The organism is Rubellimicrobium thermophilum DSM 16684 (assembly GCF_000442315.1).
In the GTDB taxonomy this organism is placed as follows: Bacteria; Pseudomonadota; Alphaproteobacteria; order Rhodobacterales; family Rhodobacteraceae; genus Rubellimicrobium; species Rubellimicrobium thermophilum.
In genome coordinates, this window is record NZ_KE557321.1 from 196,224 (window position 1) to 252,170 (window position 55,947).

Annotated in this window: 45 protein-coding genes, 13 pseudogenes and 1 riboswitch (1 of these 59 cut by a window edge); of the genes and pseudogenes, 27 read left to right on the top strand and 31 right to left on the bottom strand. The window is 70.5% G+C overall.

Annotated features, from left to right (window positions below; genetic code table 11):
• Together RUTHE_RS17535 and hpnE are read left to right on the top strand one after the other, a co-directional pair.
• Positions 1-252 (top strand): annotated as a pseudogene (locus tag RUTHE_RS17535) (squalene/phytoene synthase family protein); the annotation flags it as partial.
• 13 nt (positions 253-265) lie between these two features.
• A complete protein-coding gene (gene hpnE, locus RUTHE_RS08765; RefSeq protein ID WP_021098020.1) occupies positions 266-1,525 on the top strand; it encodes a hydroxysqualene dehydroxylase HpnE in 1,260 nt (419 codons plus the stop codon).
• Here hpnE and RUTHE_RS08770 read toward each other — a convergent pair.
• Positions 1,516-2,529 carry an alpha-hydroxy-acid oxidizing protein gene (locus RUTHE_RS08770; RefSeq protein ID WP_021098021.1) on the bottom strand — a complete coding sequence of 338 codons (1,014 nt, stop codon included), beginning with the start codon at positions 2,527-2,529 and terminating at the stop codon, positions 1,516-1,518. The two genes, hpnE and RUTHE_RS08770, sit on opposite strands and share 10 nt — an antisense overlap.
• 166 nt (positions 2,530-2,695) lie before the next feature.
• On the opposite strand from RUTHE_RS08770, the gene RUTHE_RS08775 reads away from it, so the two are divergent.
• The 13 genes and pseudogenes from RUTHE_RS08775 to RUTHE_RS08845 all read left to right on the top strand — a co-directional run bounded on the left by RUTHE_RS08775 (position 2,696) and on the right by RUTHE_RS08845 (position 16,199).
• Positions 2,696-3,727, top strand: a complete 1,032-nt coding sequence (locus tag RUTHE_RS08775; protein WP_021098022.1) for a rhamnose ABC transporter substrate-binding protein — start codon at positions 2,696-2,698, stop codon at positions 3,725-3,727.
• Positions 3,728-3,799: 72 nt separating this feature from the next.
• A pseudogene (locus RUTHE_RS17540) lies at positions 3,800-4,291 on the top strand (ATP-binding cassette domain-containing protein); the annotation flags it as partial.
• A 359-nt stretch (positions 4,292-4,650) separates the two neighbouring features.
• Positions 4,651-5,313, top strand: a complete 663-nt coding sequence (locus RUTHE_RS18010; RefSeq protein ID WP_281167467.1) for an ATP-binding cassette domain-containing protein — start codon at positions 4,651-4,653, stop codon at positions 5,311-5,313.
• Positions 5,310-6,368: an ABC transporter permease gene (locus tag RUTHE_RS08795; protein WP_021098024.1), complete on the top strand. Its 1,059-nt coding sequence runs from the start codon at positions 5,310-5,312 to the stop codon at positions 6,366-6,368. The genes RUTHE_RS18010 and RUTHE_RS08795 overlap by 4 nt, the downstream gene beginning before the upstream one ends.
• Positions 6,365-8,074 carry an ABC transporter permease subunit gene (locus tag RUTHE_RS17035; RefSeq protein WP_021098025.1) on the top strand — a complete coding sequence of 570 codons (1,710 nt, stop codon included), beginning with the start codon at positions 6,365-6,367 and terminating at the stop codon, positions 8,072-8,074. Before RUTHE_RS08795 ends, RUTHE_RS17035 begins: the two co-directional genes overlap by 4 nt.
• A 30-nt stretch (positions 8,075-8,104) precedes the next feature.
• Positions 8,105-8,872 carry an acetoacetate decarboxylase family protein gene (locus RUTHE_RS08810; RefSeq protein WP_021098026.1) on the top strand — a complete coding sequence of 256 codons (768 nt, stop codon included), beginning with the start codon at positions 8,105-8,107 and terminating at the stop codon, positions 8,870-8,872.
• Entirely contained in the window at positions 8,872-9,186 is a 315-nt protein-coding gene (locus tag RUTHE_RS08815; protein ID WP_021098027.1) for an L-rhamnose mutarotase, read from the top strand. Before RUTHE_RS08810 ends, RUTHE_RS08815 begins: the two co-directional genes overlap by 1 nt.
• Positions 9,183-10,880: an SDR family NAD(P)-dependent oxidoreductase gene (locus RUTHE_RS16065; protein WP_021098028.1), complete on the top strand. Its 1,698-nt coding sequence runs from the start codon at positions 9,183-9,185 to the stop codon at positions 10,878-10,880. The genes RUTHE_RS08815 and RUTHE_RS16065 overlap by 4 nt, the downstream gene beginning before the upstream one ends.
• A complete protein-coding gene (locus RUTHE_RS08825; RefSeq protein ID WP_021098029.1) occupies positions 10,877-12,001 on the top strand; it encodes a mandelate racemase/muconate lactonizing enzyme family protein in 1,125 nt (374 codons plus the stop codon). Before RUTHE_RS16065 ends, RUTHE_RS08825 begins: the two co-directional genes overlap by 4 nt.
• On the top strand, positions 11,998-12,771 hold the full coding sequence (locus RUTHE_RS08830; protein WP_021098030.1) for an SDR family NAD(P)-dependent oxidoreductase: 774 nt from the start codon (positions 11,998-12,000) through the stop codon (positions 12,769-12,771). Before RUTHE_RS08825 ends, RUTHE_RS08830 begins: the two co-directional genes overlap by 4 nt.
• A 105-nt stretch (positions 12,772-12,876) precedes the next feature.
• A riboswitch (TPP riboswitch) is annotated at positions 12,877-12,965 on the top strand.
• Positions 12,966-13,026: 61 nt separating this feature from the next.
• Positions 13,027-13,999: pseudogene (thiB, locus tag RUTHE_RS08835) on the top strand (thiamine ABC transporter substrate binding subunit).
• 42 nt (positions 14,000-14,041) lie between these two features.
• Positions 14,042-15,520, top strand: coding sequence for an ABC transporter permease family protein (locus tag RUTHE_RS08840; RefSeq protein ID WP_342662224.1), 1,479 nt, complete (start codon positions 14,042-14,044; stop codon positions 15,518-15,520).
• Complete coding sequence (locus tag RUTHE_RS08845; protein WP_021098033.1) at positions 15,507-16,199, top strand: thiamine ABC transporter ATP-binding protein; 693 nt, start codon at positions 15,507-15,509, stop codon at positions 16,197-16,199. The genes RUTHE_RS08840 and RUTHE_RS08845 overlap by 14 nt, the downstream gene beginning before the upstream one ends.
• Here the strand turns inward: RUTHE_RS08845 and RUTHE_RS08850 are convergent.
• The 6 genes and pseudogenes from RUTHE_RS08850 to RUTHE_RS08870 form a co-directional block, all read right to left on the bottom strand.
• Entirely contained in the window at positions 16,187-16,804 is a 618-nt protein-coding gene (locus RUTHE_RS08850) for an aldose epimerase family protein (RefSeq protein WP_021098034.1), read from the bottom strand. The two genes, RUTHE_RS08845 and RUTHE_RS08850, sit on opposite strands and share 13 nt — an antisense overlap.
• A gap of 7 nt (positions 16,805-16,811) precedes the next feature.
• Positions 16,812-17,126, bottom strand: a pseudogene (locus tag RUTHE_RS18015) (aldose epimerase family protein); the annotation flags it as partial.
• Between the two features lie 36 nt (positions 17,127-17,162).
• Positions 17,163-18,011 (bottom strand): SMP-30/gluconolactonase/LRE family protein, encoded by an 849-nt coding sequence (locus tag RUTHE_RS08855; RefSeq protein ID WP_021098035.1) that lies wholly within the window; start codon positions 18,009-18,011, stop codon positions 17,163-17,165.
• The gene (locus RUTHE_RS08860) at positions 18,008-18,622 is read right to left on the bottom strand and encodes a 2-dehydro-3-deoxy-6-phosphogalactonate aldolase (RefSeq protein ID WP_021098036.1); all 615 of its coding nucleotides are present in this window, start codon (positions 18,620-18,622) and stop codon (positions 18,008-18,010) included. Before RUTHE_RS08860 ends, RUTHE_RS08855 begins: the two co-directional genes overlap by 4 nt.
• Entirely contained in the window at positions 18,619-19,521 is a 903-nt protein-coding gene (locus RUTHE_RS08865) for a 2-dehydro-3-deoxygalactonokinase (RefSeq protein WP_040645538.1), read from the bottom strand. The genes RUTHE_RS08860 and RUTHE_RS08865 overlap by 4 nt, the downstream gene beginning before the upstream one ends.
• 82 nt (positions 19,522-19,603) lie before the next feature.
• Positions 19,604-20,372, bottom strand: a pseudogene (locus RUTHE_RS08870) (SDR family NAD(P)-dependent oxidoreductase).
• A gap of 177 nt (positions 20,373-20,549) precedes the next feature.
• Here RUTHE_RS08870 and RUTHE_RS08875 point away from each other — a divergent pair.
• Positions 20,550-21,801 (top strand): annotated as a pseudogene (locus RUTHE_RS08875) (MFS transporter).
• Between the two features lie 69 nt (positions 21,802-21,870).
• Here the strand turns inward: RUTHE_RS08875 and RUTHE_RS08880 are convergent.
• The 6 genes and pseudogenes from RUTHE_RS08880 to RUTHE_RS08905 all read right to left on the bottom strand — a co-directional run bounded on the left by RUTHE_RS08880 (position 21,871) and on the right by RUTHE_RS08905 (position 27,479).
• Positions 21,871-22,809 carry an ornithine cyclodeaminase family protein gene (locus RUTHE_RS08880; RefSeq protein ID WP_040645539.1) on the bottom strand — a complete coding sequence of 313 codons (939 nt, stop codon included), beginning with the start codon at positions 22,807-22,809 and terminating at the stop codon, positions 21,871-21,873.
• Between the two features lie 11 nt (positions 22,810-22,820).
• The gene (locus RUTHE_RS08885; protein WP_021098041.1) at positions 22,821-23,870 is read right to left on the bottom strand and encodes a DMT family transporter; all 1,050 of its coding nucleotides are present in this window, start codon (positions 23,868-23,870) and stop codon (positions 22,821-22,823) included.
• Between the two features lie 160 nt (positions 23,871-24,030).
• A pseudogene (locus tag RUTHE_RS08890) lies at positions 24,031-24,475 on the bottom strand (DUF188 domain-containing protein).
• Positions 24,476-24,479: 4 nt separating this feature from the next.
• Positions 24,480-25,457 carry an iron exporter MbfA gene (gene mbfA / locus RUTHE_RS08895; RefSeq protein ID WP_021098043.1) on the bottom strand — a complete coding sequence of 326 codons (978 nt, stop codon included), beginning with the start codon at positions 25,455-25,457 and terminating at the stop codon, positions 24,480-24,482.
• Positions 25,458-25,496: 39 nt separating this feature from the next.
• Positions 25,497-26,246: an NYN domain-containing protein gene (locus tag RUTHE_RS08900; protein WP_021098044.1), complete on the bottom strand. Its 750-nt coding sequence runs from the start codon at positions 26,244-26,246 to the stop codon at positions 25,497-25,499.
• A gap of 100 nt (positions 26,247-26,346) precedes the next feature.
• A pseudogene (locus RUTHE_RS08905) lies at positions 26,347-27,479 on the bottom strand (S-(hydroxymethyl)glutathione dehydrogenase/class III alcohol dehydrogenase).
• Positions 27,480-27,580: 101 nt separating this feature from the next.
• Between RUTHE_RS08905 and RUTHE_RS16450 the strand changes: the two are divergent.
• Positions 27,581-27,859 carry an I78 family peptidase inhibitor gene (locus tag RUTHE_RS16450; protein WP_245542212.1) on the top strand — a complete coding sequence of 93 codons (279 nt, stop codon included), beginning with the start codon at positions 27,581-27,583 and terminating at the stop codon, positions 27,857-27,859.
• Between the two features lie 101 nt (positions 27,860-27,960).
• Positions 27,961-28,303: pseudogene (locus RUTHE_RS08915) on the top strand (DUF2794 domain-containing protein).
• A gap of 9 nt (positions 28,304-28,312) precedes the next feature.
• Here the strand turns inward: RUTHE_RS08915 and RUTHE_RS08920 are convergent.
• On the bottom strand, positions 28,313-29,173 hold the full coding sequence (locus tag RUTHE_RS08920) for a C40 family peptidase (RefSeq protein WP_051150428.1): 861 nt from the start codon (positions 29,171-29,173) through the stop codon (positions 28,313-28,315).
• Positions 29,173-30,544: pseudogene (locus RUTHE_RS08925) on the bottom strand (leucyl aminopeptidase family protein). Before RUTHE_RS08925 ends, RUTHE_RS08920 begins: the two are co-directional and overlap by 1 nt.
• A gap of 377 nt (positions 30,545-30,921) precedes the next feature.
• On the opposite strand from RUTHE_RS08925, the pseudogene petA reads away from it, so the two are divergent.
• The 3 genes and pseudogenes from petA (at position 30,922) to RUTHE_RS08940 (ending at position 33,753) form a co-directional block, all read left to right on the top strand.
• Positions 30,922-31,504 (top strand): annotated as a pseudogene (gene petA, locus RUTHE_RS08930) (ubiquinol-cytochrome c reductase iron-sulfur subunit).
• Between the two features lie 12 nt (positions 31,505-31,516).
• Positions 31,517-32,863 (top strand): cytochrome b, encoded by a 1,347-nt coding sequence (locus tag RUTHE_RS08935; RefSeq protein ID WP_021098053.1) that lies wholly within the window; start codon positions 31,517-31,519, stop codon positions 32,861-32,863.
• An 8-nt stretch (positions 32,864-32,871) separates the two neighbouring features.
• Positions 32,872-33,753 (top strand): cytochrome c1, encoded by an 882-nt coding sequence (locus RUTHE_RS08940; protein WP_040645540.1) that lies wholly within the window; start codon positions 32,872-32,874, stop codon positions 33,751-33,753.
• A 120-nt stretch (positions 33,754-33,873) separates the two neighbouring features.
• Here the strand turns inward: RUTHE_RS08940 and RUTHE_RS08945 are convergent, their stop codons facing one another.
• The 3 genes and pseudogenes from RUTHE_RS08945 to RUTHE_RS08950 form a co-directional block, all read right to left on the bottom strand.
• Positions 33,874-34,560 carry a VOC family protein gene (locus RUTHE_RS08945; protein ID WP_021098055.1) on the bottom strand — a complete coding sequence of 229 codons (687 nt, stop codon included), beginning with the start codon at positions 34,558-34,560 and terminating at the stop codon, positions 33,874-33,876.
• Positions 34,493-34,810 carry a VOC family protein gene (locus tag RUTHE_RS18290; protein ID WP_342662226.1) on the bottom strand — a complete coding sequence of 106 codons (318 nt, stop codon included), beginning with the start codon at positions 34,808-34,810 and terminating at the stop codon, positions 34,493-34,495. Before RUTHE_RS18290 ends, RUTHE_RS08945 begins: the two co-directional genes overlap by 68 nt.
• A gap of 363 nt (positions 34,811-35,173) precedes the next feature.
• Positions 35,174-36,603 (bottom strand): annotated as a pseudogene (locus RUTHE_RS08950) (aldehyde dehydrogenase family protein).
• 109 nt (positions 36,604-36,712) lie between these two features.
• On the opposite strand from RUTHE_RS08950, the gene RUTHE_RS08955 reads away from it, so the two are divergent.
• Entirely contained in the window at positions 36,713-37,369 is a 657-nt protein-coding gene (locus RUTHE_RS08955; RefSeq protein WP_021098058.1) for a peroxiredoxin, read from the top strand.
• A 26-nt stretch (positions 37,370-37,395) separates the two neighbouring features.
• Here the strand turns inward: RUTHE_RS08955 and RUTHE_RS08960 are convergent, their stop codons facing one another.
• The 7 genes from RUTHE_RS08960 to RUTHE_RS08990 all read right to left on the bottom strand — a co-directional run bounded on the left by RUTHE_RS08960 (position 37,396) and on the right by RUTHE_RS08990 (position 44,914).
• Positions 37,396-38,034: a L,D-transpeptidase gene (locus RUTHE_RS08960; RefSeq protein WP_021098059.1), complete on the bottom strand. Its 639-nt coding sequence runs from the start codon at positions 38,032-38,034 to the stop codon at positions 37,396-37,398.
• Between the two features lie 83 nt (positions 38,035-38,117).
• The gene (locus RUTHE_RS08965) at positions 38,118-38,762 is read right to left on the bottom strand and encodes a L,D-transpeptidase (RefSeq protein ID WP_021098060.1); all 645 of its coding nucleotides are present in this window, start codon (positions 38,760-38,762) and stop codon (positions 38,118-38,120) included.
• An 87-nt stretch (positions 38,763-38,849) separates the two neighbouring features.
• Positions 38,850-39,641 carry a hypothetical protein gene (locus RUTHE_RS08970; RefSeq protein WP_021098061.1) on the bottom strand — a complete coding sequence of 264 codons (792 nt, stop codon included), beginning with the start codon at positions 39,639-39,641 and terminating at the stop codon, positions 38,850-38,852.
• Positions 39,629-40,543 (bottom strand): hypothetical protein, encoded by a 915-nt coding sequence (locus RUTHE_RS08975; protein ID WP_021098062.1) that lies wholly within the window; start codon positions 40,541-40,543, stop codon positions 39,629-39,631. Before RUTHE_RS08975 ends, RUTHE_RS08970 begins: the two co-directional genes overlap by 13 nt.
• A 145-nt stretch (positions 40,544-40,688) precedes the next feature.
• Positions 40,689-42,827, bottom strand: a complete 2,139-nt coding sequence (gene pnp / locus RUTHE_RS08980; protein WP_021098063.1) for a polyribonucleotide nucleotidyltransferase — start codon at positions 42,825-42,827, stop codon at positions 40,689-40,691.
• 188 nt (positions 42,828-43,015) lie between these two features.
• Positions 43,016-43,285, bottom strand: coding sequence for a 30S ribosomal protein S15 (gene rpsO, locus RUTHE_RS08985; RefSeq protein ID WP_021098064.1), 270 nt, complete (start codon positions 43,283-43,285; stop codon positions 43,016-43,018).
• A gap of 150 nt (positions 43,286-43,435) precedes the next feature.
• Positions 43,436-44,914 (bottom strand): NAD-dependent succinate-semialdehyde dehydrogenase, encoded by a 1,479-nt coding sequence (locus tag RUTHE_RS08990; RefSeq protein ID WP_021098065.1) that lies wholly within the window; start codon positions 44,912-44,914, stop codon positions 43,436-43,438.
• 82 nt (positions 44,915-44,996) lie between these two features.
• On the opposite strand from RUTHE_RS08990, the gene RUTHE_RS08995 reads away from it, so the two are divergent.
• From RUTHE_RS08995 to RUTHE_RS09005, 4 genes are all read left to right on the top strand, one after another.
• A complete protein-coding gene (locus tag RUTHE_RS08995; protein ID WP_021098066.1) occupies positions 44,997-45,545 on the top strand; it encodes an alpha/beta hydrolase in 549 nt (182 codons plus the stop codon).
• On the top strand, positions 45,530-45,790 hold the full coding sequence (locus tag RUTHE_RS18295; RefSeq protein WP_342662227.1) for a hypothetical protein: 261 nt from the start codon (positions 45,530-45,532) through the stop codon (positions 45,788-45,790). Before RUTHE_RS08995 ends, RUTHE_RS18295 begins: the two co-directional genes overlap by 16 nt.
• A 207-nt stretch (positions 45,791-45,997) precedes the next feature.
• Entirely contained in the window at positions 45,998-47,227 is a 1,230-nt protein-coding gene (locus RUTHE_RS09000; protein WP_021098068.1) for an aminopeptidase P family protein, read from the top strand.
• A 214-nt stretch (positions 47,228-47,441) separates the two neighbouring features.
• A complete protein-coding gene (locus tag RUTHE_RS09005; protein ID WP_021098069.1) occupies positions 47,442-48,308 on the top strand; it encodes a L,D-transpeptidase in 867 nt (288 codons plus the stop codon).
• Here the strand turns inward: RUTHE_RS09005 and RUTHE_RS09010 are convergent.
• A complete protein-coding gene (locus RUTHE_RS09010) occupies positions 48,302-48,673 on the bottom strand; it encodes a cupin domain-containing protein (protein ID WP_021098070.1) in 372 nt (123 codons plus the stop codon). The two genes, RUTHE_RS09005 and RUTHE_RS09010, sit on opposite strands and share 7 nt — an antisense overlap.
• 306 nt (positions 48,674-48,979) lie before the next feature.
• On the opposite strand from RUTHE_RS09010, the gene RUTHE_RS09015 reads away from it, so the two are divergent.
• Complete coding sequence (locus tag RUTHE_RS09015; protein WP_021098071.1) at positions 48,980-49,600, top strand: DUF1523 family protein; 621 nt, start codon at positions 48,980-48,982, stop codon at positions 49,598-49,600.
• A 51-nt stretch (positions 49,601-49,651) separates the two neighbouring features.
• On the opposite strand, the pseudogene RUTHE_RS09020 reads toward RUTHE_RS09015, so the two are convergent.
• The 5 genes and pseudogenes from RUTHE_RS09020 to RUTHE_RS09040 all read right to left on the bottom strand — a co-directional run.
• Positions 49,652-51,989 (bottom strand): annotated as a pseudogene (locus tag RUTHE_RS09020) (aldehyde dehydrogenase family protein).
• 126 nt (positions 51,990-52,115) lie between these two features.
• Complete coding sequence (deoC, locus tag RUTHE_RS09025) at positions 52,116-53,117, bottom strand: deoxyribose-phosphate aldolase (protein ID WP_021098073.1); 1,002 nt, start codon at positions 53,115-53,117, stop codon at positions 52,116-52,118.
• An 89-nt stretch (positions 53,118-53,206) separates the two neighbouring features.
• A complete protein-coding gene (locus tag RUTHE_RS09030) occupies positions 53,207-54,076 on the bottom strand; it encodes an NAD-dependent epimerase/dehydratase family protein (RefSeq protein WP_021098074.1) in 870 nt (289 codons plus the stop codon).
• A gap of 11 nt (positions 54,077-54,087) precedes the next feature.
• Complete coding sequence (locus RUTHE_RS09035) at positions 54,088-55,272, bottom strand: NAD(P)/FAD-dependent oxidoreductase (RefSeq protein WP_021098075.1); 1,185 nt, start codon at positions 55,270-55,272, stop codon at positions 54,088-54,090.
• 5 nt (positions 55,273-55,277) lie between these two features.
• A protein-coding gene (locus tag RUTHE_RS09040; RefSeq protein WP_021098076.1) for a hydantoinase B/oxoprolinase family protein crosses the window boundary here: on the bottom strand, positions 55,278-55,947 show its end. The gene runs 959 nt beyond the window's last position; the window shows 670 of its 1,629 coding nt (coding positions 960-1,629); its start codon lies off the right edge, out of view; the stop codon is at positions 55,278-55,280.

The following is a 55,947-nucleotide window of genomic DNA, read 5'->3' on the forward strand; positions in this document are numbered from 1 at the left end:
CTGCCCGAGGCGCGCCGGCTGCTCGGCCGGCGGGCGCGCACCCATTTCGCCCGCGCCGGCCGCCTGGCCCGCGCCCATGCCTGGCCGCGCCTGCTGCCCGCCCTGGTCATGATGGGGCCCTATGAACGGCTGCTGCGTGCGATGGAGCGGGACTGGGCCGCCCCGCCACCCCGCCGCCCCGGCTGGCGCAAGGCGGCCGACGGTCTGGCCTGTGCCGCAAGGGGGCTGCTGTGCCCCGGCGCTCCGGTCTGAGGGAGCGCTGCCCTTGAGCCTGCGGCAGGTTCATGTCGTCGGGGCAGGACTGGCGGGCCTCGCCTGCGCGCTCGATCTTGCGGCGGCCGGCGTTGCGGTGCAGCTTCACGAGGGCTCGCCCAAGGCGGGCGGGCGCTGCCGCAGCTACTTCGACGCACGGCTGGGGCGGGTCGTGGACAACGGCAGCCACCTGATCCTGTCGGCCAACCGGGCCGTGCTGGACCATGCCGCACGCATCGGGGCCGCGCATCGCCTGTCGGCGCTGCCCGAGGCCGCCTTTCCCTTCGCCGACCTCGCCACGGGCGAGCGCTGGACCATCCGTGTGCCCGCCACGCCCCTTGGCACCTGGCGGCATGATGCGCTGCCCCCCGGCGCGTCGCGGGCGACGGCCCTGGCCGATCTCGCCGGACTGCTGATGGCGGGGAAGAGGGCCACGGTGGCGGAGGCGGTGCGCGGCCGCGGGCGGCTCTGGCAGGCCTTCTGGGAGCCGCTCGCCATCGCCGTCCTCAATGCCCCCCCCGCGGCCGGTTCGGCCCGGCTCCTGCGGGCCATGCTGTTGCGCAGCCTCCTGAAGGGGGCCGCCGCCGCCCGGCCGGTGATCGCCCCCGAAGGGCTGGGCGCGGCGCTGGTCGATCCGGCGGTGGAACGGCTGCGCGCGCTGGGCGCGGGGATCCGTTTCCGTGCCGCGCTGACCGGCATCAAGACGGAGGGGCGGCGTGTCGCCGCTCTGCTCTTCGGGGAGGAGCGGATCGCGATCCCCCGCGGCGCCGGGGTGGTGCTGGCCCTGCCGCCGCAGGCTCTGGCGCCGCTCCTGCCCGGTCTGACGCTGCCGGCCCCCGGTCAGGCGATCCTCAATGCCCATTTCCTCCTCCCCCCCGGCGAGGGCGAGGCGGCGCCGCCGCTGCTCGGCCTGGTCGGCGGGCAGGCGCAATGGCTGTTCCGGCGCGGCGATGTGCTGTCCGTCACCGTCTCGGCCGCCGGGGCATCGCCCCTGCACCGGATGCCGCGCGAGGCGGCCCTGTCCGTGCTGTGGGCCGACTGCGCCCATGCCCTGGGCCTGCGAGGGGGGCCGCGGGCGGCGCGGCTGCTGCGCGAAAGGGCGGCGACCTTCGACCAGTCTCCCGCCGGTGCCGCGCGCCGCGCACCGACCCGCACCCCTTGGGACAATCTCGTCCTGGCGGGCGACCATGTGGAAACCGGCCTGCCGGCCACGCTCGAAGGGGCGATCCTGTCGGGCCGGGCGGCGGCGACGGCGCTGCTGGATCAGTCCTGAAGCGGGGCGCGGCGCAGCGCGGCCAGATCGCGCGAGCCGGTGCAGAAACAGGCCACCCGCAACTGCCGGATCATCACCGACAGATGTTCGGCCACCGCCTCGGGCCCCTCGGTCGCCGCCGCGAGCAGCCCGGCCGCCTGTCCCACCAGATCCGCCCCGAGCCGGATCGCCCGTGCCGCATCCAGCCCGTCGCGGATCCCGCCCGAGCCGATCACGACCGCATCGGGGCAGGCCGCACGCACCTCGGCGATGGCCCGGGCCGTGGGGATCCCCCAGCCGGCAAAGGCGCGCGCCACGGCGGCCTCTGCGGGGGTGCGCGCGCGTTCGGCCTCGACCGCGGCCCAGCTCGTGCCGCCCGACCCGGCCACATCGAGCACCTGCACCCCCGCATTCCAGAGCTGTCGGGCGACGGCCCCCGACAGGCCGCCCCCACCTCCTTGACCACGATCGGCACGGAAAGGCGGCGGGCCAGCGCCTCGATCCGTCCGAGGATCCCGCGCCAGTTCCGGTCGCCCTCGGGCTGCACGGCCTCCTGCAGCGGGTTGAGATGCAGGATCAGCGCATCCGCCCCGATCATCTCGACCGCGGCCTGCGCCTCGCGTTCGCCGAAGCCGGTGTTGAGCTGCGCCGCCCCAGATTGGCCAGCAGCGGCACCGACGGCGCCAGGCGCCGCAGATCCGCCCCCAGCCCGCCCTGGCCGCCCCCTCCAGCGCCACGCGCTGGGACCCCACGGCCAGAGGCAGGCGCAACGCCTCGCAGGCCTCGGCCAGATGGCGGTTAATGGCGGCGGCGCGCGCCGGCCCCCCGGTCATCGAGGAGACCAGAAGCGGCGCGGCGATCGGCCGGCCGAGGAAGACGGTGCCCAGATCCACCTCGTCCAGATCCATCTCGGGCAGGGCGCAATGAACGAAGCGCACGGCCTCGAGGCCTGTTCCGGCCCCGTCCCCCTGTCCGCGGCCCGACAGCACGATGTCGAGATGCTGGTCCTTCCGTTCGCCGAGCATCCATGCCCCCCCTGTCTGTCCGCACCGGATGCGCCTGTGGTGGCAGGGTGGATCACCGCCGGCAAGCGCGGCGGGCCTTGACAGATGCAAAGTGGTCAGACCACTATCCCGCATGGACCCGCAGGCCGGAAGAGCCGGGTCCGCCCCACAGGGAGGAGCACATCGCATGACACGCCTTTCCGCCTCGGCCTCCGCCGTCGCCCTTGCCCTCGCCGCGGCCCTTGCCGGCGCCCCTGCCTCCGCGCAGGAGGCCGTGGACATGGTCCTGCTGCCCAAGTTCCTCGGCATCGCCGTCTTCGATCAGGCCCATCGCGGCGCCCAGGAGGCCCATGCCGAGATCGGCAATCCCGGCGCTCTCGAATTCCTCGGCCCCACGCCCGAGAATTCCGTCGCCGGCCAGATCGAGATCCTGACCACGGCCGCCTCGAACGGTGTCGATGTGGTCATGCTCTCCAACAATGCGGGCGACCAGATCGCCCCGGCCGCTCAGGCGGCGCAGGAAGCCGGCACCCGCGTCGTCACCTGGGACAGCCCGATTCCCTCCGGTCAGGGCGAATCGCTCTTCGTGGCGCAGGTGGATTTCGCCGAGACGGGGCGCGTGATGGCCGACATGGCCCATTCCATCATGGGCGGCGAAGGGCAATTCGCCATCCTCTCCGCCTCGCCCGATGCCGCCAACCAGAACGCCTGGATCGCCTCCATGCAGGAGGTGCTGGCCAGCGACGAGAAATATGCCGGGCTCGAGCTGGTCGAGATCGTCTATGGCAACGACCAGTCCGAAGAGAGCTACAACCGCGCCCTGGCCCTGGTGGACAGCCATCCGGATCTTGAGCTGATCATGGCCCCCACCACCGTCGGCATCCAGGCCGCGGCCAAGGCCATGCAGGACGAAGGGCTGTGCGACCGGGTCAAGGTCTCGGGCCTCGGCCTGCCGGCCGAGATGGTCAGCTACACGCTGAACGGCTGTGCGCCCGAATTCGCGCTCTGGAGCTTCGTGGATCTGGGCTATCTCACCTATTACGTGAGCTATCTGCTCGCCACCGGGGCCATTCAGGGCGTGGAGGGCGAGACCTTCGAGGCCGGCCGCCTCGGCTCCTACACGATCGAGAAGGACCCCACGCGCGAGAACGGTCTGCGCGTGCTGATGGGCCCCTTCACGGTCTACACGGCCGAGAATGTCGAGGCCGCGGCCCAGTAGCCGCCGGCTGCATCCCGGCCCGGTTCCGCCGCGGAACCGGGCGCCCGGCACCCCTTGCGGAGAAGACGACGGATGGCCGTTCCGGTCCTCGAACTGCGCGACATCGGCAAGAGCTTCGGGCCGACGCGGGCGCTTGACGGCGTCTCGCTGGCCTTGCAGGCCGGCACGATCCACGCCCTCGTGGGCGAGAACGGCGCCGGCAAGTCCACGCTGATCAAGATCATGACCGGCCTGTTCCCGCCGTCGTCCGGCTCGATCCTCCTCGAGGGACGGGAGCGGCGCCTGACCTCCACCGCCGAGGCGCGCCGCGCCGGCATCGCCGCCATCTATCAGGAACCGATGGTCTTTCCCGATCTGTCGGTGGCCGAGAACATCTTCATCTCGCATCAGGACCGGCCGCAATGGATCGGCTGGCGGCGGATGGAGGAGGAGGCCGCCGCCCTGATCGCCCGCCTCGGCGTCGCGCTCGACCCCCGCCGCCTGGCCGGGGATCTCACCCTTGCCGAACAGCAGACGGTGGAGATCGCCCGCGCCATCGGCCTCAGGGTCCGCGTCCTGATCATGGACGAGCCCTCGGCCTCGCTGTCGGAGCACGAGGTGCGCCGCCTGCACGGCATTGCCCGGGCCCTGCGCGACGAAGGCGTGGCGGTCCTCTACATCTCCCACCGGCTGGAGGAGATCTTTGCCTTGGCCGATACCGTGACGGTGCTGCGGGACGGCCGTCATGTCTCCACACGCCCCATCGCCGATGTGACGCAGGACGGCCTTGTCGCCGAGATGGTGGGCCGCGACATGGAAGGGCGCTTCGCCCGCGTGCCCTCGCAGGCGCGGGGGCACGTGGCGCTGCGCGTGGAGGGCCTCGGTCGCGAAGGGGGTCTTCGCCGGGGGTCAGCTTCCATCTCGAGGCCGGCGAGATCGTCTGCCTGGCGGGTCTTGTCGGCTCGCGGCGCACGGATGTGGCGCTGGCCCTGTTCGGTATCGCCCCGGCGACCGCCGGCCGGATCGAGATCGAAGGGCGCCCCGCCGCGATCCGTTCCCCCCGCGAGGCGATGGCCCTGGGCCTCGCCTATGTCTCCGAGGATCGCCGCAAGCTCGGCCTGGCCCTGTCCGAAAGCATCGCCGCCAATGTCACCCTGCCCCGGATCGACTCTTATGCAAATCGCTGGGGCTGGCTCGACCGCCGGCGCGAGATGGCCGATGCCGCCCGCTTTGCCGCCGGGATGCGCATCAAGGCCGCCGGCCTGTCCGCCCCGGTGGGAACCCTGTCGGGCGGCAACCAGCAAAAGGTGATGCTGGCCAAATGGCTCAACACGAATCCGCGCATCCTGATCGTGGATGAACCCACGCGCGGCATCGATATCGGCGCCAAGGCCGAGGTTCACCGCATCCTGCGCGAGCTTGCGGGGCAGGGGGTGGCGATCCTCGTGATCTCCTCGGACCTGCCCGAGGTGCTCTCGCTGGCCGACCGGGTGCTGGTGATGCGCGAAGGCCGCCTGGCCGGCGAGCTGCCCGGCGCCACGGCGACCGAGGAATCCGTCATGCGCATCGCGCTGGGTGCGGCCGAGACGCGGGGAGAGGCGGCATGAGGAACGGCGGTCTGTCCTCCGGAACGCTGCGCCTGATCGCGCTGATGGGGGTATTCGGGCTGGTGGTGATCTTCTTCGCCACCCAGATCGACAATTATCTGCGGGCGAGCCTGTTCAACCGCACCTCCACATCGGTCGCGATCATCCTGCCCATCGCGGTGGGGCAGGCCTTTGTCGTGCTGACGCGCAACATCGACCTGTCGGTGGGCTCGATCGTCGGCTGCACCGCCTATGGCATCGGCGGGCTGCTCGCCGCCTTTCCCGATCTGCCCCCGCCCGTCGCAGTCGCCGCGGCGGTGGCGATGGGCGCCCTGTTCGGCACGGTCAACGGGCTTCTGGTCTCGCGCTTCGGCCTGCCCTCGATCATCGTCACGCTGGGCACGCTGGCCATCTTCCGTTCGCTGCTCGTGCAGGGTTCGGGCGGGGCCTCGATCACGACGGCCTCGCTGCCGGCCTGGGTGCCCGCCTTCGCCCAGGCCAATGCCTTCACCCTCGGGGGGCTGCAGATCCGCTGGATGGTGCTTGCGGCGCTGGCGGTGACCCTCCTGGCGCATCTGGTCCTGACCCGGTTGCGGGTCGGGCGGCAGTTCCATGCCGCCGGATCGAACCCGGATGCCGCCGCCTTCGCCGGGATCGACCTGCGCGCCACCGTGTTGCGGGCCTTCGTCATCTCCGGCGCGCTGGCGGGGCTGGCGGGCTTCTTCTTCCTCGCGCGCTTCGGCAACATCACCGTCGTGGCGGGCCTCGGCTTCGAGCTGAAGTCCGTGGGCGCGGTCGTCGTGGGCGGGGTCAACATCTTCGGCGGCTCGGGCTCGGTGCTGGGCGTGCTGATGGGGGCGGCGCTGATCGACCTGATCGATGCCTCCCTCGTGCGATGGCCGCTCGTCTCCGAGTTCTGGCGCGAGGCGGTGCTGGGCTTCCTGATCCTGGCCGCCGTGGCGCTGGATGCCGCCCTCGCGCGCCGCCTGATGCGCCGCCGCGCCCGCCGCCAGCCGGAGCACGGGACCGCCCCCGCCGCCGCCCCCGCCGCCATGCCCGAGGACGCCCGCCCATGACCGCCCTGCGCGACCGTCTGATGAGCTGGGAAGGTTTTCTCCTTCTCGTCCTTGCCGTTCTCTATCTGGGCAATGCGCTGGCCTCGCCCGTGTTCCTGACGGTCGGCAACCAGATCAACCTGTTCCAGCTCTCGATCGAGAAGGTCATCGTCGCCCTGGCCATGACCTTCGTCATCATCAATGGCGAGATCGACCTGTCGGTCGCCTCGGTCATGGGGCTGGCAGCCTGCCTGTTCGGCTGGCTGGTGGAGCAGGGCCTGCCGGCCTGGGGGGCGATCCCGCTCGTGCTGCTGGCCGGGGCGGCCTGCGGCGCCTTCAACGCCCTCTGGATCGTGCGCGCGGGGCTGCCCTCGCTCGTGGTCACGCTCGCCACGCTGATCGGCTTCCGCGGCCTGGCCCGCATCCTTGTCGAGGACCGCGGCATCGGCGGCTTTCCCGACTGGTTCAACAAGCTGGGCCAGCAGCCGCTTCTCGGCCCCCTGCCGCTGGCGCTGATGCTCTGGGCCGTCATGGCGCTGGCGGCCTGGGTGCTGCTCGAACGCACGGCCTTCGGACGCAAGGTCACGGTCATCGGCGCCAACCGGGCAGTGGCCGAGTTCTCGGGCCTGCCCGTCGGGCGCGTCAAGACCACGCTCTTCGTCGCCTCCTCGACGGTTGCCGCGCTGGCGGGGCTGCTCTATGCCGCCCGCCTCGGCGCGGTGCGGGGCGACATCGCACAGGGCTTCGAGCTCGACATCATCACCATCGTCCTGCTCGGGGGGGTGTCGATCTTCGGCGGGGTCGGCTCCATCACCGGCACGGTGCTGGCGATCCTCATCGTGCTCAGCTTGCGCAACGGGATGCAGCTCGCCAACCTGACCGGGCATATCCAGTCGGGGATCCTGGGGGGTGCTGCTGATCCTGTCGGTCATGGTGCCCACCTTCCGCGCCTGGGCGCTGCGCCTTCTGCATCGCGAGGCTCCGGCATGACCGAACCTGCCATTCCCTTTGCCGCCGATCCGCTCGCGGGTCTTGCCGCCCCGCTGGGGCGCAAGACGGCCTCCGAACTCGTCGTCACCCGCGTGCTCGACCTGATGCGCGCAGGCCATCTGAAGCCCGGCGACCGCCTGCCGCCCGAACGCGAACTGGCCCGCACCCTGGCGGTCAGCCGCCCCACCCTGCGCGAGGCGCTGCGCGCGCTCTCGATCCTCGGGGTGCTCGAGATCCGCCATGGTGGCGGGGCGATCGTCGCTGCCCCCGATCCGGGCGAGCTGCTCCAGCCGCTCGATCTCTTCGTGAGCCTCGGCGCCGGCGACATGGTGGCCGTCTTCGAGGCCCGCATCGCCTTCGAGCCGCTGATCGCCGCCCGCGCCGCCGAAGGACTGACCGCGGATCAGCTGGCCCGCCTGAGCGAGCTTGTCGCCGCCCAGACCGCCCATCCCGAGGATGCCGAACTGTTCCATGACACCGACATCGAGCTGCACAAGACCATCCTCGATGCGGCGGGCAATCCCTATCTGACCCGCTTCGGCCGCCTGCTGCAGGTGCTGGGCGACCAGGGCCGCAAGGCCTATCAGAAACGCCGGCATCTGCGCCTGCGCAGCATCGCCGATCATCAGACGCTCATCGCCGCACTCGGGGCCCGCGATGCCGAGGCCGCCCAGCGGGCGATGCGCCAGCATATGGTCAACGTGCTCGCGGCCATCAGGGAGGCAACCGGTCGCTGAGGCGGCCGCCGGCATCGGAAGGGGGCATGCATGGCAGAGCGGCGATGGAAGCGGGCCGACATCGTCCGGGGAGGGGTCTCCACCCCCCTCGATGCGCCGATGGTGCCCCCCTTTCCCATCCGTTTCCGCGATGCCGCGATCCTGACGCTGTGCTACCGCACGGACCCGGAGGCCATCGCCGCGCTCCTGCCCGAACCGCTGGAGCCGCTCTCGGATGTGGTGATGATCCACCTCTACGACATGCGCGATCCCGATTGGCTCGGCCCCTACCGGGAGGCCAATGTGATGGTCGGGGCAGAGCTGCCGGGGATCGCGGCAGGCGCCTATTCGCCCTGGCTGTTCCTGTCCTCGGACATCGGTCTGGCCCATGGTCGCGAGGTGCACGGCCAGCCCAAGAAGCTGGGCTGCCCCCGGATCGAGATGCGCGGCGACCTGATCGTGGGCACGCTCGAACGCAACGGCATCGCGGTGCTGACCGGCACGCTGCCCTACAAGCAGCAGCGCGCCGATCTCGCCGATCTTGCGGCGATCCTTCCCTTTGCCACCAACATCAACCTCAAGGCCGTGGACCATATCGACGGGCGGCCTGCGATCCGCCAGCTCACCGCGCGCACGCTCGCCGATGTGCAGCTGGCCGAATGCTGGCGCGGCCCCTGCACGGTGGAGCTGCGCCCCAACGCCCAGGCGCCGCTGCACCGCCTGCCGGTGCGCGAGATGCTCGACGGCTTCTTCTGGCGCGCGTCCTTTACCCTCGTGCCGGGACGGGTGCTTCACGACTATCTGGAGGAGAGCAGCTGATGCCCAGCTATGCATGGGTGCTGGGGGTGCGCCCCGGCTACGAGGACGAATACCGCCGCCGACATGACGAACTCTGGCCGGAGATGGCCGATTGCCTGCGCGCCGCCGGTATCCGCAACTATCACATCTTCCGTCATGGCCTGACGCTCTTCGGCTATTTCGAGACCGACGATCTGGAGGCCACCATCACCGCCTTGCGCGAGGATCCCGTCAACCGCCGCTGGTCGGACTACATGGCCGACATCATGCAGGTGGATCTCGATCCGCGCACGGGCTTTCCCTTCCTTCTGCCCCGTCAATGGAGCCTCGATTGACCCCCATCGACCTCACCGGCCGCACGGCCTTCGTCACCGGCGGCAACCGCGGGATCGGTCTTGCGGCCGTCCGCGCCCTGCGCGAGGCCGGCGCGGCCGTCACCTTCACCGCCCGCAGCGCCGAGGCCGCGCAGGACGGCGAACGCCTGGGCGCGCAGGCCGCCATCCTCGACGTGACCGACCGCGCCGCCCTGGCCCGCGCCCTCGCGCCGGGCTTCGACATCCTCGTGAACAATGCCGGCGTGATCGGCCCCATCGGCCATCTGGCCGATGTCGCCATCGAGGACTGGGCCGCCAACATCGCGACGAACCTCATCGCCGCGACCCATGCGATCCAGCTGGCGCTGCCGGGGATGCTGGCCCGCGGCGGGGGGACGGTGGTCAACCTGTCCTCCGGTGCGGCGCGCAATCCGATGGAGGGCTGGTCGGCCTATTGCGCGGGCAAGGCGGGCCTCGCGATGGTCACGCGCATGGTCGCGCTCGAATACGGCCCGCGCGGCATCCGCGTCTTCGGCTTTGCGCCCGGCGTCGTGGACACGGGCATGCAGGGGACGATCCGCGCCTCCGGGATCAACCCCGTGAGCCGCCTCCCGCGCGAGAGCCTGAGCCCCCCCGAGGAGCCGGGCCGGGCCATCGCCTTTCTCTGCACGCCGGCCGCCGATCCCTTCATGGGGCGGCGAATGCGACATCCGCGACCCGGCCTTCCGCGCGGCGGCCGGGCTGGAGATCCGCGCATGACCGATGTCGTCGTCACCGATGCCACCTTCCCGACCGTGGAGGCCGAGGAACGGGCCGCCCGCGATCGGGGGGCCTCCTTCCGGCGGGCCGCCTGCCGCACGGCCGAGGAGGTGGCCGAGGCCCTGCGCGGCGCCCGTGTCGCCGTGGTCCAGTTCGCCCCGCTCACCCGGGCGGCGGTGGAGGGCCTCGCCCCCGGCGCGCGCGTGATCCGCTATGGCGTGGGCTATGACAATCTCGATCTCGCCGCGATCCGCGACCGCGGCCTGACGGCGGCCTATGTCCCCGACTACTGCGCCGAGGAGGTGGCCGACCATACCGCGGCGATGATCCTCGCCCTGCTGAGAAAGCTGCCGATGCTCGATGCCTCGGTGCGGCGCGGCGAATGGGCGGCGGTGGCGGTCGCGCGGCCGCTGAAGCCCTTCGCCGAGACGACGGTGGGCTTTCTCGGCTTCGGCCGCATCGCCCGGGGGGTGCGGGCGCGCCTCGCCCCCTTCGGCTTCCGCTTCCTCGCCCATGATCCTTTCCAGGAGGGCCGGCACGAGGACATCCGCTTCGTCGATCGCGACACGCTTCTGGCCGAATCGGATGCGCTCTCGCTGCATGCCCCCTCGACCGAGGCCACGCGCGGCCTGATCGGGGCCGAGGCCCTGGCCCGGATGCGGCCCCATGCGGTGATCGTCAACACCGCCCGCGGCGATCTGGTCGCGGAGGACGCCCTGGCTGCCGCCCTGCGCGAAGGGCGGATCGGGGGGGCCGCCCTCGATGTCTTCGCGGCCGAGCCGCTGCCGGCGGATTCGCCCCTGCGCGGGGCGCCCAACCTGCTGCTCTCGCCCCATGCCGCCTGGTATTCCGAAGCCGCCGTGGCCCGCCTTCAGGGGCTGGGTGGCCGGATGAGATCGGGTCGCGCGCTCGACGGCCTGCCGCCGCGCTGCCCGATTCCGGGGACCGCGCCATGACGATCCGTTCCGTCGAGGCGATCCCCGTCGCCTATCCCGAACCGAACGACCATTCGCGCCTGCGCTCGGTCTGTCTGGTCAAGGTGACCAATGCCGACGGGGTCGTGGGCTGGGGCGAATGCTGCGCCTATTTCCCCGAGGCCAGCCGCGCCGCCAAGGCCCTGGTGGAGGGGTTGGGCGAGCTTCTGCTGGGCGAGGACGAGCTGCATACCGAACGGCTCTGGCGGCGGATGAAGGAGCACAGCTGGTGGTATGGCACCGGCGCCGGCATCGCCTCGCTCGCCATCTCGGGCATCGACATCGCCCTGTGGGACCTCAAGGGCAAGGTGCTGGGCCGCTCGGTCCTCGACCTGCTGGGCGGGCCGGTCCACGACCGGATGCCCGCCGTGGCCTCGGTCCATGCCACAAAGGCCTCGATCGAGGCCATGGTGGAGGATTTCCAGGGCTGGCTCGCCGACGGGATGCAGGGGATCAAGGTCGGCTTCGGCAAGAAGGGCGATGCCCATCTGGGCTTCGACCACGACCGCGACGTGGAATTCGTCCGCAAGGTCCGCGAGGGGATCGGCCACAAGCGCCTGATGATCGATCTCGGCGTGAAGAACCGCTGGGACGTGGCCACCGCGATCCGGCGGGCCCGCGCCTTCGAGGCCTATGACGTGCACTGGCTCGAGGAGCCGCTCGGCCATGACGACCCGGAGGGCTATCGCGCGCTGCGGGCGGGCACCTCGCTGCGGCTGGCCTATGGCGAACGCGAATGGAACCATCGCGGGGTCGAACGCATCGTGACCACGGGCACGGTGGATGTGGTGGGCCTCGATCCGGGGCGCATCGAGGGGATCACGGGCTTTCTCAAGGCCGCCGAGATCTGCGCCACCCATCGCCGCCAGGCCAATGCGCACAACTTCTCCACGGCCATCGTCTCGGCCGCGAGCCAGGCGCTCAGCTTCGCCTGCGAGGCCTGCCGCGAGCTGGAGCTTCAGCCCGTCTACGGCCCGGCTCAGAAGGATCTGGTGGATCGCCCCGTCTGGCACCGGGATGGCTGGGTGGACCGGCCCGAAGGACCGGGGCTCGGCATCGTCATCAACGAGGATCTGGTGCAGCACGCGAGGCTCGACCGATGAGACGGCGGCATCTGGACTGGGGCCTGGCGGGGCGGGCCGTGATCGTCACCGGCGGGGCCGGCGCGATCGGCAGGGCGATCGCCGAAGGCTTTGCCGAGGCCGGGGCGCGCGTCGCCGTGGTGGACCGCGAAACCGCCGCCGCCCAGGCCGCGGCCGCAGCGCTCGGGGGCGAGGGACATGAGGGCTTCGGCGCCGATCTGGCCGCGATCGCCGCCCTGCCCGATCTGGTGGCGGCCATCGAGGCGCAGATGGGCCTGTGCACGGTGCTGTGCAATGTGGCCGGGGTCATCCGCCGCAATGCCGATCTGCTCTCGGTCACCGAGGAGGAATGGGACGGCCAGCACGCCGTCAACCTCAAGGCGACCTTCTTCCTCTGCCAGGCCTTCGCCGCGCGCCTGATCGCCGCAGGACGGCCCGGGGCCATCGTCAACACGACCTCGCAGGGCTGGTGGTCGGGGGGCTATGCCGGATCGGTCGTCTACAACGCCGCCAAGGGCGGCGTGGCGACCATGACCCGCGGGCTGGCCCGCGCCTGGGCGCCCCATGGCATCCGGGTCAACGCCCTCGCGCCGGGGCTGGTGGAGACGCCGATGCTGGTCACGCCCGAGACCACGCCCGAACAGGTCGCGGCCCTTGTGGCGCAGATCCCGCTGGGGCGGCTCGGCCAGCCCGCCGACCATGCCGGGGCGGCGGTGTTCCTCGCCTCCGACCTCGCCGCCTATGTGACCGGGGCCACGCTCAATGTCTCCGGCGGCTTCCTGATGTACTGACGGCCGCCGGCCCTGCCGGTCCGGCGCGGGATCGCGCACGACTCTCCGCCGCCTCCCCCTTGGGCCCCCCTTGTGCCTGCGGGGAAGGCCGCTAGGATGGCGCGCACCTCGGGGTGCCCCAAGGGGGGCTGAGATGCGCGGGATGCGCGCGAACCCGTCGAACCTGAACCGGTTAGCACCGGCGGAGGGAAGGTCCCGGCAGCCCTCATGGCCCGCCGCGCCCCACACCCGCCGGGGCGCCAAGGAGAGCGAGCCATGACCAGAAGTCTTTCCCTGCTGCCCCTGCTTCTTGCCACATCGGCCGTTGCGCAGGACCGCCCCGTGCTGACGGTCCTGACCTATGACAGCTTCGTCTCCGAATGGGGGCCGGGCCCGGCCATCGAGGCCGCCTTCGAGGCCGAATGTGGCTGCGACCTGCGCTTCGAGACGGGGGGCGACGGGGCCGCGCTGCTCGCCCGGCTGCGCCTCGAGGGCGAGGGGGCGGATGTGGTGCTGGGCCTCGATTCCAACCTCGTGCAGGAGGCGCGGGATTCGGGCCTCTTCGCACCCCATGGCCTGACCCCCGAACTCGATCTGCCCGTGGCCTGGGAGGACGACATCTTCCTGCCCTTCGACTGGGGCTGGTTCGCCCTGGTCGGGCGCCGGGACGGCCCCGCCCCGGCCAGCTTCCGCGAACTGGCCGAATCCGATGCGACGCTGCTGATCCAGGATCCCCGTTCCTCGACCCCCGGCCTCGGCCTCGTGCTGTGGATCGCCGCCGCCTATGGGGATGAGGCCCCCCGCGATCTGGCAGGCGCTGGCGGACAACATCGTGACCGTCACCCCCGGCTGGTCCGAGGCCTATGGCCTGTTCCTCGAGGGCGAGGCCGATCTGGTGCTCTCCTACTCCACCTCGCCCGCCTATCACCTCATCGCCGAGGAGGATCCGGGCTTCGTCGCGCTCGAGATGGAGGAAGGGCACTATCTGCAGGTCGAGGTCGCAGCCAAGGTGGCCTCCACCGATGTCCCCGATCTGGCCGATGCCTTCCTCGCCTTCATGCTGACCGACGCTGTCCAGTCCGTCATCCCCACGACCAACTGGATGTATCCAGCCGTCACGCCGGCGGCGGGCCTGCCCGAGGGCTTCGAGTCGATGCGCCCGGCGGTCTCGCTCTTCCTGACGCCGGAGGAGGCCGCCGCCCTGCGCGAGCCCGCCATCGGGGCCTGGCGCGAGGCGCTCTCGCGGTGAGGCCCGCCTGGCCCGCCTGGCCGGGGCGGATGGCGACGGCGCTTGTCGCGGCACTCTGCCTCGGGCCGCTGCTTCCCCTGCTTGCGGGCGGGGGGGGGGCTGGGCGCGGCCGATCTGGCGGCGCTGCGCTTCACGCTGACACAGGCGGCGCTCTCGGCCCTGTTCGCCTGCGCGCTGGCCATCCCGCTGGCGCGCGCCCTGGCGCGGAGGGATTTTCCGGGGCGCGGCGCCTTCGTGATGCTGCTCGGCGCGCCCTTCCTGCTGCCGACCATCGTCGCCGTGATGGGGCTGCTGGCCCTGTTCGGCCGCGGGGGCCTCCTCAACGGGGCACTCGCGGCGCTGGGGCTGCCGCCGGTCTCGATCTACGGGCTGCACGGGGTCGTGCTGGCCCATGTGTTCCTCAACCTGCCGCTCGCAACGCGGCTGCTGCTGCTGGGCTGGAGCGCGATCCCCGCCGAACGCTTCCGCCTGGCGGCGTCGCTCGGCGCGCCGGTGGGCGCGCTGATCGAACGGCCGATGCTGCGCGCGACGCTGCCCGGTGCCTTCGCCGCCATCTTCGCGCTGTGCCTGACCAGCTTTGCCGTCGCCCTGATCCTGGGCGGGGGGCCGCGCGCCACGACGCTGGAACTCGCCCTCTATCAGGCGATCCGCTTCGAGGCCGACTTCGCCGCGGCCGCCTCGCTCGCCCTGCTGCAATATGCGCTCTGCGGAGCGGCGGCGCTGGCTGCCTGGCGCCTCGCGCGCGCGCCGCTGACAGGCGCAGGCCTCGGGCGGCCGGTGGAGCGGTGGGATGCGCAGGGGGCGGGGCTCCGGCTGCTCGATGCCCTGATCATCGCGGCGGGGGTGCTGTTCGTGATCCTGCCGCTGGCCCTCGTCCTGCTGCGGGGGCTGGACGGTCTGGCCGAGATGCCCCCTTCCGTCCGGGGCGCCGCGGGGCGATCGCTCCTCGTGGCCCTGGCTGCCACGGCGATCGCCCTCGGGCTTGCGCTGGCGCTCGCGCTGCGGGGCGGGCCGCTGGCCGAAGGGGCGGGGGCGCTGCCGCTCGCGGCCTCCTCGCTGGTGCTGGGGACGGGGCTGCTGCTGCTGATCCGGCCCCATCTGCCGCTTCAGGCGGCGGCGCTGCCGGTGGCGGCACTGCTCGATGGGCTGCTGGCGCTGCCCTTCGCGCTGCGTGCCCTTCGTCCCGCTTTGCGCGAGGCCGAGGCGCGCCACGGCCGCCTGGCCACCGCGCTCGGGATCACGGGCTGGCGGCGGCTGCGGATCCTGATCCTGCCGCTGGCGCGCCCTGCGCTCGGCTTCGCGGGGGGGCTGGCGGCGGCGCTGTCGGCCGGCAGTCTCGGCGCCATCGCCCTCTATGCCGGCGAAGGACAGGCGACACTGCCGCTGCTGATGGCCCGGCTGATGGGGGCCTACCGGATGGAGGCGGCCGCCGGGGTGGCCTTGCTGCTGCTGGCGCTGGCCTTCGGCCTGTTCGCCGTCTTCGATCTCTGGGGACGGGGAGGGCGCCATGCTCGTGCTTGAGGGGCTCCATCTGCGCGCGGGCGATTTCCGCCTGACGGCCGATCTGACGGTGCCGAAGGGGGCAGCCGTCGCCGTCATGGGCCCCTCTGGCGGGGGCAAGTCCACGCTGCTGTCGGCCATCGCCGGCTTTCTGGCCCCCGCAGCGGGCCGCATCCTGTGGGCGGGGCGCGATCTCGTCCCCCTGGCGCCGGCCGCGCGGCCCGTGGGGATCCTCTTTCAGGACAACAACCTCTTTCCGCATCTGACGGCGCTGCAGAATGTCGCCCTGGGCCTGCGCCCCTCCCTCCGCCCGACGGAGGCCGAGCGCGACCGCGCCGAGGCGGCGCTCGCGCAGGTCGGCCTTGCGGGGCTCGGGAAGCGCTATCCGGCCGAACTGTCGGGTGGACAGCAGTCGCGCGTGGCGCTGGCCCGCCTTCTGGTGCAGGAGCGGCCGCTGGTGCTGATGGACGAACCCTTTGCCGCGCTCGGCCCCGCCCTCAGGGCCGAGATGCTGGCCCTGACCCGCCAGACGCTCATGGCTCGGGGGGCGACGCTGCTGCTGGTGACCCATGATCCGGGGGATGCCCGCGCCCTGGCCGATCTGATCCTGCCGGTCGTCGAGGGGCGGGCCCATCCGCCGCGCCCCGCCGCGGCCCTGCTGGACGATCCCCCGCCCGCGCTGCGCGCCTATCTGGGATAGGCAAAGCGCCATTCCGTGACCTGCCGCCAGACCATGCCGGGGTGCAGCAGGATCGCCGGGAAATGCGGATGGGATGGCGCATCGGGCCACAGCTGCGGCTCGATGGCGAAGGCCTCGAAGCGTTCGCCCCCCGGCCGGGCACCCTGATTGCCGTCATAGACCTGCACCCCCGGCGCGGTCGTGGCCAGCGTCATCGACAGGCCCGCGGCACCGGTCAGCCACAGCACCTCGCGCAGCGGACCGGGGGCGTCCGCCAGGCAGAAATTGTGATCGAACAGCGGCGCACCGGGCCGGGGCCGCCGCCCCTCGCGCAGGTCGAAAGGGGTTCCGGCCACGGGCCGGACCTCGCCCGTGGGCAGCAGATCCCCGTCCACCGGCAGATAGCGGTCGGCCGCGATGCGCAGGGCATGACCCTCCCATGTCGGCGTCCCGTCGAGGTTCCAGTAGCTGTGATTGACGGGGTTCATCAGGGTGGGGGCATCGGTGGTCGCGCTCAGCTCCAGCCGCAGCGTCGCCGGCGGCAGGAGGCGGAAAAGCGCCGTGATCGTCCCGGTTGCCGGGCAAACCCCCCTCGCCGTCCGGCAGACGGATGGCGAAGCGGACATGGTCTGCCGCGTGTTCCGTCACCTCCCAGAGACGGAACTGGATGCCCGCGCTGCCCGAATGGAGGAGATGGGGCCCCTGATTGGCGGGAAAGCGGCAGAGGCGCCCGGCGATTTCGGCCTGGGCCCCGCGCAGGCGGTTGGCGACGGGGCCGACGATGGCACCGTGATAGATCAGCGGTCCGTCCGGCCCCTCATAGAGCGACAGGTCATCCGATCCCACCGTCAGGTCATGGGGGATGCCAGCCAGGCGCAGGCTGCGCAGCGTGGCCCCGCGGGTGAGAAAGCGGGCCGCGAGGCCACCCCCCCGCGATGTCGATGGCATAAACCCTCTCGCCGGAGGCGAGGCTGCCGAAGGGGATCACAGCACGACCCGCGGTTCGGGCTGGCCGCGCCGTCCCGTGGGGATGGCGAAGGTGCGGCCCGAATCGGGGGCCTCCGTCAGGGCGTCCTCTGACAGGCCGGCTGCGGCCGATGTCACGAACAGCGTCGAGAACAGCTCGCCCCCCCAGGCGGGGCAACTGCTCTGGGCGGCGGGCACGGGATAGTATTCGAGCCGCGTGCCATCGGGCGCAAAGCCCCGCACCATGCCCGCGCCCCAGAAGGCGATCCAGATGTTGCCGTCCGCATCCGTGACGGCGCCGTCGGGATGCAGGCCCTCGGCGCGGAAGTCGATGGCTGCCTCCGCCTCGCCGGAGGGCCAGCCATCGGCCTCGGCCAGGGGCTGGCGGCGCAGGATGCCCTCGGCGGTGTCGGTCCACCAGGCAAAGCGCCCCTCGGGGTCGAAGCAGATGGCATTGGGGATGGTGATGCCGCCGGCGATGCGCCGGATCTCGCCCCGGAAATAGCGCCAGATCGCGCCCTTGCCCGTCTCGTGCTTCAGTCCCATGGTCGAGAACCAGAAGCCCCCCCAGGGGTCGGCGCGCCCGTCATTGGGCCGCACGCCGTCGGATTCGATGGGGGCGACGGTCTCGGCCTCGCCGCTGCGCAGATCGAAGCGCACCAGGGCCCCCTGTCTGGCGATCAGCAGGCTGTGGCGATCCACCCATCCCGCGGCCGAGGCGATGCTGTCCAGCCGGTATCGCCGCCCATCGGCGAACAGGCTCCGGCCCAGGATGTCGAACCACAGCAGCTCGCCCCGCTCGGGGTGCCACAGGGCGCCTTCGCCCAGCAGGCAGTTCGTCGCATCATGGATCTGGACGGTGGTCATGGGCTGTCCTCCCTCGCCCTGTCATAGGCCGCAACCAGGGCGCGCGCGCGTTCGCCGACCTGTTCCGCGGTCATGCCCGGCCGGTAGAGGGCCGATCCGATGCCGAATCCGTCTGCCCCGGCCGCCAGCCAGGCGGCGAAGTTCTCCGGCCCCGCGCCGCCCACGGCATAGACGCGCGTGCCGGAGGGCAGGACGGCCCGCATCGCCCGCAGGCCCTCGGGGCCGATCAGACTGCCGGGGAACAGCTTGAGCCCCGTGGCGCCCCAGCGCAGGGCGGCGAAGGCCTCGGTCGGGGTCATCACGCCGGGCCAGCTCTCGAGGCCATGGGCCGCCGCAGCGCGGATCACGGCCTCGTCCGCATTGGGAGAGACGACGATGCGTCCGCCGGCCTCCTTCAGCCTTTCGACCTCCTCGGGGCAGAGCACGGTGCCGGCGCCGACCGTCGCGCGGTCTCCGATGGCGTGGGCCATCGCCCGGATCGAGGCGAAGGGATCGGGCGAATTCAGCGGCACCTCGATGACGGCGATTCCGGCCGCGACCAGGGCCTCGCCCACGGCCACGGCCTCCTCGGGGCGAAGGCCGCGCAGGATGGCGATCAGCGGCCGGCTCATGTCCCTCTCTCCCCGGTCTGTTCCCTGCGGGCGGCCTGCAACCCGGCCAGGGTCACGGCGGTGTCATCGGTCAGGGCGGCGTCCACCCCCTGCATGGCCAGGGCGGCCCGGTAATGGCCCGCCAGCCGCCCGGTTCCGATCAGCGCCACGCGCTCGCCCAGCCACCAGCCGCGCGCGGCCTGGATCTCGGCCCCGATCAGCAGGCCGGACAGGCGCGCGCGGGCGGCGGCCGGCGACAGGGCGGTCAGCAGCGATTCGGCCCGGATCGCGAACAGCCGCGAGGCCAGGGCCTCGGGGCGGGCCATCCCCTCGGTCAGGGCGGCGGCAAAGGCGCCCTCGTCCCAGCCCTCGCCGGCCAGGCTGTGGCGCAGCACGGTATGCGCCGCGATCGCGGCATAGAGCTCGCCGGTCATGAAGCTGCGGAAGCCCACCACTTCGCCCGCGCTCAGGCGCACCCATTTGGAATGGGTCCCCGGCAGGCAGAGGACCCCATCCCAGCCGGGATTGAGCGCGAGGAACCCGGCGACCTGCGTCTCCTCGCCGCGCATGACATCGGGGGGGTCGTCCTGCGCCAGACCGGGCACGATCCGCACATCGAGATCGGGGCCCGAGGGGGCAGGGGTCAGCCCCTTGGCAAGGGGGGGGCCGGGCACCCGGGCATAGCCGGCCTCGGCCCAGCCCTGCCGGGCGCCGGCCATGCCGCAGATCAGGACCGGCATCCGTCCCCCGCCCAGCCAGTCGCCGATGATGTCGCGCAGCGCGCCCTCGAAGTCCTCACGGCGCAGCCGGCCCATGCCGCGGTCCGACCGGGCCTCGGCCAGCGGCTCTCCTGCCTCTGTCATGGCCCAGGCCCGCAGGTTCGACGTGCCCCAGTCCACCGCGATCCAGTCCGGCCTCACTCCTGTCACTTTCTGCCTTCCTCCGTCCGTCGTCCGGTCGTTCCGGTCAGTCTCCCGGTCAGTCTCCCGGTCAGTCTCCCGGTCAGCCTGTGGTCACCACGCCGCCATCGACGACCAGGACCTGCCCGGTCATGGCCCGGCTGGCCCGGGAGGCCAGGAACAGGACCGGCTCCACCATCTCCTCCGGGGTCAGCTCGCGCGGCAGGCATTGCCGTGCCAGATGGGCGGCCAGGGCCTCGGGCGTGACCCAGAGGGCGCGCTGTCGTTCGGTCATCACCCAGCCGGGGGCGATGGCATTCACGCGCACCCCGCGGCCCCCCCATTCCCGCGCCAGGCCGCGCGCCAGCGCCGTGATCCCGGCATTGGCGGCGACATAGGACGGATAGTCGCCCAGTCCCATCATGTAGCTGATGGAGGAGAACAGGACGATCGCCCCGCCGCCTGCTGCGGCCATGCCCGGCAGCACCGCCTGCGCGGCAAAGAAGTAGTGGCGCAGGTTGATGGCCTGATTGTCGTCCCAGAAGTCTGCCGTCACCGCATCCGTGGCATGGCGCGTGTCGTCGGCGGCGGCGGCCACCAGGATCTGCACCGGCCCATGGGCCTGCGCGGCCTCGGCTGCGGCGGCGCGCAGGGCTGCCACATCGCGCAGATCGGCGCGCAGCGCCCGCACCGCCGCCCCCGTCCGTCCGGCGACCGCCGCCGCGAAGGCGGCCCCGTCCAGACGGTCGATGAAGGCCACGCGCGCGCCCTGCGCGGCAAAGCCCTCCACCACCGCCGCGCCGATGCCGCTCGCCCCCCCCGGTGACGAGCACCGAGGCCCCCGCAAGATCGGGAAAGCGTGCGCTGTCCATCCGCCCTGCCTCTCCTCATCCGTTCGGGGGAACCTTCCTTTCCGCCGCGGGGAAAGACAAGGGACCCCCGTCACGCCCGTCACGCTTCGTGACGGCGGCCTTCCGTCACGCCTTGTGATGGCATCCATCACGACAGCGACCGTTGACAGCCGGGGCCGGCGGGCGGATGCCTGCGGCATGCAGCCCGCCTCGCGCCCCGATCCGCTTGTCACGCCCGTCCTGCTTGCGGGATGCGCCGTCATCCTTGTCGGTTTCGCCATCCGGGCGAGCTTCGGCGTCTTCCAGATCCCCATCGCCGAGGAATTCGGCTGGCCGCGGGCCGAATTCAGCCTCGCCATCGCCATCCAGAACCTCGCCTGGGGCTTCGGCCAGCCGCTCTTCGGGGCCCTGGCCGAGAAGATCGGCGACCGCAAGGCGGTGATCCTGGGGGCGCTGGCCTATGCCCTGGGCCTTGTGCTGTCGGCCGGGGCGACGACCCCCATCGCGCATCAGCTCTACGAGGTGCTCGTGGGCCTCGGCATCGCCGGGACGGGATTCGGGGGTGATCCTGGCCGTGGTGGGCCGGGCCTCATCCGAGGCCAACCGCTCGATGTCGCTGGCCATCGTCACGGCGGCCGGGTCGGCGGGGCAGGTGATCGGCGCGCCGCTGGCCGAAGCGCTGCTGGCGCTCATGCCCTGGCAGGGGGTGTTCCTCGCCTTTGCGGCGATGATCCTGGCGGTGCTGGCCGTTCTGCCCTGGATGCGCGCGCCTGCCCCGCCCCGAAAGGCGGAACCGCGCGAGGCGATGGGGGCGGTCGTGCTCGGCGCCCTGCGCGATCCGTCCTTCGGGCTGATCTTCCTCGGCTTCTTCTCCTGCGGCTATCAGCTTGCCTTCGTGACGGCGCATTTCCCGGCCCTGGTGACCGAACTCTGCGCCCCGATCCTGCCGGGCGGGGCGCTCCATAGCCTCGGCATCACGACGACCAGCGCCCTGGGGGCCGTCGCCATCGCGCTGATCGGGCTGTTCAACATCCTCGGCACCCTTGCCGCGGGCTGGGCCGGCAAGCGCTACACGAAGAAGCATGTCCTCGCCCTCATCTACACGGGGCGCACGATCGCCGCAGCGGCCTTCATCCTGCTGCCGGTCACGCCGCTGTCGGTGATCCTGTTCTCGGTCGTCATGGGGGCGCTGTGGCTGGCCACGGTGCCGCTGACATCGGGGCTCGTGGCCCATCTCTACGGGCTGCGCTACATGGGCACGCTCTACGGGATCGTGTTCCTGTCCCATCAGCTCGGGGCCTTCCTCGGCGTGTGGCTGGGGGGGCGGCTCTACGATGCCTATGGCAGCTATACCGCCGTGTGGTGGATCGGCGTGGCGGTCGGGGCCTTCTCGGCGCTTGTCCATCTGGGCATCGAGGAGAGGCCCCGCGCGCTTCCTGCCGCCGCCTGAGCCGCAGACCGCAGAGGGGGGAGAGGGGGCGGCCCGAAGACGGCCCGGCCCTGGGGCGCGTGGGGGCGCTTAGGGCTCGGCCGTGGCCTCCGCCCTCTCGACGGCCTCGAGGATATGGCAGGCCACCATCAGGTCGAGATGGGCCCCGCCCCCGTTCTTGTAGAGGGTGATCTCTTCTGCGCTTTGGCGGGCCAGGGCCGGCCCGTCATAGAGATCGGCCAGGATGTCGCCCTCTGCGATCACGCCGCGGGCGATCGGGTCGCGGAATTCGCCGATATGGGGGATGGTGGTCCGGCGCGAATCGCAGAACAGCCGCGCGCGGCGCAGGGTGTCGTCATCCGCCTCGCGCATGTCGGGGCGATAGGCGCCGATCAGATCGACATGCTGGCCGGGCTGCAGCCATGCACCCCGCAGCACCGGCTCGGTGGCCATGGTCGCACAGGCGATGATGTCGGCCCGGCGCACGGCCTCGGCCAGGTCCGGGGCGAGGGCGGCCCCCGTCTGCGCGGCCAGCGCGGCGGCGCGGGCGGGGGTGCGGTTCCACAGCGTCACGCGGATGCCGGGGAAACCCGCCCGGTAGGCCTCCACCAGCGAGCGCGCCACCGTCCCCGCGCCGATGACCAGCAGCTCGCGCGAATCGGGGCGGGCCAGCCGCAGCGCCCCGAGCAGCGAATCGGCCGCCGTCTTCCACTTCGTGACCAGCGCGAAATCGAGCACCGCGCGCAGCGACCCGTCCTCATCCGACATCAGGTTGACGGCGCCGCCGATGGTGGGGCGGTGGCGGTTGCCGGGAAAGACGGTCGCCGCCTTGACGGCGATGCCCAGCCCCTCGATCCAGGCCGACCGGTTGAGCAGCGTGTCCGCGCCGCGGCGCAGGAAGACATCCTCCATCTGCGCGCGGGGGCGCGCATGGCCGGCCTCGATGGCGCGGGCGACCTCCACCCAGTCCAGGTGCCGTTCCGCCTCGGGGCCGATGATGCGCGGGCCGATCGCGTCCCGTTCTGCCATGCTGTCGTTCCTCATGGGGCCTCGCCCTCGCCACGGGCGGGCGCGGCCATGGTCGTCTTGCGTCCCAGGCGCGTCTCGCGCCAGATGACATAGAGCCCGGCCCCGACGATCAGCGCAATCCCCGTCCAGGCGGTCGCGTCGGGCCAGGTTCCGAAGACCACCGCCCCCCACAGCACGCCCATCGGCACGGCGACATATTCGAAGGGCGCGACCAGCCCCGCCTCGCCCAGCCGGTAGGCCTGAGAGACCATCAGCCCGCCCACCGCGACGGCCAGGCCGGTGGCAAGAAAGAAGGGCCAGTCGCCCGCCGCAGGCCAGGACCAGGCGCGCAGCAGGAAGCGCAGCGAGGGGTTTTCCAGCCCCGCCGCCAGATGCCCGTCCCCGGCGGCCAGGCCCATGCCGCAGGCCACCAGCAGGAAGCCCATCTGCGTCCAGAAGGACATCGCCAGCGGCCCGTCCGTCGGGGCCAGCCGCCGTGTCAGGACATGCATGAGGGCATAGGCCAGCGCCGAACCCAGAACGAGCAGCGCCGCGGGGTCGAGCGTGCCCGATCCCGGCCGCAGCAGGACCAGGACGCCGGCCAGGCCCGTGCCCACCGCCGTCCAGCGGCGCCAGCCCACGCGCTCGCCCAGAAGGGGCCCCGACAGCGCCGTGAGCAGCAGGGGCGCGACGAAGAACAGCGCCACCCCGTCGGCCAGCGGCATCGCAGCGAGCCCGAGGAAGTAGAGGACATTCGAGGCCAGCACGCAGAGCACGCGCAGGGCGTGCAGGCCGGGGCGGCGCGTGCGGATCCCCTCGGCCATGCGCCGCGGCCCCCGCGTCGCCGCCAGCAGCGCCAGCACCAGCGCCATGCCGATCAGCGCCCGCACCAGCACCACCTGATGCAGCGGATAGGCGTCCGAGAGCGCCTTGACGGCCATGTCGTTGACGGTCAGCACGGCGCTGCCCCCGATCGCAAGAAGGATCGGCGCGGCAGCCGCGCCCGGAGCAGCGGCAGGGGCGGCAGCGGCAGGGGCGGCAGCGGCAGGGGGGGCGACGGAACGGGGGGCGGGGGGAGTCATGGCGGTCTCTTCGCAGCATGGCGGCCGGGGGGCGTCTGTCCTGTCCCCGACGCGCCCCGGTCTGCCCGCGCCGCTGCGTCTGCTCCGCCCGGTTCCCGGCCTGCTCTCAGCCCCCTTCTCGGATCCCCCTTCTCGGATCTCCCTTCTCGGATCCCCCTTCTCAGACCCCCCGGAGTGCCCGTTCCAGGGCATCGAGGAAGCGGCGCCGCTCGGCGGCCCCGAAGGCCCGGCTGCGGCCCTGCCGGAAGGGGTCCGCCGCGCGCAGATCGGCGGCCAGGTCGCGCGCGGCCAGCGCCGGTCCGATATTGCCGGGCCCCAGTGCCATGCCATCGGGCCTGACCACGCGGCCCCCGGCCGCGATCACCCGGGCGGCCAGCGGGATGTCCGCCGTCACCGCCACATCGCCCGCCTCGCAGCCCTCGGCGATGACGCGGTCGGCCATGTCCGGCCCCTCGGGCACGATGACGAGCTCGGCTCCCGGATGGGCGGAGGGTCGGATTCCGCCGTTGCAGACGAGCCGCACGCGCCAGCGGTGGCGCAGGCCTGCCGCCACGGCCTCGGGCCCGGACGGGGCAGGCATCGGCGTCGATCCAGAGCGTGGGCACCGCCTCATCCCCCGCCGATCAGCACGCCCGCGGCGAAGACCAGCGCCCCGCCCAGCACGACCTGGAAGATCGCCCGCAGGAAGGGCGTCTGCATGAAGCGGTTCTGGATCCAGACGATGGCCCAGAGCTCCACGAAGACGATGGCGATGGCGATGGCGGTGGCGGTGCGGAAGTCCGGGATCAGATAGGGCAGGGCATGGCCCATGCCGCCCAGCGTGGTCATCACGCCGGTGGCCAGCCCCCGCTTCCAGGCCGCCCCCCGGCCGGAGATCACCCCGTCGTCCGAGGCGACCTCGGTGAAGCCCATGGAGATGCCCGCCCCGACCGAGGCTGCGCTGCCCACAAGGAAGGTCGTCCAGGGATCGCGCGTGGCAAAGGCGGTGGCGAAGATCGGCGCCAGCGTCGAGACCGATCCGTCCATCAGCCCCGCCAGCCCCGGCTGCACCCATGTCAGCACGAACTGCCGATGCGCCCCTGCCGCTTCGGCGCGGCGCGCCTCCTCGGTCAGATGCGTCTCGGCCAGCGTCCTGGCCCGCTCGACATGTCCGGCCTCGGCGGCGGCGAGGCTGCCCAGCAGCTCGCGCGTGCGCGCATCCGTCGTCCGCTTCGCCGCAGCCGCATAGAAGGCTCCCGCCGCCACTTCCATCTCGCGCGCGAGTCCCTGGATGCGCTCGATCCCCAGAGCGGGGTCGAGCCAGACCGGCGCGCGGGCATAGGCCCCCGCGACATGCTCGCGCCGGATCAGCGGGATCACCTCGCCAAAGCGGGCGCGGTAGGCCTCGATCAGCCGGCGGCGGTGATCGTCCTCCTCGGCTGCCATGCCCTCGAACACGGCTGCCGAAGCCGGGAACGCCTCGCGCAGCCGCTCGGCGAAGCCGCGATAGATGCGCGCGTCGTCCTCTTCGTTGGAGATGGCGAGGGCGAGGATCTCGCGCTCGGACAGCTCGTCGAGGCGGCGGCGGGAGGAGAATCGCGACAGCATGCCGCGAATTTAGAATGATTCCAAAAGTCGTCAATCCTCTCAGTCGAGCCGCCGCACGAGAAGCTGGTTGGTCGAATCGCGCCGGGTCTCGAAGATCTTCAGATCCTGGATGAGATCGGACAGCTTCTTGCGGCCATAGGTGCGGGTGTCGAAATCGGGATTGGCGCGCATGATGAACTGTCCCAGCGCGCCCAGCGCATACCATTCCTCTTCCTGGTCGATGGCGTTCATGGCGCGCAGGATGATGTCGCGCGCTTCCTGAAGCGGGGCGGTCGGCCGCGGGCCTTGCGGGGGGGCGGTTTCGGCCGGTTCGGGCTTCTGTCCGGGCGGTGTCGGGCGGGGCGGTGGGGCGCCCAGATTTTCCAGGAAGATGAATCGCTTGCAGACCTTGCGGAAGGCTTCCGGCGTCTTCTGCTGGCCGATGCCGTAGACATCGAGCCCCTGTTCGCGGATGCGGCTGGCCAGGCGCGTGAAGTCCGAATCCGAACTGACCAGCACGAAGCCGTCGAAGCGCCCGGTATGGAGCAGGTCCATGGCGTCGATGACAAGAGAGATGTCCGAGGAATTCTTGCCCACCGAATAGGCCGGCGAATGGGAGGGGACGATCCCGTGTTCCGCCTGCACCTTGTTCCAGCCGGCCATCTGCTGGCTGGTGAAGTCGCCATAGGCGCGGCGCACCGAGGCCTCTCCCAGGGCGGCGATCTCCTCGAAGATGGCGCCGGCATACCGGGGCGAGGTGTTGTCGGCGTCGATGAGGACCGCCAGGAGGGGGCGTTCGGATTCGCGCATGGGCTCGCTCCGGGGCCGGTTGCGGGGCGGGATGGGGGCTGCTGCGGGTCCGCGGGTGCGGGCCGGCGGGCGGGGGTCCGCCGGCGTCTGTCCGGGCGGATCAGTAGATGACGACGCTGCGGATGCTTTCGCCCCGGTGCATCAGGTCGAAGCCTTCGTTGATCCGTTCGAGCGGCAGGGTATGGGTGATCATGGGGTCGATCTCGATCTTGCCCTCCATGTACCAGTCCACGATCTTCGGCACATCCGTGCGGCCCCTCGCGCCGCCGAAGGCGGTGCCCTTCCACACCCGCCCGGTGACGAGCTGGAAGGGCCTTGTGCTGATCTCGGCCCCGGCGGGGGCCACGCCGATGATGACGCTCACCCCCCAGCCGCGATGCGCGCATTCGAGGGCCTGCCGCATGACCTGCACATTGCCCGTGCAGTCGAAGGTATAGTCCGCCCCGCCGATCATGTCGCCCCGCCGCCTGGTCATGTTGACAAGATGCGGCACCATCTCGGCGGGGGGCACCTCGCTGGCATTGACGAAATGCGTCATGCCGAAGCGGCGGCCCCAGGCCTCGCGCGCGGGGTTGAGATCCACGCCGATGATCATGTCCGCCCCGGCCAGGCGCAGCCCCTGGATGACGTTGAGCCCGATCCCCCCCCAGGCCGAAGACGACCGCGGTCGCCCCCGTCTCCACCTGCGCGGTATTGAGCACCGCGCCGATGCCGGTCGTCACGCCGCAGCCGATATAGCAGATCTTGTCGAAGGGGGCGTCCTCGCGCACCTTCGCCACGGCGATCTCGGGCAGCACCGTGTGGTGGGAGAAGGTCGAACACCCCATGTAGTGCAGCACCGGCGTGCCGTCGGTCAGGCGAAAGCGGGTCGTGCCGTCGGGCATCAGGCCCTGGCCCTGGGTGGCGCGGATCGCGGTGCAGAGATTCGTCTTGCGGCTCAGGCAGGACGGGCATTCCCGGCATTCGGGCGTGTAGAGCGGGATGACATGGTCGCCCGGCTTCACCGATTTCACCCCGGGGCCGACCTCGACGACCACCCCGCCCCTCATGGCCGAGGATCGAGGGGAACAGCCCTTCGGGATCCGCGCCCGACAGGGTGAATTCGTCGGTATGGCAGATGCCGGTGGCGCGGATCTCCACCATCACCTCGCCTTCGCGGGGGCCCTCGAGCTCTACCTCCATGATCTCGAGCGGGCTGGCGGCCTTCAGGGCCACGGCGGCGCGGGTGCGCATGGATGATCCTCCCTCGGGTCTTCGGCGGAAACAGGCTTGCCCCGAAGGGCGGGGCTTTTCAACCGCTGGCGCAGGCCGGTCCGGATGCTAATCTCGGCGGCATGCGAATCCTCCGTCCTTTCTCCCTCCTGCTGGCTGCCCTGCCGGTGCTTCCGGCCTGCATGCCGATGGCCCCCGCCATGCCCCCCGCCACCTGCGACGAGGCCGCCCTGTCGGCCGAGTTCCTGGGTCGCGACGCCGCCCTGATCGATCCGGCGGCCTTTCCCGGACCGGTGCGCATCATCCGCCCCGGCGACATGGTGACGATGGACTACAACCCCAACCGCATCAATTTCCAGCTTGATGCGCAGGACCGCGTCGCCAGCGTCACCTGCGGCTGACCCCAAGGCCCCGGCCCGGTCGCGACAGGGGCGGCCGCAACGGGGGATGGCGCGGGCGGGCAGGGCTTGATCCGCGCCGCGGGGCGCCCCAGAGTCGGGGAATGACTGCGCTCACGCTGCCCTTTCCCTCTGCCGCCGCCATCGCCCCCGCCGTCTCCTTCGACAGGGCAGAGCTGTCGGCGATTCTCTCGCTCTACGGGCGGATGGTCGCCGCCGGCGAATGGCGCGACTAGTGCGATCACCCATCGCGCCGATGTGGCGGTCTTTGCCGTCTTCCGGCGCACGGCCGAACGTCCCCTCTACCGCATCGAGAAGCGTCCCGCCCTGCGCCACCGGCAGGGGCAGTTCGCGGTCCTGGGCGAACTGGGCCAGATCCTGCGCCGCGGCCACGATCTGGCGCAGGTGCTGCGCGTGCTCGAGCCCAAGCCCCGGCCGGTGGACTAGGCCGGTGGACTAGGCCGGTGGACTAGCCGGGGCCGGGGGGCGGTCCGGCCCGATGATGCGGCGCCGTGCCACCACCTCGCCCTCGCCCTGGGCACGGATGCGGGCGATGGCGGCCTCCAGCGGCTCATAGGTGACGGCCATGCGATGGGCATTGGCGTGGATCAGCGTCCTGTCGTCCACGGCCATCGCCACATGGCCTGGCCAGAACAGCAGGTCGCCCCGCTGCAGCGCTTCGCCGTCGGCCAGGGCCTCGCCCAGATCCTGCTGCAGGTCGCTGTCGCCGGGACAGGGGATGGCACAGGCCAGCAGCGCCGCCTGCACCAGGCCCGAACAGTCGATTCCCAGCACCGAGTTGCCGCCCCACAGATAGGGCACCCCGAAGAAGAGCTGTGCCACCGTCGCCGGATCGGCGAAGGGCCGGTCGAGCGGGCGCAGATGGGGCTTCGGGACATAGCCCTCGGGGGTTTCCCAGAAGCGCTTGCGCTCGGCCGTGACGGTGATGCGGGCGCCGAAGGACAGATGGCACAGATCGCCGCCCTTGAAACTCTCGCTCTCGTAGAGATGGGTGGCAGGCACGGCGACGCGATGCGTGGCCTCCCGCGCGGGGGCGAGCGCCTCGGCCCGCATCCAGCCCACATAGCCGTCGCGCGCGGCCTCGACGAAGGCCCATCCCTCGCGCTCCTCATACAGGATCGCCTCCTCGCCCCACAGGAGCTGACGGTCGCGCATCCCCCCCGGCTGGCGCCGCAGATCGGCCACGGGCAGGGCGATGCGGCGCCGCTCGCCGGGGACGAAGCGCTCGGCCGGGACCAGGCCGCGCAGCCGTTCCGCGGCGACCCGGCCCGAGAAGGGGGTCAGGCGGGGGTCCATCACAGGCCCAGCGCCTCGGGCAGGGCGGCCAGCAGCGCCCGCCCGCCCTGCCACAGCCCGCCCTTCGGGCGCCCCGGCTGATCGGACTGGCTCCAGGCATAGATGTCGAAATGGACGTATCGCGGCGGGGCAAAGCGGCGCAGGAACAGCGCTGCGGTGATCGCCCCCGCCATCCCCCCCGACGGCGCATTGTCGAGATCGGCGATCCCCGGTTCGATCAGCCCCTCGTAAGGGGCGTGGAAGGGCAGGCGCCAGACGGGATCGAACCAGTCCTGCCCGCCCTGCATCAGCGCCCCGGCCAGCGCATCGTCATCGGTGAAGAAGGGGGCGATGTCCGGCCCCACCGCGACCCGCGCCGCTCCGGTCAGCGTGGCAAAGCTGGCCGTCAGGCCCGGCTCGCCCTCGGCCGCAAGGGCCAGCGCATCGGCCAGGATCAGCCGCCCTTCGGCATCGGTGTTGTTGACCTCGACGGTGAGGCCCTTGCGCGATCGCAGGATGTCGCCGGGGCGGAAGGAATCGGGCCCCAGCGCATTCTCGACCGCCGGGATCAGCAGGCGCAGCCGGATCCGCAGGCCGGCCTCCATCACCACCTGCGCGCAGGCCAGCGCCGCCGCCGCGCCCCCCATGTCCTTCTTCATCAGCAGCATGGAGGCCGATGGCTTGATGTCGAGCCCGCCGGTGTCGAAGCATACCCCCTTGCCGACAAGCGTGAGGGCCGGCCCGGCCTCGCCCCAGACCATCTCGATGAGGCGCGGGGCGCGGCGCGGGGGGGGCGGCGCGGCCGACCGCGGCGATGAGGGGAAATCCCCTCTCCAGCGCCTCGCCCCGGATCGTCGTCACCCTGGCGCCGAAGGGTGCGGCGACCTCGCGCACGGCCGCCTCGAGCTCGGCCGGGCCCAGATCCCCGGCCGGCGTATTGATCAGATCGCGGGCAAGCCGCTCGGCCCGGGCGAGGCGCTCGATGGCCGGGGCATCGACCCCCTCGGGGGCGATCAGGCGCGCGCGGGGGGCCTCGCGGTCCCTGTAGCGGGCGAAGCGGTATCCCTCGAGCAGCCAGCCCAGGGCCGTCTCGCGCGCCTCAGCGGCGGTGGCGCCCTCGAGCCGCCAGATTCCCGCGGGCAGGATCTGCGCCGCCCGGGCCAGGGCAAAGCGCTGGCGCAGGCGCGCTTCGGCCGTGCCGCATCCCAGCAGCGCCCCGGCGAGTCCCCCCTCCGCCGGCAGCAGGGCCACCTCTCCCGCGGTCGCGCGAAAGCCGGTGGCGCGGAGGAAATCCGCCTGTGCCGGGGGCAGCGCGGCCAGCGTCGTCTCCAGCGCCTCCGGGGCGACCGCCGTCAGGGGCAGGGCAGGGACACCGGCGGGGGCGAAACGCATCGGGTCCGCGGCGGGCTGGCTGGCGGCGGTGCCGTCGGGGGGCGGCGTCGGTCAAGGCGGTCTCCTCGGGCGGCCTCTTCGGGGCGAAGGCCGCGCCAGCCTAGCCGCCGCCGTTCCCGCCGCAAGACGCCCCGCCCTTGTTCCGCCCCCCTTGTTCCGCCCGATGGCCCTGCCCGGGCCGGAGAATGGGGGCTTGGGCCCGCTTCGTCTGCGTCGCGTCGTTGCGCCGCGGGATCGGGCGCCGGCAACCCGCCGGCGGACGCTGGACGGGCGGGATTTCCATGGCTAAACACGCGCCCGAAAGGGCGGGCTGCCGGGTGGTCCGCCCCCAGCCATCATGGGCGGCCTGTCCGCCTCAGCCGAAGAGAGAGGTTCCCGTGTCGCAGACCGAAGCACCGCAGGGCACCCGCCGCGATTTCATCTATTACGCGACGGCCGGCGCCGGCGCGGTCGTGACGGGGGCAGCCGTCTGGCCGCTCATCGACCAGATGAACCCTTCCGCCGATGTCCAGGCGCTCAGCACGATCCGTGTGGATGTCAGCGCGGTCGCGCCGGGAACGCAGATCACCGTCCTCTGGCAGGGCAAGCCGGTCTTCATCCGCGCCCGCACCGAGGAGGAGATCGCGGCCGCCCGCGAGGCCGATGTGGCCAGCCTGCCCGATCCGGAGGCCAACAACGCCAATCTTCCGGCCGATGCGCCCGCGTCCGACGACAACCGCGCCCTGCCCAATCCCGAAGGGTCCGAGCTGCCGGAAGGCACCTGGCTCGTGCAGATGGGGGGTCTGCACCCATCTGGGTTGCGTGCCTCTGGGCGAATCGGGGGATTTCGGCGGCTGGTTCTGCCCCTGCCACGGCTCGCATTACGACACGGCGGGCCGCATCCGTCGCGGCCCGGCGCCGCGCAACCTTCCTGTCCCCGTCGCGACCTTCGTGGACGCGACCACCATCCAGATCGGCTGAGGAGCCTGCCCCATGTCCGGTGTCCTGCATGACGACTACGTCCCCAAGACCCGCGGAGAGAAGTGGCTCGAACGGCGGCTGCCCGTCCTCTCGCTGATCCACAATTTCATCACGATCCGCACGCCCAAGAATCTCAACTGGATGTGGATCTGGGGGATCGTGCTGACCTTTGCCCTGGTCGGCCAGATCGTCACCGGCGTCGTGCTGGTCATGCACTACACGCCGCATGTGGACATGGCCTTCGCCTCGGTCGAACACATCATGCGCAATGTGAATGCGGGTCACATGATCCGCTATTTCCACATGAACGGCGCATCGCTGATGTTCTTCGCCGTCTACATGCACATCTTCCGCAGCCTCTATTACGGGAACTACAAGTCCCCGCGCGAGGTGACCTGGATCATCGGCATTCTGATGTTCCTGATCATGATGGGCACGGCCTTCATGGGCTATGTCCTGCCCTGGGGCCAGATGTCCTTCCACGGGACGGCGGTGATCACCGGCCTGTTCGGCGCCATTCCCTTCGTGGGCGAATCCATCCAGACCTGGCTGCTCGGGGCCGGGGCGGTCGGTCAGCCGGCGCTCAACCGCTTCTTCTCGCTGCATTATCTGCTGCCCTTCGTGCTGCTGGGGCTGACCATCGTGCATATGTGGGCCTTCCATACCACGGGCAACGGCAACCCCACCGGGGTGGAGGTGCGCCGCTCCTCGGTCGAGGAGGCCAAGCGCGACACCGTTCCCTTCTGGCCCTATTTCGTGATCAAGGACCTGTTCGCCCTGGCGGTGATCCTGGCGGTGTTCTTCGCCATCGTCGGCTTCATGCCGAACTTCCTCGGCCATCCGGACAACTATGTTCCGGCCAATGCGCTGGTGACCCCGTCGCATATCGTGCCGGAATGGTATTTCCTGCCCTTCTACGCGATCCTGCGCGCCTTCACCGCGGATGTCTGGGTGGTGATCGCGGTCAACTGGCTGTCCTTCGGGATCATCGACGCCAAGTTCTTCGGCGTGCTGGCGATGTTCGGGGCGATCCTGGTGATGGCTCTGGCGCCCTGGCTCGACACCTCGCTGGTGCGTTCGGGCCGCTACCGGCCGATGTTCCGCTGGTGGTATGCGCTTCTGGTGCTGGACTTCATCATGCTGATGTGGGTCGGCGCCATGCCGGCCGAGGGGATCTATCCCTACATCGCCCTGATCGGTGCCACCTACTGGTTCGCCTATTTCCTGGTGATCCTCCCGCTGCTCGGCATCCTCGAGCGGCCCGCCACCCCGCCCGTGTCGATCGAGGCCGATTTCGCCGCCCGCCACGCCGCGAAGACCGGCGGCAGCAAGCAGTTCGGCGCCCAGCCCGCCGAGTGATGAGGACCATGACGATGCTCAAGCGACTCGCCCTCGGCGCCGCCCTCGCCCTCTCTGCGCCCCTTGCCGTCCAGGCGGCGGGCGAGGGGGAGGTGACGGATTTCGCCTTCCCCTTCGAGGGACCCTTCGGCGCCTACGACCCGATCCAGCTCCAGCGCGGCCTCAAGGTCTTCACCGAGATCTGCTCCGCCTGCCATGGCCTGAGCTACGTCGCCTACCGCAACCTCAGCGAGCCCGGCGGCCCCGAGCTCCCCGAGGAGCAGATGCGCGCCTATGCCGAACAGTTCACCGTCTTCGATCCCACGCTCGATGACGGCATGGGCGCCGAGCGGCCGGCGACGCCCGCGGACCGCTTTCCGCGCTCGAGCCTGTCGAACGCCCCCGACCTCAGCCTGATGGCCAAGGCCCGGGCCGGCTTCCAAGGCCCCTACGGCACCGGCCTCAACCAGCTCTTCAACGGCATGGGCGGGGCGGAATACATCGCCTCGATCCTGACCGGTTACCGCGAGCCGCCGGACTGCGCGCCCGAGGACTTCGAAGGCTACTACAACATCGCCTTCGCCGCCGGCGGCTACCCGGAGGAGTGCAAGGACGAGGAGGGGCACCACCTCTATCCCGGCTCCTGGATCGCGATGGCCCCGCCGCTCGACGACGGTGTCGTGACCTTCGATGACGGCGCGCCCAACACGCTCGAACATCAGGCCGTGGATGTGGCCGCCTTCCTGATGTGGGCAGCCGAACCGAAGCTGAACCAGCGCAAGCAGGCAGGGCTGACCGGCGTGCTCTTCCTCACGGTCCTCGCCGTGCTGCTCTATCTGACCAACAAGCGGCTGTGGGCGGGTGTGAAGGCCGGCGCCCAGCCTGGCGGACGCGAGCGGACCGGCGCCTGAGCCTGGACCGGCGCCAAAGGCCGCAGCCATTCCTCAGGGGCGCCCCGCAGGGCGGCCCTTGTCGTCGGCGGACGGCCCCCCATGCCGATCGGGGATGACCGGGTTGCCGCCGCGCGGCGATCAGGCCGGGCCCCCCGCCGGGTCCTCCATCGCGAGCCCCGGCAGGGGCTGGAGCGAGCGGATCAGCCGCGGGCGCAGATGGGCATGCTGGCGCGGCAGGCGCAGCACGCGGCCCAGGGCCTCGGGCGGCTCGTCCCGGGCAAAGCCCGGTTCCTCGGTGGCCAGCTCGAAGAGGATGCCGCCGGGCGTGCGGACATAGACCGACTGGAAATAGTCGCGGTCGATCGGCGGCGTCGGCCGCAGGCCCAGATCGACGAAGCCCTGCCGTACCGCGTCTTGTGCGGCCCTGTCGGGGACGGAGAAGGCGATGTGGTGCACGCTTCCCGCGCCCTGGCGGGCTGGCGGGGCGTCGCGATCCTCGTGCAGGTCCAGGGCATCGGCGCCGTTCCCGGCGATGCGCATGCGGGTCCATGGCCCCTCGCGTCCGTCCTCGCGATAGCCCAGGGCCGCCAGCAGATCGACCATCGGCCGCGCATCGCGCAGGGTGAGCGTCACGGAATGGAGCCCCCTCACGGCTGATCCGGCGGGCAGGCCTTCGCCCGTCCAGGGCGCGCGCCCATCCGTCGTGCCGACCAGGGCGATGCCCTCGCCATCGGGCCCCTCGAGTGCCAGCCGCGCCTCACCGAAGCGCGTCTCCCTGCGGCCGCCCAGACGGTCCTGCCAGAAGGGCAGGCTGTCTTCCGGCACCGCGAAGGCGGTCTCGCCGGCCTCGCCGGCCCCGCGCGTGCCGCGTGCGGCATGGGAAGGGAAAGGCGGTCATCAGCGATCCCGGATCGCCCGTCCCGGTCCCGAAATAGAGGTGATAGACCTCGGGCGCGTCGAAATTGACCGTGACCTTGACCCGGCGCAGCCCGAGCCGCCCGCGCCAGAAGGCTTCGTTCCTCTGTGCGTCCGAGGCGAGGGTGGTGACATGGTGAAGCCCGTTGACCGTCCGCATGGCCGATTCCCCCTGTGTATCCTGTGCAAGGTAAGGCCGGGCCGGGCCGCTCCAAGGCGCAGGGGCGCAGGGGGCCTGTGCACGGCGAGGGGGCTCGGGCGCGGACAGGGCGGACGGGGGTGGGGGCGAGGGCGGCGCTCTGGCCGCGCCGCCCGGGGATGACCGGTCAGGATCGGGGCGAATCGGGGGGTGTTGCGCGAATCGGGGGCGCAGCGCGCGGTGCCGTAACGAAGCGTTAATCCTTCACGCCCAGACTGGCCCCGAAAGGAGCCCCGATTCTGTCATGACCGTTCCCGCCCTCTCCAGAGCTGTGCCTTGCCCCCCCCCGGGGAGGGGCGCGCATGCCGGGGCTCGGCGGCGGCCTCACCAGCCGGAGATCGACTTCACCTCGAGGAACTCCTCGATGCCCCAGATCCCGCCCTCGCGCGCGCGGCCGGAGGCCTTGGTGCCGCCAAAGGGGGCGCCCTTTCCGCGGCTCTGGCCGTTCATCTCCACCATGCCGGCCTTGAGCCGCCGGGCCAGGCGGTGCCGCCGCGCTTCATCAGCGGTCTGGACGTAGTTGGTCAGGCCGTAATCGGTGTCGTTGGCGATGGCGACGGCCTCATCCTCGCTGTCGAAGGGCATGATCGACAGGACAGGGCCGAAGATCTCGATCCGCTCGATGCTCATGCCCGGCTTCACATCGGCAAAGACGGTGGGCCGCACGAAGTAGCCGCGGTTGAGATGCTCGGGCCGTCCCGGACCCCCGGCGACGAGGCGTGCGCCTTCCTCGATTCCCTTCTGGATCAGGCCCTGCACATGCTCCCACTGGCGGGCATTGACGACGGGGCCGATATGGTCGCCGGCGTCATGTGCGGGGCCTACCCGGGTGTCTTCGGCGATGCGGCGGGCCGTCTCCACGGCGGCATCGTAGAGCGGCCGTTCGACCAGCATCCGGGTCGGGGCGTTGCAGCTCTGGCCGGTGTTCTCCATGACATGGCGCACGCCGCGTTCGACGGCCCGCCCGTCGGCATCGGCGAAGATCAGATTGGCGCCCTTGCCGCCCAGCTCCAGCGTCACGCGCTTGAATGTGTCGGCCGCCGCATGGGAGATGGCCCGTCCCGCCCGCGTGGATCCGGTGAAGGAGACCATCTCGATGTCGGGATGGGCCGACAGCCGGGCCCCGGCGCCGGGCCGTCGCCCTGGATCATGTTGAAGACGCCGGGCGGGCATCCGGCCTCATGCAGCATCTCGGCCACCACACAGGCAGAGAGGGGCGCCTGTTCGGACGGCTTGAGCACCATCGTGCATCCCGCAAGCAGCGCCGGGATCACCTTGAGGGCGATCTGATTGGCCGGCCAGTTCCAGGGGGTGATGAGCGCAACCACCCCGATCGGCTCCATGGCGATCATGCTGCCCTTGGCATGGGGGCCGAGGGGGCGCAGCCATTCGATCCGGTCAAAGGCCTCGAGAAAGCCTTCGAGATGCCAGGAGAAGGCGGGGGCCTGTTCGGCGCGGGCGAAATCGATGGGCGCGCCCATCTCGAGGCTGATGGCCCGGGCGAGGTCCTCTTCCCGTCGGCGGTATTGCTCGAGGATGCGTTCGACAAGCGCGCGTCGCTCGGCCGGGGCGGTGGCAGACCAGGCGGGGAGCGCGGCCCGGGCGGCGGCGACGGCGGCCTCCACATCCGCGGGGCTGGCCAGGACGATTGTCACCGCCCCCTCCTCGGTCGAGGGGTCGATGACGACATGCTCCTGCCCGCCCTGCGACGGCACCCAGCGGCCGCCGATGTAATGCTCCCGCTTTTCGATCATGGCGGATTCTCCCCTGTCGCTGTGGCGCCCCGCGGGACGCGCCCCTATATTGACGCCCGGCAGCGCGGGGGCCAGCCCCCCGCGCGACAGCCTGGAAGGGAGAACCGGCATGGGCCTGCGCATCAACGACACTGTTCCCGATCTGACCATCGAGACGGATCAGGGCACCATTCGCCTGCACGACTGGATCGGCGACAGCTGGGCGGTGATCTTCAGCCATCCCAAGGACTTCACCCCCGTCTGCACGACCGAGTTCGGGGCCGTGGCGCGACTTCGGGAGGAGTGGGAGAAGCGGGGCGTGAAGGTGCTCGGCATCTCGGTGGACGGGGTGGAGGATCACCTCCGCTGGAAGGCCGATATCGAGGCGGCGGGGGGGGCCCATCCCGGCTTCCCGATCGCCGCGGACAAGGACCTGACGGTCTCCAAGGCCTTCGACATGCTGCCGGCCGAGGCCTGGCTGCCCGACAACCCGACGCCCAACGACACGGCGACCGTGCGGTCGGTCTTCATCATTGGCCCGGACAAGAAGATCAAGCTGTCCATGACCTATCCGATGAATGTCGGCCGCAACTTCGCCGAGATCCTGCGCGCGCTGGATGCGCTCCAGACCGCCGCCAGGGCCGGGGTGGCGACGCCGGCCGACTGGAACCAGGGCGAGGATGTCATCATTCCGCTCTCCGTCCCGGACGAGGAGGCGGCGAAGAAGTATCCCGGCTATCAGGCCGTCCTGCCCTATCTGCGCAAGACGAAGCTGCCCGCGGCCTGATCCGCGGCAGGGCAGGGAGGGGCCGTTCATCTCACGTGGACGGCCGTCCCCAGCGGCACGCGATCGTAGAGGTCGATCGCGTGCTCGTTCACCAGCCGGATGCAGCCCGAGGAGAAGCTCTGCCCGATGGTCCAGGGCTGCGGGGTGCCGTGGATGCGGTACATCGTGTCGCGGCGTCCCTGATGGAGGTAGAGCGCCCGCGCCCCCAGCGGGTTGAGGGGATGTCCGCCCGGCAGGCCTGCGGCAAAGGGGCCGTAGACCTCCGGCTCGAGGCGGATCATGTTCGCGGTGGGCCTCCAGGGGGGCCATTCGGCCTTGCGCCCGACATGGGCCTGACCGCGGAAATTGCGCCCTGCCGCCCCGACGGCGATCTTGTAGCGCCGGGCCAGCCCGTCGGCCAGCGTCAGGTAGAGCCAGGTGTTCGCCGTATCGACATGAATCACGCCGGGCGTCAGGCCGGGATTGATGGCGACATCGGTGGGAAGCCATTCGCGCGGAAAGCGGATGACGGCGGGGGCCTGCTGCGCCGGCAGCGGCGAGGCCAGCAGGGCGCGGCACCGGCGGTCAGCAGGAATCGGCGGCGGGTCCGGATCATGGCTCGGGCCTCCTGTCTGGTGACGGAGGGCGATGGCAGCTCGCCGTCCCGTCAGGGCCGATTCTGCCATGGCGGGGGCGGGACAGGGGCGAGGGTTTCTCCGCCCCCCGGCCGAATCGGTGGAGTCCTGCCGATGCCCGGCCGGGATCCCGGTCAGTAGGCGTAGGCCGTCGCCCCCAGGGGCACACGGCGGTAGAGGTCGATGACGTGGCTGTTGTACATGCGGAAACAGCCGTTCGAGGCACGGCTGCCGATGGACGCCGGTTCGGTCGTGCCATGGACGCGGATCGCCGTGTCCCTGTCCCCCTGGTAGAAGTAGAGGGCACGCGCGCCCAGGGGGTTGCCTGGCCCCCCCGGCATCCCGTCGCGGTAGCGTTCGTAGCGGGCGGGGTTGCGGGCGATCATCTCTTCGGTCGGCCGCCAGGAGGGCCATTCGACCTTGCGCCCGATGGTGGCCCGCCCGCGCCAGCCGAGGCCTTCCTGCCCGACGGCCACGCCATAGCGGATTGCCCGATCGCCCGGCAGGATGAAGTAGAGGTGAAAGCTGTCGGTGACGATGTGGATGTCGTTGGGTTGCAGGCCGGGAACGACCGGGACGATGCGTGCCTGGAACCGGGGGGGAATCGGATAGTCGCCATCGAAGGGCGGCGGCAGAACGATATCGGTGTTGTCCAGGACGGTTTCGGGCGTGACGGTCAGGGTCAGCGGGCCGGATTCGGCGGCCAGAAGCGGCGGGGCGGCCAGGGCGGCGGCAGCGGCCGAGGCGGCGTTCCGGACAAAATGGCGACGCGACAACATCAGAACAGTCTCCGGGCAGGGGATGCGCACCGTGAGGGCCCTCGGGGCAGGCTACGATCCGATCGCTATGCCCGTGGGAAGAATGGATCAATCCTGTCCGGGGAACAAGACGGCATCCGGTGGCGTGGGGTGTGGCCCGGCGGTTGCGTCTTGGCCGCGGTGCGGATCAGGCCAGGGGATGCCATATCGCGCGATCATCGCCCGGATTGCGGGATCATTGCCGCCGCCGGTCAGGTTGACCGATCGCAGGCTCCGGTCCTGGCTGCCCTCCCATTCCAGGATGCGGGCACGGCCGCCGATCTTCGTGGCGGCAATCCCGGCCAGGCGGTGCATCCAGTGCATCCAGATGTCGTCATTGGCCGGGGACAGGGCGGTGAAGATCTCGGCTCTTGTCGCATCGGGGTGCAGGGCACCGGGGGCGTAGAGGGCGCCCATCACGCCGGTCAGGAACAGGCGGGGCGAGGTTCCGGGCGCGGCGATGTTGTGCTCCCAGTCGGCATAGGGCCGCGGCAGGCCATCGGGCGCCAGGCGGATGCGATGGGCGCGGTGGCAGGCGACGGCGGCCCCTGTCGCGGCTGCGGCAACCAGATGTTCGAGCCAGTCCGCGGGGTAATAGACATCGTCGTCGGCTGTGGCCACGAAAGCATCGGGATGAGCCAGCAGGGTGGGGATGCTCTTCTTGTAGGCACGCCAGGGGGGGCAGGTCCGGATCTCGAGGCCATCCCGTTTCAGGTCTGTCACGCCGGTCGGCAGGAGATCCTCGTCTCCCGGATCGAGCCACAGGATCACGGCATCGGGCTGAACCGTCTGCCGCAGGAGGGCCTGCAGGGTATGGGCGAGCGTGCCGAAGCGGGCGGGATAGCTGGTCAGCGACAACACGAGGGGCCGGGCCAGGCCATGCGGGCGGCCGCCGCCCGGGGGGCGGGCGGCAATCTCGGCCAGGGCGCGGGCCTGCCGGCGGCGGTGCTTGAAGCGGCGAAAGGCCTCTGCGACCATGAATTTTCCCAGGCCTTGCGCAGCCAGTCGACCTTGCCGATCCGGCGATACCAGCGATGCCCGCCGCCGGCCAGGACCTCGGTCATCTTGGGACGTCCGGCAAAGACCACGATCCGTGCGCCGGGCGGCGGGGCCGGGTCGCGCAGATAGCTGGCCAGATGGCGGGGCACGCAATGATTCTTGAAGCTCACGCACCATTCGCGCGGCCAGTAGTCCAGATGCCCATGGGCGGCGAGCTGGGCGCTCTGGAACTGCTGGCTGATCTCGTAGCGGGCCGTGGCGCCGGCGGGATCGGCCAGATAGGCATCCAGGATATAGGCATGCGCCCCGATCTCGAAGCGGAAGACGCTGGAATTGCCGACGCTGTGCAGAAAGCGGTCGCGCGCGGGGTTGAGGCGGCGCAGCGGCTTGGGCCGGAACAGGTCATCGTCGCGGATGATGCGGAAGGGCCCCGGCAGATCGAAGAAGGGTTCCAGATCGTCCACGATCACCAGATCGAGGTCCAGAAACAGGGCCGTTCCGCGCAGACCGGCCAGATCGCGGCGGAACAGGGCCAGCTTCCGCCAGCGGGTGTCGCCGTGACCGGGCGGCAGCCCCAGTTCGGGCAGCGGCAGCGCCTCGATCCCCGGTTCGAGGCCCGTGGCATCGTCCGTGAAGCAGATGAAGCGGTGGGGCCGAGCCAGATGTCGCCGCACGCCCCGGGCCAGGTTGTTCACATAGTCGGGGCCATAGATCCGGCCCCATTTCATGCACAGGATCAGAAGCGGGTCCCGGGGCGCCGTCATCTGTCAGTCCTTCCGCTGTCGTCCTTGGGCTAGCCATCGGCAGGGGTCTTGTCCACGCCGGCCCGGATGTCATCCGCAGGGATGAGACGAAAAACCCCGGGACGCGTCCCGGGGGTTCCGCAGGATCGGGGGGGGGTGCGGCCGATCACTCGGCGGCTGCCTCCTCTTCCTTTTTCAGCTCCTGCCCGGTCGTCTGATCGACGACCTTCATCGACAGGCGCACCTTGCCGCGGTCGTCGAAGCCCAGCAGCTTGACCCAGACCTCCTGCCCCTCCTTCAGGGCGTCGGAGGGGTGGTTCAGGCGCCGGTTCTCGATCTGGGAGACATGGACAAGGCCGTCGCGCTTGCCGAAGAAGTTCACGAAGGCGCCGAAATCCACGAGCTTGACGACAGTGCCGCGGTAGATCTTGCCCTCTTCGGGTTCGGCGACGATGGCATGGATCATGTCATGGGCCTTGCGGATCGCCTCGGGGTTGGAGGAGGCGATCTTGATCGTGCCGTCGTCGCTGATGTCCACCTTGGCGCCCGAGGTCTCGACGATCTCGCGGATGACCTTGCCGCCCGATCCGATCACCTCGCGGATCTTGTCGACGGGGATGGTCATGGTTTCGATGCGCGGCGCATGGATCGAGAAGGCATTGGCCGAGCTCAGCGCCTTGGCCATCTCGCGGAGGATGTGCAGCCGACCCTGCCGGGCCTGTTCGAGGGCCTTCTCCATGATGGCAGGGGTGATGCCCGCCACCTTGATGTCCATCTGGAGCGAGGTGATCCCCGCTTCGGTGCCTGCCACCTTGAAGTCCATGTCGCCCAGATGGTCCTCATCGCCCAGGATGTCGGTCAGGACGGCCCATTGGCCGTCCTTCTCGAGGACGAGGCCCATGGCGACACCGGCGACAGGGGCCTTGAGCGGCACGCCGGCATCCATCATCGACAGCGAGGCCCCGCAGACCGTGGCCATCGAGGACGAACCGTTCGATTCGGTGATCTCGGAGACCACGCGGATCGTGTAGGGGAAATCGGTGGGGGCGGGCAGCACCGCCTGCAGGGCCCGCCAGGCGAGCTTGCCATGGCCGATCTCGCGCCGGCCGGGGCTGCCCACGCGTCCGACCTCGCCCACGGAATAGGGCGGGAAATTGTAGTGCAGCAGGAAGTTGGACTTGAAATTGCCCATCAGCGAATCGACGAACTGTTCGTCATCGCCGGTCCCGAGCGTGGTCACGACCAGGGCCTGCGTCTCGCCGCGGGTGAACAGGGCGGATCCATGGGTGCGCGGCAGAAGGCCGGTCTCGCAGACGATCGGGCGGACCTGATCGAGGGGGCGCCCGTCGATGCGCCGGCCATTGCGGACGATGTCGCCGCGCAGCACATCGGATTCGAGCTTCTTGAAGGCCGGCCAGAGATTGGGGTCCTCCAGCTCCTCGGGGGTGAGCTGCGCCTTGACGGCCTCGATCGCGGCCTCGATGGCATCGCGCCGGGCGGCCTTCTCGCGGATGGCATAGGCCTCGCGCATCAGCGGCTCGCCGATTTCGCGCACGCGGGCGGCCAGCGCCGAATAGTCCTCGGGCTCGAATTCGAAGGGGTCCTTGGCGGCTTCCTCGGCCAGCTCGATGATCAGGTCGATCACCGGCTGCATCTGTTCATGGGCGAAGACGACGGCGCCCAGCATCTCCTTCTCGGAGAGCTCATAGGCCTCGGACTCCACCATCATCACGGCGCTCTTGGTCCCGGCGACGACAAGATCAAGCCGCTGTTCGGGCTTGAGGCGGATGTTCTGGATGTCCTCGGCCGAGGGGTTGAGCACATACTGCCCGTCCACGAAGCCCACGCGGGCTGCGCCGATGGGCCCGCGGAAGGGCACGCCCGACAGCGTCAGCGCCGCCGAGGCGGCAATCATGGCGACAATGTCGCTCTCATTGACCAGATCATGGGAGAGCACGGTGCACATGACGAGCACTTCGTTGCGGAACCCCTCCACGAAGAGGGGGCGGATCGGCCGGTCGATGAGGCGCGAGACGAGGGTCTCCCGTTCGCTCGGGCGTCCTTCGCGCTTGAAGTAGCCGCCGGGAATCTTGCCTGCGGCGTAGAACTTTTCCTGATAGTGAACCGTGAGAGGGAAGAAGTCCTGGCCGGGCTTGGGCGTCTTGGCATAGGTCACATTGGCCATCACCGAGGTTTCGCCCAGCGTGGCGATCACGCTGGCATCGGCCTGCCGGCCGATCTTGCCGGTCGAGAGCGTCAGGGTCTCGTTGCCCCAGCGGATCGATTTCTTCACTTCGTTGAACATGCGGATGTCCTTCCGGGCCGCGCTCGGCCCTCTTGCCCCCATTCGTCCGTTTTGTCCCAGGGGGGCGGGTTGCGGAGGGGCGCGCATCGGACGCAACCCCTGGCCCTCGTCGTCGCGGAGGCCGGTCGGGCCCGGCCGGTCTCCGTCCGTCTGGAAAGGGCCGCCCCCGGAGGGACGGCCCGGAATGGTCAGCGGCGCAGGCCGAGACGTTCGATCAGGGCCTGATAGCGCGCTTCGTCGCGGGACTTGAGATAGTCGAGCAGACGGCGGCGCTGCGCCACGAGCTTCAGAAGGCCGCGGCGGCCATGGTTGTCCTTGGCATGCACCTTGAAATGCTCGGTCAGCGTCGCAATGCGCGAGCTGAGGATCGCGACCTGCACCTCGGGCGAGCCGGTGTCGCCCGGCTTGGTCGCGAATTCCTTGAGGATGCGGGCTTTTTCTTCGACAGTGATCGACATCGGGTGACTCCTTCTTCGGTCCTGGGGTGACGGCACAAGCCGGGATGTCGTCCAGCAAGGCCCGGGGAAACCCCCCGCGCAGGGCGCGGAGGATGGGTGCCCATAGGGGAAAACGGCTCCGAAGGGAAGGGCGCATCACGCCCTTCTGTGTCAGATCTGCGTGCAGATGTATTTCATTTCCGTATAGTCCTCGATCCCGTGGCGCGATCCCTCGCGTCCGAAGCCGGACTGCTTGACCCCGCCGAAGGGGGCGACCTCGGTCGAGATGAGCCCGGTATTGACCCCCACCATCCCGTATTCGAGCGCCTCCTGCACCCGGATCACGCGCGAAAGGTCGCGGGCATAGAAATAGGCCGCAAGGCCGAAGATCGTGTCGTTGGCCTGGGCGATCACCTCGGCCTCGTCGGCAAAGCGGAAGAGGGGCGCGAAGGGACCGAAGGTTTCTTCCCTGGCGACCCGCATCTGGGGCGTGGCGTCGGCAAGGACGGTGGGCCTGAGGAAACGCCCCCCCAGCGGGTGCGGATCGCCGCCGGTCAGCACGCGCCCCCCCTTCTCCAGGGCATCCGCGACGAAACCGCACACCTTCTCCACCGCCCGGTCCTCGATCAGCGGGCCGAGATCCGTTCCCGGCTCGAGCCCGTCGCCGACGCGGAGCTTCTCAACCGCGGCCGTCAGGCGGCGGGCGAATTCGTCATAGACCCCCGCCTGCACATAGATGCGGTTGGCGCAGACGCAGGTCTGACCGTTGTTGCGGAACTTGGACAGGATCGCCCCCTGCACCGCGGCATCGAGATCGGCATCGTCGAAGACGATGAAGGGCGCATTGCCGCCCAGTTCCATCGAGCATTTCTTGATCTGATCCGCGGCCTGCCGCAGCAGGAGACGCCCCGTCTCCGTGGAGCCGGTGAAGGAGAGCTTGCGCACCTTCGGGTTCTCGCAGAACTCGAGGCCCACGCCCGAGGCGTCCGTCGAGGTCACGACCGACAGCACCCCCTTCGGCACGCCGGCCTCCTCGGCGAGCTTCGCCATGGCCAGCGCCGAAAGCGGCGTCTGGGCGGCGGGACGCGCGACGAAGGCGCAGCCTGCCGCGAGGGCGGGCGCCACCTTGCGCGCGATCATCGCATTGGGAAAGTTCCAGGGCGTGATCGAGGCCGCCACGCCGACCGGCTGGCGGATCACCGTCAGGCGCTTGTCGGGCAGATGACCGGGGATTGTCTCGCCGTAAAGGCGCTTGGCCTCCTCTCCGAACCATTCGATGTAGCTTGCGCCATAGAGCACCTCGCCTCTGGCCTCGGCCAGCGGCTTGCCCTGTTCGGCGGTCAGGATGGTGGCCAGGTCGTCGGCATGTTCGACCATGAGGTCGAACCAGCGGCGCAGCACGCGGGCGCGCTCCTTGCCGGATTTCGCGGCCCAGCCCTTCTGCGCGGCATGCGCGGCATCGATGGCGCGGGCGACATCCGCCCGGCTCAGATCGGCCACGCGGGCGATCACGTCGCCGCGGGCGGGATTGATCACCTCGAAGGTCCGTCCCCTCTCGGCCTCGACCCATTCGCCGCCCAGAAAGGCGCGCTCGCACAGCAGATCGGGGCGCTTGAGGCGCGAAGGCAGATCGGTGACGGTATCGAGCATGACGGCCTCCCTTGGGGAACGGCGTCGAGAGGACCACAGGCAACCGGCGCCGTCCAGTGGGGTGCCGCGGGGGGGGGGGGTGATGGCCGGGAGAACATGCGAGGACGATCTGAGCGAGGCCTATGCCAATGCCGCGCATATCCCCGACGGCGCCAGCTTTCCCGCACGCTGGGCTGCGGCTGCGGCGGCCTTCCGCGCGGCTCATCCGCCCCGGAAGCTCGCCCATGGCCCCCACCCGCGCGAGATCCTCGATCTCTACGAGCCCCCCGGCCGCCGTCCGGAAGGACTCGCCGTGATCATCCATGGCGGCTACTGGATGGCCTTCTCGCCTGCGGATTTCTCCCATCTCGCAGCCGGGGCGCTGGCGCGGGGCTGGGCGGTGGCCATGCCCGCCTACCCGCTCTGCCCGGAGCGCCGCATCCGCGACATCACCGCTTCCCTGGCCCGGGCGGTGGACCGGGCGGCCGAGGCAGTTCCGGGCCCGGTCGTGCTGTCGGGCCATTCGGCGGGGGGCATGCAGCGGCCCGCCTGGCCTGTCCCGATCTGCCCCTGGCCTGCCGGGGGCGGATTGCGCGGGTGGTTCCCGTCTCTCCCCTGGGCGACCTGCGGCCGCTTTTGCGCACGGGCCTGAACGCGACGCTGCGCCTCGATGCCGCCGAGGCCCTGGCCGAAAGCCCGGCTCTCCGTCCGCCTCCGGCCATGCCGGTCACGGTCTGGGTCGGCGCGGCAGAGCGCCCGGCCTTCGTCGATCAGGCGCGCCGTCTGGCCGCCGCCTGGGGCGCGGCCCTGGTGGAAGAGCCGGAGCGGCATCATTTCGACGTGATCGCGGGCTATGAGGATCCCACCCATCCCCTCGTCCGGACGCTGACCGGCTGACCGAAGGGCGGGGGAGTCTGCCTTTCCCGGCTCTTGCGCGGCGGGCGGGTCTGCGGCAGTCTGCCCGACAGGCATGCGGCGATGGCGTCGCCGCAAGGGCCGGCCGGCCCCGTCGCCTGCGGATGCCGCGCATCCGCTCCGTCCTGTACGCCGGGACCTTTCGGGGCCCGGCGCTGCGTCCGGGCCCCCGATCAGGGTCTGACGCCGATGAGCGTTCGTCTTTCCACTCTCTCCACGCCCCGCCCCGTCACATACCGCTTCCATCAGGGCGAGCGCGTGCTGCCCTTTGCCCCCGAGGAATACGAGGCCCGTCTGAAGGGTCTGCGCCGCATCATGGAGGAGGCGGGGGTCGAGGTGGCGGTTCTCACCTCGATGCACAACGTCGCCTATTATTCGGGCTTTCTCTATTGCGCCTTCGGGCGGCCCTATGCGCTGGTGGTGACGCCCGGACAGTCGGTCACGATCGCGGCGGGCATCGATGGGGGCCAGCCCTGGCGGCGCAGCCATGGCGACACTCTCACCTATACCGACTGGGCGCGCGACAATTTCTGGCGCGCCGTGGTCGAGGTGGCGGGCAGGGGCCGTCATGTCGGCCATGAGGGGGATCACCTGACCCTTGACCAGTCCGCGCGGCTCGATGCCTTCCTTGAGCCCCGTTCCCGCACCGACCTGGCCCCCGCCACCATGCGCCAGCGGATGCGCAAGTCCCCTGCCGAGATCGCCCTGATCCGACAGGGCGCCGAAGTGGCCGATCTCGGCGGCCACGCCATTCGCGACGCCATCCGCCCCGGTCTGCGCGAAATCGACGTGGCGATGGTCGGGCGCGACGCGATGGAGCGCGAAATTGCCCGCCGCTTTCCCGATGCCGAATACCGCGACACCTGGGTGTGGTTCCAGTCGGGCATCAACACCGATGGCGCGCACAACCCGGTCACGGGACGTGTGCTGCGTGTGGGCGACATCCTGTCGCTCAACTGCTTTCCGATGATTTCGGGCTATTACACCGCGCTCGAGCGGACGCTGTTCCTGCGCGAGGTGGACGAGGCCAGCCTGCGGATCTGGGAGGCCAACATCGCGGCCCACGAATACGGCATGAGCCTGCTGCGCCCCGGTGTGAGCTGCGCAGAGGTCACCCGGCGGATCAACGCCTTCCTCGAGGAGCGCGACCTGCTGCGTTACCGAAGCTTCGGTTACGGCCACTCCTTCGGCATCCTGTCGCATTATTACGGTCGCGAGGGCGCGCTCGAGCTGCGCGAGGACATCGACACCGTGCTCGAACCCGGTCATGTCGTCTCGATGGAGCCGATGCTGACCATCCCCGAAGGGATGCCCGGCGCCGGCGGCTACCGCGAGCACGACATTCTCGTGATCGGCGAGGACGGAGCCGAGGACATCACCCGCTATCCCTACGGACCCGGCTTCAACCTGGTCGGCTGAGGCAAGTTTCCCCCGCAAGGAGGGGGCGCGGGGCGGGCCGGGTGGACTCGGCCGCCCGGCCTGCTATCAAGGGCCGGAATTCCTTCTGCCAGAGGACCGTTTCCCATGATGCGAGCCTTGCCCGGCGCCCCGGCCCTTTTCGCACGTGGCCTGGCGCTCTGCGCGGCGCTGGCGCTGGCGGCCTGTGCCGCACCCCTCCCCGAGCAACCCCCCCATGCCGGAGGAGATCATCGGCGGGGTGCCGGCATCGCAGATCGTGCCGGGCTACGGCCTTCTGGAGGACATGGGCTATACGCTGCCGCCGGTTCCGCCCGAATATCTCCAGGGTGTCAACCGTCGCGCCTATGTCCCCTATCGCGGCGACGAACCGCCCGGGACCATCGAGATCGACCCGCACGCCAAGTTCCTCTACTGGATCGAGCCCGGCGGCATGGCCTGGCGCTATCCCATCGCTGTCGGGCGCGAGGGGCTGGGCATGAGCGGGCGGACCACCGTGGGACGCAAGGCCACCTGGCCCAGCTGGACCCCCACCGCCAACATGCTGCGCCGGGAGCCCGAGGTCTATGGCCCCTACCGCAACGGGGTGCCCGGGGGGCTGGCCTCGCCGCTGGGGGCGCGGGCCCTCTATCTCTACCGGGGCGGACGCGACACCTTCTACCGCATCCACGGCACCAACGACCTGTCCTCGATCGGCAATTCGGGATCGGCAGGCTGCATCCGCCTGTTCAACCATGACATCATCGACCTCTATGAGCGCGTGCCCAACGGCACCACGGTGGTGGTGCGCACGCTCGAGGATTCCATCCGTATCGAGGGACCGCTGATGGCCCGCCGCGGCATCGAGCTTCCGCCCTTCCACATCTCGCCCGAGCGTCTCTATGCCGGCGACACGACCCAGCGTCCTGCCATTCCGCAGGCCATGGTGCCCGAGATCTTCTACGGCAATCCCGAAGCCCAGATCGGTGTGACCTACATCCCCGATCAGGAAGACCTTGCCATTGCCGCCGCCCTGGGCATCGCGCCGCCGCCGGGCATCCAGCCGGTCCCGACGGGCGGCATGTCCGGCGGCACCGGCTACTGAAAGGGCGTTCCTGTCGGCCCAGGCAGCAGCACCACATAGTCCTTCACGGTCGTTTCCAGCACCTCCCAGGTGCCGCGGAATCCGGGGCGGATGACAAAGCTGTCGCCCGCGCGGACGATCCGCGCGGCGCCGCCGGTTTCGGCGATGACCGACAACCCCTCGAGAATACGGCAATATTCCCATTCGTCATAGGTGATGCGCCATTTGCCCGGCGTCGCCTGCCATATCCCGCAGGACAGCGCCCCGCGCGTCTCGATCTCCCAGAGAGAGAAGACCGGATCGCCGGCGATCACGGCTTCCGGCGCGGGGCGCGAGAGCACGGGCGGGGCGGCATTCCTCGACAGGAATCGGAACAGATCGGTCATCGGAACCTCCGTGCCATGGAGCGCGCCTTTGCTGGCGGCACGTCGTCTTGGCCGGGCCGATTCGGGGCTGAGGCCCCATCTTCTGCCGCGTCTTCTTTCACCTATCACGAAAAGCATCACGAAAACCGCTCTGCCATGCCAGGGCCGTCGTTCCATGACCCTGCCGGGGCAGGGGGAAGGTCCGCTCCCCGACCGGAGCGCCCGATCGGCGCAGCGGAAACCTCGCCGATGCGCCATCCCCTCTCTTGCCCATGGCGGGCACGCGGGGGCTGCTCTATCTCGTCCTGGCACAGTAGGGAGAACGCGATGCGTGCCGTGAAATGGATCCTGGGTCTGACCGTCCTGCTGCTTGCAGGGGCCTTTCTGCATTATGTCCTGCCCCGGCATGCGATCGTCTACATCACCTCTACCGAAAACCGGATCGTCTCGGCCGATGAGGTGCGGGGCTTCCGTGCCTTTTCCGATGCGACGGCCAGCACGGCCCAAGGGCGCCGCGTCGAGGACGTGTTCTTCATCAACACCACGCGACCGAACGGTCGGGTCCTCGTGTTCCGCAACGAGGATACGCGTTTCGGCTTTCCCTGGTACCTGAAATTCAACAGTGCGGATCTTCAGGCCCGTGCACAGGACATGGTCTCCAGCCAGGGGGAGCCGCGCTGGGTGGCGGTGCGCTATTACGGCTGGCGTATCCCCTATCTGTCGATGTTCCCCAATGCGGTCTCCCTGCGGCCGGTGGCTGGACCGGATGTGCGGATCGTTCCGTGGTTCAATATCCTGTTCTTCATCTTCCTGACTGCCGTCATCTGGGCGGTCTGGTCGCGTCTGCGCCGCTGGCGGCGCAGACGGCTCGATCCGGTGCGGGCCTCCTGGGAGACCGAGTCCCAGCGTCGGCAGGGGCTCTTCCGTCGCTGGTCCGGACGCGGCTGAGCCGGCCCCGCCGGATCCGCGGCCACCCCGCCCGAGCCCCGATCGAGGGCCTCACCCCTCTCCATAGGGGATCCAGATCGTCTTCACCTCGGTCGCGGCCTCGATGAGGCTGCGATCGTCCGGACGGGTCCAGTCGCGGATCCGGCTTTCCACCCAGGTCCGCTTGAGATTGCCGGCCGATTTCGCCTCGATCACCTGCGGCGAGGCCGTCGAGGAGAAGCTCCAGACCGCATCGATGTCCAGATGCGCCGCCAGCACCGGGGCCAGCTCCCGGTGGCTGCCGGTCAGGATGTTGACGAACCCCCCCCGGCAGATCCGATGTCTCGATCACCTGATAGAAATCCGTCGCGGCAAGGGGGAAGGGCTCGGAGGCCACGGCGACGACCCGGTTGCCGAGGGCGATGGCCGGTGCCGTCGTGGCAACGAGACCGAGAAGGGGGGATTCGTCGGGGCAGAGGATGCCGATGGTGCCCACCGGCTCCCGCATGGCAAGGGCGACCCCCCGGATCGGCACGCCGGCCGCGCGCCCGTCCACCTTGTCCGCCCAGGCAGCCCAGCGAAACAGGGTCCGGATCGCGGCTTCCACCTCTGCCTCGCCGCCGACACCAGTCATCGCCCGGAGCCGTGCGGCGAACTCGGTCGCGCGGGCCGACAGGTTCTCGGCCAGATAGTAGAGGATCTGGGCCCGGGCATGGCCCGCCTGTCGTCCCCAGACCCTGGCCGCATTCGCCGCCTCGACGGCGTTGCGGACATCCTTGCGGTTGGCGAGGCTCACATGGCCCAGAAGGGCACCCTTCGGCCCCCGGACGGGACGGGCATACCCGCCATCGGGCCGGACCTGTCTGCCGCCGATATAGAGCTTGGCCGTGCGGTCGATGGCATCGGTCGGCTCGCCCTCGCCCCCATGGGGCAGAACCGGCTTCAGCGGGCGCCCCGGCTCTGCAGCAGGACGGGTATAGGCCATCAGGCCTTCCCAACCCCCTTCGCGCCCGAAGCCCGATTCCCGCACCCCCCCGAAGGGAGCGGCGGCATCGAAGAGATTGGTTGCGTTGACCCAGACCACCCCGGCGGCCAGTTTCGGCGCCACATCGAGAGCAAGATTGACGTTCTCGGTCCACAGGGTCGCGGCAAGGCCGTAGCGGGTGTTGTTGGCCAGCTCCACGGCCTCGGCCGGGGTGCGGAAGGTCGTCCCGACCAGGACAGGCCCAAAGATCTCCTCCTGCATCAGGGGGTTGGCAGGCGACAGGCCGGTGATGAGGGTGGGAGGGTAGAAATATCCCCCGACCGGCAGCGGGCAGGCCGCGACATGGCGCTGGCCTTCCGTATTGGCCTCCACGAGGCGGGTGATGGTCGCCAGCTGCTCGGCCGAGACAATGGCGCCCACATCGATCGCCTTGTCGAGCGGATCGCCGATGCGGAGCTTGTCCATCCGCGCGCGCAGCTTGCGGTAAAAGATTTCCGCGATCCCTTCCTGCACCAGCAGACGGCTTCCGGCGCAGCAGACCTGGCCCTGGTTGAACCAGATGGCGTCCACCAGCCCTTCGACCGCCGAATCGAGGTCGGCATCGTCGAAGACGATGTAGGGCGACTTGCCCCCCAGCTCGAGCGTCAGCGCCTTGCCGGTGCCGGCCGTTGCTTCGCGGATGCGGCGGCCGACGGCGGTGGAGCCGGTGAAGGCGATCTTGTCCACATCGGCCGCCACGACCCGTTCGCCCACCGCGCCATCGCCCGTGACGATGTTGAGCACGCCCTTCGGCAGCCCGGCCTGACGGGAGAGATCGGCAAACAGCAGGGCGGTGAGGGGGGTCTGCTCGGCCGGCTTGAGCACGACCGTGTTGCCGGCCGCAAGCGCGGGCGCGACCTTCCAGGCCAGCATCAGGAGGGGGAAGTTCCAGGGGATGATCTGCCCGCAGACGCCCAGGGGAACGCGATCGGGCATCTCGGTTTCCATCAGTTCGGCCAGGCCGGCGTGGTGGTAGAAATGGCGCACCGCCAGGGGCACGTCGATATCGCGGCTTTCGCGGATCGGCTTGCCGTTGTCGAGCGATTCGAGCGTGGCGAAGAGACGGGACTGCTTCTGCAGAAGGCGCGCCAGGGCATAGAGGATGCGGGCGCGGCCGTGGCCGCCGAGAGCGGCCCATCCGGGCTGGGCCCGCCGGGCGGCACGCACGGCGCGGTCCACGTCGCCCTGCGTGGCCTGCGTGACATGGGCCAGCACCTCGCCGGTGGCGGGGTTGGTGGAGGCGAAGGTCTCGCCCGGCTTGCGGAAGGCGCCATCGACGAAGCAGCCGAAACGGCCGCCATGGGCCGCGATCCAGGCGCGCGCTTCGCCCGTTCCCTCCGGCGCGGGGCCCCAGTCCATCGTCTCGAAGATCTCCTTGATGCTCATCCGGGCCTCTCCTTGCGGGCGGATTCGCCCTCTGACGGATTCACGCTGACAGGAAAGGGTTAAGAATGTCCTGCAGCACCGCGCGGTGGGTGGTTCATGCGTTGCGCGCAGAGTGGTTAACGCCGCTCATGCCAGCGCATGCCGCCAGGCGGCGGAATAAGCCCCGCTGACATGATGCTCGAGCTGGCGTTCGATATCGCCCAGCAGGCTCGAGGCGCCGAAGCGGAACAGGTCGGGGCGCAGCCAGCGATCGCCCAGCTCCTCCTTGACGAGGGCGAGATAGGTCAGCGCGTCCTTGGCCTTGGCGATGCCGCCCGCGGGCTTGTAGCCGACGCGGATCCCCGTCGCCTCGTGATAGTCGCGGATCGCGCGGAGCATGACCAGCGTGACGGGCAGCGTGGCGTTGACGCTTTCCTTGCCCGTCGAGGTCTTGATGAAGTCGGCCCCCGCCATCATGCAGACCAACGAGGCCCGGGCCACATTGCGCAATGTCCCCAGCTCTCCGGTGGCGAGGATCGCCTTCATGTGGGCCTCTCCGCAGGCCTCGCGCATCAGGCGCGTTTCCTCGTAGAGGGCCTGCCAGTTCCCCGTCAGCACATGGCGGCGCGAGATGACGATGTCGATCTCTGCCGCCCCGGCGGCAACGCTTTCGCGGATCTCCTCGAGACGCAGGCGGAAGGGGGACAGACCGGCAGGAAAGCCGGTGGAGACGGCGGCCACGGGAATGCCCGAGCCCTTCAGCGCCTCGACCGCCGTCGGCACCATGTCGTGATAGACGCAGACCGCCGCGACGGTCAGCCCTTCCATCCCCAGCGCCGCAAGAAGACGCGGCGAGACGGGGCTGCGCGCCTTGGCGCAGAGGCGGCGGACGCGACCTTCGGTATCGTCGCCCGACAGCGTCGTCAGGTCGATCAGCGAGATCGCCCGGCAGAGCCAGGCGGCCTGCCACTCCTTCTTGACCGAGCGGCGACCGGGCAGGGTGGCTGCGCGCCGTTCGATGGCCGAGGTGTTGGCCTGCAGCCGCCGGACCCAGCCGAGATCAAGAGGGATTCCCTCGTTGCGCGGGGCATGGACGGCCGGCAGGCCCGCCGCCTCGGCAGTGAGAGTGTGGGGTCGATCGATCTGCATGGGCTCCGCCCTCCCTGCGGATGGGATGATGTCGCATGGCTGGGCGGGGGCTGTCCAGATTTGACCGGGCGGTCAAATCCCGTCCGGCTTCAGCTCTCCTCCGCCGTCGGCTCTGCTGTCTGTCCCCCCGTGAGGCCACCGCTCGTGGCGGCGGCAAGCCCGCCCTGCCCGAGGGGGCCCGAGGCGAAGGGCCCCCCGAGGCGCGACTGGGCGAGATCCGTCGGATCGGGCCGTGCCGCCGCGAGCAGCTCGGGCGCCTTCCATTCGGCATTGTCCTTCGGACGGTAGCCGAGAAAGGCCGCCCGGGCATTGTCCACCGGGCAGCGGTCATTGGCCGAGACGCCATAGACGACGGTGAAACCGGTGACGGGCGTGTCCACCGCCCGCTCGACGAGATGGATCAGGTCCGGATAGCTCAGCCAGGTGCCCAGATGACGGGCGTTCTGCGGCTCCGGCACGGCCGAGAGGATGCGCAGACAGACCGCCTCCATCCCCCGCTTCTCCCAGTAGAGCCGCGCGAGATCCTCGGCGAAACACTTGGCGAGGCCATAGAAGGTGTCCGGCCGGTGGGGGACGTCGGGGCCGATTCCGGCCCCCACCTCCCACATGCCGACGGCATGGATCGAGGAGGCATAGATGACGCGCCGCGCGCCGGCAGCGTGGGCGGCCTCCCACACATTGTAGGCGCCCACGAAATTGGGGCCCAGAAGCTCCATGAAGGGGCGTTCATCGACGATGGCGCCGAAATGGACGACCATCTCGGCCCCCTCCATCAGGGGGGCTACCTCCTCCATCCGGGCCAGATCGGCCCGCGCCCAGTCCTCGTTGGGCAGCAGATCGCCCCGGCGGGGGGCGATGTCGGTGGACAGGAGCCGCTCGCACATCCGCGAGAGCGGCTCCCGCAGCAGATGGCCGAGGGCGCCGGCCGCACCGGTGAGAACGATCTTGCGCAGGGTCATGGGCAGGGCCTTCAGATGATGGCGCGTTCGGGCAGGCGCTCGCCCCGCAGGACGCGCGCCCAGCCGAGCGGCGAGAGGTCGAGGGTCAGATAGCGGCCATGGACGATCCATTCGGCCAGGCCGCGCCCCACGGCGGGGGCCTGCTGGAAGCCGTGCCCGGAAAAGCCCGCTGCGGTGAGCAGATTCGGCACATCGGGATGCGGGCCGAGGACGGCGTTCTGGTCGAGGGTCTGGTAGTCGTACTGACCGACCCAGGTCCGGATCACGCGCAGCCTCTCGAAGACGGGAATGCGCGCCGCAATGGTGGGCCAGACGAGATCCTCCCAGGCGTCTTCGGACATTGTGAAATCGTCCGGGTCGGCGGCTGGATCCGGGTCGGGGGTGAAGCCTGACAGGTAATAGGCCCCGTCGCTGCGCATGAAGACGCCGTTCGGTTCGATCACCAGCGGCAGATCCTGCCCGAGGCTTTCGGCCGCAAAGAGGATCGACAGGCGCTTGCGTGGCTCCACGGGCAGGCTCAGCCCCGCCATCGCGGCGACCTGCGGGCTGCGGGTGCCCGCGGCGTTGACGACCTGGCCCGCGGCCACCCGCGCGCCCGAGGCGAGGCGGACATGCGTCACGCGCCCCTGCGCGATGTCGAGGCCCACGACCTCGTCATGGATGTATTCCACGCCCATGCCCCTGGCCTTGCGCCGGAACCAGTCGAAGACGGTCGCCCCGTCGAAATAGCCTTCGTCCACGGGATTGTGCGAGCCGCAGACAAGGCCCGACACCTCCATGAAGGGCCATCGTGCTTGGATCTCTGCCGGGGTCAGGATCCGTGTCGCCGCGCCCAGGCCGTTCTGCATGGCCGCGTTGTCGCGCAGCACCGCGGCGAAATCCTCGGTATCGGCCAGATAGAGATAACCGAAACTCTGCAGCCGCGGCACGGGGGCGTCGGGGTCGTCCATCCAGGCTGGAAAGTCCTTGATGAACTCTGCCCCGAAGCGCGAGATCAGCACATTGATCGGCGAGCCGAACTGCTGGCGGATGCAGGAATGCGAGAGGGTCGAGGCCGCCTTCGCATAGGTCGGATCGCGTTCGACCACGAGGATGCGGCCCGTAAAGGCCGGATCGCGGGCCGTCCACCAGGCGATCGCCGAGCCGATCATCGCCCCGCCGACGATCACCACATCATAGGAGCTGTGCGCGGGCATCGCCCTCAACCCTTCCAGCCATAGTCGCGGCGCGCGGCCTCCTCGGAGACATAACCCAGCCGCAGGTCGCGGGCGATGGCCTGCGCATCGCGGTCCCGCGGGGGGCCCATGCCGCCGCCGCCGGGAAAGGCCAGGCGCACCGTCTGCCCCTCCGGCACGCGGAATCGGGCCTTGGCCGGGAAGGCGGTGCCATCCGACAGCTCCACCACCGTGGGGGCTCCATCCGCCCCGCCATGCCGCCCGCGCGGCGGATGCTTCATGCGGTCGAACTGGGCACGGAACTCCATCGACCAGCCGGGGCGGGGGCCGACCTCCATGCATTGTCCCAATCCGCCGCGGAAACGCCCCGCCCCGCCCGAATCGGGGCGCAGCTCCTTGCGCCAGATGATCACGGGGCCGGCATGTTCCGTCGCCTCCACCGGCATCGTCATCACCCCCGAGGGGAAGGCTGTGGCATTGAGCCCGTCGAGCGCCGGTCGCGCGCCGGTGCCGCCCGAGTTGAAGGTCAGCACCTCGGCCCGTTCCCCGGCGGCGTTCCACAGCGAGACCTGGAAGTTGCAGAGCGCGCCGGCCCCTTCGGCCGGCACGCGGCCGGGCAGGATGCGGTCGAGCGCGCCGAACACCGTATCCGGGATCAGATGGCCGATCACATGACGCAGGGCGACGGGGGCGGGG

Coding starts and splice junctions, on each gene's coding strand:
- RUTHE_RS08885 (WP_021098041.1), bottom strand. CDS start 23,870: ATGACTCCCCCCGCCCCCCGTTCCGTCGCCCCCCCTGCCGCTGCCGCC.
- RUTHE_RS08860 (WP_021098036.1), bottom strand. CDS start 18,622: ATGAGCCGGCCGCTGATCGCCATCCTGCGCGGCCTTCGCCCCGAGGAG.
- RUTHE_RS08995 (WP_021098066.1), top strand. CDS start 44,997: ATGGCCGGGAGAACATGCGAGGACGATCTGAGCGAGGCCTATGCCAAT.
- RUTHE_RS08775 (WP_021098022.1), top strand. CDS start 2,696: ATGACACGCCTTTCCGCCTCGGCCTCCGCCGTCGCCCTTGCCCTCGCC.
- RUTHE_RS08830 (WP_021098030.1), top strand. CDS start 11,998: ATGAGACGGCGGCATCTGGACTGGGGCCTGGCGGGGCGGGCCGTGATC.
- RUTHE_RS08810 (WP_021098026.1), top strand. CDS start 8,105: ATGGCAGAGCGGCGATGGAAGCGGGCCGACATCGTCCGGGGAGGGGTC.
- RUTHE_RS18290 (WP_342662226.1), bottom strand. CDS start 34,810: ATGCGGACGGTCAACGGGCTTCACCATGTCACCACCCTCGCCTCGGAC.
- RUTHE_RS08900 (WP_021098044.1), bottom strand. CDS start 26,246: ATGCGCGAATCCGAACGCCCCCTCCTGGCGGTCCTCATCGACGCCGAC.
- pnp (WP_021098063.1), bottom strand. CDS start 42,827: ATGTTCAACGAAGTGAAGAAATCGATCCGCTGGGGCAACGAGACCCTG.
- mbfA (WP_021098043.1), bottom strand. CDS start 25,457: ATGCTGTCGCGATTCTCCTCCCGCCGCCGCCTCGACGAGCTGTCCGAG.
- RUTHE_RS08815 (WP_021098027.1), top strand. CDS start 8,872: ATGCCCAGCTATGCATGGGTGCTGGGGGTGCGCCCCGGCTACGAGGAC.
- RUTHE_RS08960 (WP_021098059.1), bottom strand. CDS start 38,034: ATGGCAGAATCGGCCCTGACGGGACGGCGAGCTGCCATCGCCCTCCGT.
- RUTHE_RS08855 (WP_021098035.1), bottom strand. CDS start 18,011: ATGACCACCGTCCAGATCCATGATGCGACGAACTGCCTGCTGGGCGAA.
- RUTHE_RS09015 (WP_021098071.1), top strand. CDS start 48,980: ATGCGTGCCGTGAAATGGATCCTGGGTCTGACCGTCCTGCTGCTTGCA.
- RUTHE_RS08965 (WP_021098060.1), bottom strand. CDS start 38,762: ATGTTGTCGCGTCGCCATTTTGTCCGGAACGCCGCCTCGGCCGCTGCC.
- RUTHE_RS09010 (WP_021098070.1), bottom strand. CDS start 48,673: ATGACCGATCTGTTCCGATTCCTGTCGAGGAATGCCGCCCCGCCCGTG.
- RUTHE_RS08920 (WP_051150428.1), bottom strand. CDS start 29,173: ATGGACCCCCGCCTGACCCCCTTCTCGGGCCGGGTCGCCGCGGAACGG.
- RUTHE_RS08880 (WP_040645539.1), bottom strand. CDS start 22,809: ATGGCAGAACGGGACGCGATCGGCCCGCGCATCATCGGCCCCGAGGCG.
- RUTHE_RS17035 (WP_021098025.1), top strand. CDS start 6,365: ATGACCGCCCTGCGCGACCGTCTGATGAGCTGGGAAGGTTTTCTCCTT.
- RUTHE_RS08935 (WP_021098053.1), top strand. CDS start 31,517: ATGTCCGGTGTCCTGCATGACGACTACGTCCCCAAGACCCGCGGAGAG.
- deoC (WP_021098073.1), bottom strand. CDS start 53,117: ATGCAGATCGATCGACCCCACACTCTCACTGCCGAGGCGGCGGGCCTG.
- RUTHE_RS08990 (WP_021098065.1), bottom strand. CDS start 44,914: ATGCTCGATACCGTCACCGATCTGCCTTCGCGCCTCAAGCGCCCCGAT.
- RUTHE_RS08955 (WP_021098058.1), top strand. CDS start 36,713: ATGGGCCTGCGCATCAACGACACTGTTCCCGATCTGACCATCGAGACG.
- RUTHE_RS09035 (WP_021098075.1), bottom strand. CDS start 55,272: ATGCCCGCGCACAGCTCCTATGATGTGGTGATCGTCGGCGGGGCGATG.
- RUTHE_RS09030 (WP_021098074.1), bottom strand. CDS start 54,076: ATGACCCTGCGCAAGATCGTTCTCACCGGTGCGGCCGGCGCCCTCGGC.
- RUTHE_RS09005 (WP_021098069.1), top strand. CDS start 47,442: ATGCCGGAGGAGATCATCGGCGGGGTGCCGGCATCGCAGATCGTGCCG.
- RUTHE_RS08845 (WP_021098033.1), top strand. CDS start 15,507: ATGCTCGTGCTTGAGGGGCTCCATCTGCGCGCGGGCGATTTCCGCCTG.
- RUTHE_RS08940 (WP_040645540.1), top strand. CDS start 32,872: ATGACGATGCTCAAGCGACTCGCCCTCGGCGCCGCCCTCGCCCTCTCT.
- RUTHE_RS08975 (WP_021098062.1), bottom strand. CDS start 40,543: ATGACGGCGCCCCGGGACCCGCTTCTGATCCTGTGCATGAAATGGGGC.
- rpsO (WP_021098064.1), bottom strand. CDS start 43,285: ATGTCGATCACTGTCGAAGAAAAAGCCCGCATCCTCAAGGAATTCGCG.
- RUTHE_RS08770 (WP_021098021.1), bottom strand. CDS start 2,529: ATGCTCGGCGAACGGAAGGACCAGCATCTCGACATCGTGCTGTCGGGC.
- RUTHE_RS16450 (WP_245542212.1), top strand. CDS start 27,581: ATGCGAATCCTCCGTCCTTTCTCCCTCCTGCTGGCTGCCCTGCCGGTG.
- RUTHE_RS08795 (WP_021098024.1), top strand. CDS start 5,310: ATGAGGAACGGCGGTCTGTCCTCCGGAACGCTGCGCCTGATCGCGCTG.
- RUTHE_RS09000 (WP_021098068.1), top strand. CDS start 45,998: ATGAGCGTTCGTCTTTCCACTCTCTCCACGCCCCGCCCCGTCACATAC.
- RUTHE_RS08850 (WP_021098034.1), bottom strand. CDS start 16,804: ATGTCCGCTTCGCCATCCGTCTGCCGGACGGCGAGGGGGGTTTGCCCG.
- RUTHE_RS08825 (WP_021098029.1), top strand. CDS start 10,877: ATGACGATCCGTTCCGTCGAGGCGATCCCCGTCGCCTATCCCGAACCG.